Source organism: Streptomyces sp. NPDC058240, from assembly GCF_042882135.1.
GTDB lineage: Bacteria > Actinomycetota > Actinomycetes > Streptomycetales > Streptomycetaceae > Streptomyces.
Window position 1 is genome coordinate 1 of the sequence record NZ_JBHVWT010000035.1, and the last position, 57,671, is coordinate 57,671.

Here is a 57,671-nt window from a genome sequence, read left to right on the forward strand (position 1 = left end):
TTCGCTTTCGCGCTTCCCTTTCCAGCGGTTCCAACCTTACCAGACTCTTTTTCGTTCCGTTTCCGGTCCGAATTTGAATTCCGGTGACCTTTGGATTGGTCTTTGCCTTTCGGCGGATCCGACTTTATCAGAAGTTCTGAGTCGGAATTCCCGCCCCGTCCGGGACGCTCACTGCACACGAGTGTGCGCGGTGCTTCCCGGTCAGGCGGAGCCGTAAACGTACTGGAGCGGGGCGCCCCGATGCAAATCGGGGGCCCCGCTCCGGAGTTCGTTCCTGTCGGCGTCAGACCTCGACGACGACGGGAAGGATCATCGGGCGCCGGCGGTAGGTGTCGGAAACCCACTTGCCCACCGTGCGACGGACGAGCTGCTGGAGCTGGTGCGGCTCCAGCACGCCGTCCTGGGCGGACTTGTTGATCGCTTCCTCGATCTTCGGCACCACGGCGCTGAACGCCGAGTCGTCGATGCCGGAGCCGCGGGCGTGGATGTCCGGCCCGCCCGTGATCTTGCCGGAGGAGCTGTCGACCACGATGAAGACCGAGATGATGCCCTCGTCACCGAGGATGCGGCGGTCCTTGAGCGAGGTCTCGGTGACATCGCCGACCGAGAGGCCGTCGACGTACACATATCCCGCCTGGACCTTGCCGACGATCTTGGCCTTGCCGTCGATGAGGTCGACGACGACGCCGTCCTCGGCGATGACGATGTGGTCCTTGGGTACGCCGGTGAGCGCGCCCAGTTCGGCGTTGGCCCTCAGATGGCGCCATTCGCCGTGGACCGGCATCAGGTTCTTCGGCTTGCAGATGTTGTAGAAGTACAGCAGCTCGCCGGCCGAGGCGTGGCCCGAGACGTGGACCTTGGCGTTGCCCTTGTGGACGACGTTGGCGCCCCAGCGGGTCAGTCCGTTGATCACGCGGTAGACCGCGTTCTCGTTGCCCGGGATCAGGGACGACGCGAGGATCACCGTGTCGCCCTGGACGATCCGGATCTGGTGGTCGCGGTTGGCCATCCGGGACAGTGCGGCCATCGGCTCGCCCTGGGATCCCGTACAGACCAGCACGACCTCGTCGTCCGGCAGGTCGTCGAGGGTCTTGACGTCGACGACCAAGCCCGCGGGGACCTTCAGATACCCGAGGTCACGGGCGATGCCCATGTTGCGGACCATCGAGCGGCCGACGAAGGCGACCCTGCGGCCGTACTCGTGTGCCGCGTCGAGGATCTGCTGGATGCGGTGCACGTGGCTGGCGAAGCTCGCCACGATGATGCGCTTCTGGGCATTGGCGAAGACCGTGCGCAGGACGTTGGAGATGTCCCGCTCGGGCGGTACGAAGCCGGGGACCTCGGCGTTCGTCGAGTCGGAGAGAAGGAGGTCGATGCCTTCCTCGCTCAGCCGGGCGAAAGCGTGCAGGTCGGTGAGCCGGCCGTCCAGCGGGAGCTGGTCCATCTTGAAGTCGCCGGTCGCGACGGCCATCCCCGCGGGTGTGCGGATGGCGACCGCGAGGGCGTCCGGGATGGAGTGGTTGACCGCGATGAACTCGCAGTCGAACACACCGATGCGCTCGCGCTGGCCCTCAGCCACTTCGAGGGTGTACGGACGGATGCGGTGCTCCTGGAGCTTCGCCTCGATCAGCGCGAGGGTCAGCTTGGAGCCGATGAGAGGGATGTCCGGCTTCAGACGCAGCAGATACGGGACACCACCGATGTGGTCCTCGTGGCCGTGCGTGAGGACGATGCCCTCGATGTCGTCGAGACGGTCCCGGATCGTGGTGAAGTCCGGCAGGATCAGGTCGATTCCGGGCTGCTCCTCCTCGGGGAAGAGAACTCCACAGTCGACGATGAGCAGGCGGCCGCCGTACTCGAAGACCGTCATATTGCGGCCGATTTCGCCGAGGCCGCCGAGCGGGGTGACCCGGAGGCCGCCCTTCGGGAGCTTCGGCGGGGTGCCGAGTTCGGGATGCGGATGACTCAAAAGACTCTCCTTACCACGCACGCCACGTACCGCTTGGGCACGTGGCGCGCATGTCATTCGTGCACTTGCTGTTGTCTGTGATCGCTCTTGCGAGTGTTCTTCGCTTATTCAGTTGTGAAGTCTGTAGTTACAGCTCTACCCCACCGGCTGCGAGATCGATCTTGAGCTGCGCCGTTTCCTGTGCGGTGAGTTCCACCAGGGGAAGACGCAGCGGGCCCGCCGGGAGGCCCTGGAGGGCCAGTGCGGCCTTGGTGGTGATCACACCCTGGGTACGGAACATGCCGGTGAAGACCGGCAGGAGCTTCTGGTGGATCTCCGTGGCCTTCTGGACGTCGCCGCCGGCATACGCCTCGATGAGGGCGCGCAGGTCGGGGGTGACGACATGGCCGACGACGGAGACGAATCCGATGGCGCCGACCGAGAGCAGCGGCAGGTTCAGCATGTCGTCGCCGGAGTACCAGGCGAGGCCGGAGCGTGCGATGGCCCAGCTGGCGCGGCCGAGGTCGCCCTTGGCGTCCTTGTTGGCGACGATGCGCGGGTGCTCGGCGAGCCGTACCAGCGTCTCCGTGTCGATCGGCACACCGCTGCGACCGGGAATGTCGTAGAGCATCACCGGCAGGCCGGTGGCGTCGGCGATGGCCGTGAAGTGGCGGAAGAGGCCTTCCTGCGGCGGCTTGTTGTAGTACGGCGTCACCGCGAGGAGTCCGTGGGCGCCGGAGCGTTCGGCCGTACGGGCGAGCTCGATGCTGTGCCGGGTGTCGTTGGTGCCGATGCCGGCGACGACGTGGGCCCTGTCCCCCACGGCTTCCAGTACCGCCCTTACGAGCTGGTCTTTCTCCGCGTCGCTGGTGGTCGGGGACTCGCCGGTGGTGCCGTTGACGACCAGGCCGTCATTGCCTGCGTCCACCAGATGGGCGGCGAGCCGCTGGGCACCGTCGAGGTCGAGTGCACCCTCCGCCGTGAAGGGCGTGACCATAGCGGTGAGGACCCGCCCGAAGGGGGTCTGCGGAGTGGAGATCGGAGCCATGGGTAACACGCTACTCGCTGCTCAGCGCCCAATGTCCCCTCGGGGGGACAAGCTGTAGGAGCCCGGCACTGCCTGCTCGGGGGTTCAAGCAGTGCCGGGTCCGTTTGATCAGCCTAGATGAACTTCACGAAACGCCGCAATACGGACACCGCTTACGGGGCTACGCGTCCGTTCTTGTTGAAGGCTGCATGGGTGAGCGGCATGAGCCGGGCCCAGTGCTCCTCCATCTGCTGTCCGACCATCTCGATCTCGCGCTGCGGGAAGGACGGCACCTTCGCCAGCTCGTGCTGGGTACGCAGGCCGAGGAAGTGCATCAGCGAGCGGGCGTTGCACGTGGCGTACATCGAGGAGAAGAGGCCGACGGGGAGCACGGCGCGGGCGACCTCGCGGGCCACTCCTGCGGCGAGCATCTCCTGGTACGCCTCGTACGCCTGGCGGTAGGAATCCTCCATGACGCGGCCGGTGAGCTCCTGCTGGGCCCGGGTGCCCTCGACGAACTCGTACTTGCCGGGGCGGCCCTGCTGGACGAGCTTGCGGGACGCGTCCGGGACGTAGAAGACCGGCTCCAGCTCCCTGTAACGGCCCGATTCCTCGTTGTACGACCAGCCGACGCGGTGCCGCATGAACTCGCGGAACACGAAGATCGGGGCGCTGATGAAGAAGGTCATCGAGTTGTGCTCGAACGGGCTGCCGTGGCGGTCGCGCATCAGGTAGTTGATGAGGCCCTTGGAGCGCTCGGGGTCCTTGGTGACCTCCTCCAGGGACTGCTCGCCGGCCGTGGAGACACGGGCCGCGAACAGGACGTCGGAGTCGCCCGCGGCGTGTTTCACCAGCTCAACGGTGACATCGCTGCGGAAGCTGGGCTTTGCGGGCTCGGGGGTCTCGGTCACCGGCGGGGTCCTTCCAGTTGCGTCGCTCGGGCGGCGCCCACTCTACGGGCCACCACTGACAACCAGGTCGGGAAGGGCCGTCCAGGGATTTCTTCGACGAATTCGGCGATTCGGGGCACCGATCGGGCCCGCCGTGCGTCTGACTCACTAGCAGCATCCGTAACAGAGTTCAAGGAGACCTTCCTCATGTTCCGCCGGCGTGAAGCCGTCCCGTTCTCGTTCGTGGCCGAGAGCGACCGATTCCGCAGCAATGTCACTCCGCCCCCGCGGGAGCGCGCCAGCGTCTCCCAGCTGGCCGCCCGTTCCCTCGTCGGGCTGACGGTGGTCGCCGGCCTGGTCGGGTCGCTGATCCTCGGTCTGCCCGCGCTCAGCCCCACCCAGAGTCCTTCGCATGCCGAGCAGACCGAGGCCGCCCACGGGCACTGACTCGTACGGGCCCCCTGGGGTGGTCGGGTCGGTGACCTCCTCGGTAGCCTCACCGGGCACAGCAATCGAGCGTGTTTGTGAGTGAGGATCTGTCGTGCCCCTGCCCTTTCTGACGGCCGACCGCGCGTTTGACGCGAGCGCCGAGGACATCGCGCTGCCGTTCGACGACCACGACAGCTGGCGACGTCCGTACCGCCCCGGCCCCTGGCGCGTCGCGGCTGCGGCCTTCCTGCTGCTGCTCGCGTCCTTCGTGCTGCTCGCGGGAATGATCATCGCGTTCGCCGGGGCGCTGCCGGGCACGGCCGTGTGCCTGGTACTGGCCCTCGGGGTCATCCTCTGCGCGCTGCGGCTGCTGCGGGTCGGTGCCTGGGTCAGCCGCCACGGCGTGCGCCGGGTGGGCTTCTTCACGACGGCGACCGTGCCGTGGAACCGGGTCACCGCCATCCGTACGGTGCAGCAGCCGGTGAAGTGGCTCGGGTTCCCGCGCACGGTCCAGGGGCAGGCCCTGATCGTCGTACGCCAGGGGGGCGAGGCGATGGCGCCGCTGCTCACCGACAACAGCGCCGACTTCCTGACGCGCGGCGAGGCGTTCGACCGTGCGGCCGACACGGTCGAGGCGTGGGGGGACGAGTACCGGCGGGTCTGAGGCCCTTGGACGAACGGGCCGCCCGGCCCGGCACGCCCGTTCAGGATGTGCTGGGCCGGGCGGTCTTCATGTGCAGGGCGATGGCTCGCTGCATGGCCTTTCGGGCCCGCGGGGTGTCCCTGGCGTCCTGGTAGGCGACGGCGAGGCGGAACCAGCAGCGCCAGTCGTCCGGGGAGTCCTCGGTCTCCTCGCGGCGGCGGGCGAACACCGCGTCGGCCGAGTCGCGGTCGATGCGGCCGGACGGGGTGCGGACCAGTTCGTCGACCGGCAGGCCGCCCTCCGCGTCGAGTTCCGCGGCCAGCGCGTTCGCCCGCGACACGAACTGGGTGTTCTTCCAGAGGAACCAGATGCCGATCACCGGCAGGATCAGCACCGCGACCCCGAAGGTGACCGTCAGCAGGGTGCCGTGCTCGATGAGCAGGACGCCGCGGCTGCCGACCAGGACGAAGTAGAAGACCAGGACGGCAGCGGTGGCGAAGTAAGTGATCTTTGCGCGCATGGCGGGGGCTCAGTCAGTTCAGGTCGAGGAAGTGTTCCAGGCCGAATGTGAGGCCGGGAGTGGTCACCACGCGGCGTGCGCCGAGCAGGATGCCCGGCATGAAGCTGCTGTGGTGCAGGGAGTCGTGGCGGATGGTGAGGGTCTCGCCCTCGCCGCCGAGCAGCACTTCCTGGTGGGCGAGGAGGCCGCGGAGCCGGACCGCGTGGACCGGGACCCCGTCGACATCCGCTCCCCGGGCCCCGTCCAGGGCCGTGGTGGTGGCGTCCGGCTGCGGGGCGCAGCCGGCCTTCCTGCGGGCCTCGGCGATCAGCTGGGCGGTGCGGGTGGCGGTGCCCGAGGGGGCGTCGGCCTTGTCGGGGTGGTGGAGTTCGATGACCTCGACGGACTCGAAGTAGCGGGCGGCCTGCTCCGCGAACTTCATCGTGAGGACGGCGCCGATGGAGAAGTTCGGCGCGATGAGCACACCGGTCTCCGGGGAGCCGGCGAGCCAGGTGTTCAGCTGCGCGAGCCGTTCGTCGGACCAGCCCGTCGTACCGACGACGGCGTGGATGCCGTGCCGGACGCAGAAGTCGAGGTTGCCCATCACGGACGCGGGGGTGGTGAGCTCGACGACGACCTGGGCGCCGGATTCCGTGAGGGTCTCCAGCTCGTCGCCGCGGCCCAGCGCGGCCACCAGCTCCATGTCGTCGGCGGCCTCGACGGCTCGTACCGCCTCGGATCCGATGCGGCCCTTGGCGCCGAGAACGGCCACGCGCAGCTTGCTCATTGCTCTGCTTCCTTACGGGTGGGGTTAGGAGACCGCTTCTTCGAGGCGGTCGGCCTGCTTGTCCTTGAGCGGACCGATGACGGAGAGGGAGGGGCGGTGTCCGAGGACCTCGCCCGCGACCGCGCGGACGTCGTCGGGGGTGACTTGCGCCATCCGGGCCAGCATGTCGTCGACCGACATCTGGTCGCCCCAGCACAGTTCGCTCTTGCCGATGCGGTTCATCAGCGCGCCGGTGTCCTCCAGGCCGAGGACCGTGGAGCCGGAGAGCTGCCCGATGGCGCGGCCGATCTCCTCGTCGCTCAGTCCTTCGGACGCCACCCGGTCGAGTTCGTCCCGGCAGATCTTGAGGACGTCGTGGACCTGGCTGGGCCGACAGCCCGCGTACACCCCGAAGAGTCCGCAGTCGGCGAAGCCCGAGGTGTACGAGTACACGCTGTAGGCGAGGCCGCGCTTCTCCCGTACCTCCTGGAAGAGGCGTGAGCTCATGCCGCCGCCGAGGGCGGTGTTGAGGACGCCCAGCGCCCAGCGGCGCTCGTCGGTGCGGGCCAGGCCGGGTACGCCGAGGACGACGTGGGCCTGCTCGGTCCTGCGGTTCAGGAGCTCCACCCGACCCGCGGTGCGCAGGGTGCGGGAGCCCTCGCGCGGGGCGACCGGGACGGCGTCGGTGCGGGACAGGGCGCCCGACCGCTCGAAGGCCTTGCGGACCTGGCGTACGACCGTGGCGTGGTCGATGTTGCCGGCGGCGGCGACGACCAGGTGCGTGGGGTCGTAGTGCTTCTTGTAGAAGCGGGCGATCCGGCTGCGGTCGAGCGCGTTGATGGTGTCGACGGTGCCGAGGACCGGGCGGCCGAGGGGGGTGTCGCCGAGCATGGTGTGCGCGAACAGGTCGTGGACGCAGTCGCCCGGGTCGTCCTCGGTCATCGCGATCTCTTCGAGGATGACGCCGCGCTCGGCGTCGACGTCCTCGGCGGTGATCAGCGAGCCGGTCAGCATGTCGCAGACGACATCGATGGCCAGCGGCAGGTCGGTGTCGAGGACCCGCGCGTAGTAGCAGGTGTACTCCTTCGCCGTGAAGGCGTTCATCTCGCCGCCGACCGCGTCGATCGCGGCGGAGATGTCGAGGGCGCTGCGCTTGGCGGTGCCCTTGAAGAGGAGGTGCTCGAGGTAGTGCGTCGCGCCGTTCAGCGTGGGGGTCTCGTCGCGTGATCCGACGTTGGCCCAGATACCGAAGGTGGCGGAGCGTACGGAGGGCAGGGTCTCGGTGACGACCCGGAGACCGCCGGGCAGGACGGTGCGGCGGACCGTACCGATGCCGTTGGTGCCCTTGAGAAGCGTTTGGGTACGGGCGACGGCCCGCGCCTCGGAGGAGGCGCGGGCCGTCGTCACGGAACTACGGGACGTCACTTGGCGGCGTCGTCCTTCTTCTCGTCCTCTTCGCCCTCGACGACCGGGATCAGGGAGAGCTTGCCGCGGGAGTCGATCTCCGCGATCTCGACCTGGACCTTGGCGCCGACGCCGAGCACGTCCTCGACGTTCTCCACGCGCTTGCCACCGGCGAGCTTGCGGATCTGCGAGATGTGCAGCAGGCCGTCCTTGCCGGGCATGAGGGAGACGAAGGCACCGAAGGTGGTGGTCTTGACGACCGTACCCAGGTAGCGCTCGCCGACCTCCGGCATGGTCGGGTTGGCGATCGAGTTGATCGTGGCGCGGGCGGCCTCGGCGGCCGGTCCGTCGGCGGCACCGATGTAGATGGTGCCGTCGTCCTCGATCGTGATGTCGGCGCCGGTGTCCTCCTGGATCTGGTTGATCATCTTGCCCTTGGGGCCGATGACCTCACCGATCTTGTCCACCGGGATCTTGACGGTGATGATCCGCGGGGCGTTCGGGGACATCTCGTCCGGGACGTCGATGGCCTCGTTCATCACATCGAGGATGTGGAGGCGGGCGTCGCGGGCCTGCTTCAGCGCGGCGGCCAGGACCGAGGCGGGGATGCCGTCGAGCTTGGTGTCGAGCTGGAGCGCGGTGACGAACTGCTTCGTGCCGGCGACCTTGAAGTCCATGTCGCCGAAGGCGTCCTCCGCACCGAGGATGTCGGTGAGGGCGACGTAGTGGGTCTTGCCGTCGATCTCCTGGGAGATCAGGCCCATGGCGATACCGGCGACGGCGGCCTTGAGCGGCACACCGGCGTTCAGCAGCGACATGGTGGAGGCGCAGACCGAGCCCATGGACGTCGAGCCGTTGGAGCCCAGCGCCTCGGAGACCTGGCGGATCGCGTAGGGGAACTCCTCGCGCGTCGGCAGCACCGGCACGATGGCGCGCTCGGCGAGCGCGCCGTGGCCGATCTCGCGGCGCTTGGGCGAGCCCACGCGGCCGGTCTCACCGACGGAGTACGGCGGGAAGTTGTAGTTGTGCATGTAGCGCTTGCGGGTCACCGGGGAGAGGGTGTCCAGCTGCTGCTCCATGCGGAGCATGTTGAGGGTGGTGACGCCCAGGATCTGGGTCTCGCCACGCTCGAACAGCGCCGAGCCGTGCACCCGCGGGATGGCCTCGACCTCGGCGGCGAGCGTACGGATGTCCGTGACGCCACGGCCGTCGATGCGGACCTTGTCCTTGATGACGCGCTCGCGGACCAGCTTCTTGGTCAGCGCGCGGTACGCGGCGGAGATCTCCTTCTCGCGGCCCTCGAAGGCCGGGAGGAGCTTCCCGGCGGCGATCTCCTTGACGCGGTCCAGCTCGGCCTCGCGGTCCTGCTTGCCGGCGATGGTGAGCGCCTGGGCCAGCTCGGACGTCACGGCGGCGGCGAGCGCCTCGAAGACGTCGTCCTGGTAGTCCAGGAAGACCGGGAACTCGCCGACCGGCTTGGCGGCCTTGGCGGCCAGGTCGGACTGTGCCTTGCAGAGCGCCTTGATGAAGGGCTTCGCGGCCTCGAGACCGGCGGCGACGACCTCCTCGGTGGGGGCCTCGGCGCCGTCCTTGACGAGCTGGATGGTCTTCTCGGTGGCCTCGGCCTCGACCATCATGATCGCGACGTCGCCGTCCTCCAGGACGCGACCGGCGACGACCATGTCGAAGACGGCGTCCTCGAGCTCGGTGTGCGTCGGGAAGGCGACCCACTGGCCCTTGATCAGCGCGACACGGGTGCCGCCGACCGGACCGGAGAAGGGCAGGCCGGCCAGCTGCGTGGAGCAGGAGGCGGCGTTGATCGCGACCACGTCGTACAGGTGGTCGGGGTTGAGCGCCATGATCGTCTCGACGATCTGGATCTCGTTGCGCAGGCCCTTCTTGAAGGAGGGGCGCAGCGGGCGGTCGATCAGGCGGCAGGTGAGGATCGCGTCCTCGGAGGGCCGGCCCTCACGACGGAAGAAGGAGCCGGGGATCTTGCCGGCGGCGTACTGCCGCTCCTCGACGTCCACCGTGAGGGGGAAGAAGTCGAGCTGGTCCTTGGGCTTCTTGGAAGCGGTGGTGGCCGACAGCACCATGGTGTCGTCGTCCAGGTACGCCACGGCGGAGCCGGCGGCCTGCTTGGCCAGGCGGCCCGTCTCGAAGCGGATGGTGCGGGTGCCGAAGGTTCCGTTGTCGATAACGGCCTCGGCGTAGTGGGTCTCGTTCTCCACTAGCGTTTTCTCCGATACATATCGTCTTCTCGCCCCCACGCCCGTGTGGCGGGGGACGGTAGCGGAGAAGCCCTCCATCGGCGGGCCGGTCTTCGATCGAAGCACCCGGGTCGATGAGTCCGGGGGCCACTACCGAGGACCGGCGGCGGGGAGGTCTGCTTCTCGCTCGTCTGTTGGTCGTTCTCCGACCAGGTTACTGAGATTCGGCTCAGCTTGGCATTCCGGTGGTGCGGGCGGGCCCGTCACTTCCCGGATGTGCGTATGTACGCACAATCGTACGTACAACAAAGGGAGCGGCCCCCTCAGTGGTGGGAACCGCTCCCTTCACGGCGAACTACTTGGCGCCGCCGGCCGCACCGCGGCGGATGCCGAGGCGGTCGACCAGCGCACGGAAGCGCTGGATGTCCTTCTTGGCCAGGTACTGAAGGAGGCGGCGACGCTGGCCGACCAGGATCAGCAGACCACGACGGGAGTGGTGGTCGTGCTTGTGCGTCTTGAGGTGCTCCGTCAGGTCCGAGATCCGGCGGGAGAGCATCGCGACCTGGACCTCGGGGGATCCGGTGTCACCCTCCTTCTGGGCGAACTCGGACATGATCTGCTTCTTCGTAGCGGCGTCGAGCGGCACGCGTACTCCTCTTGATGTTCGATGCGCCCACGAGTGCCCCTGGTCTTGATCGCAGGGGAGCTTCCATGACTCGGAGGCGAAGGTCCGATGAGCGCAGCTCCCAGCATGATCCGGAAGGGCGTACACAAACGGCCGTCACACAGCGTACCAGCCCGGCGCAGCCGGTTCGGCCGGGCGGGTGCGCGGGGTCAGCTGGTGAGAGCGCGGATCGACTGGTAGAGATCGAAAACGGCGAGGCACAGGGGGATCAGCGTCAGGAGCACACACGCTTCGGCGATCTCCAGGAAGCGCCCCCAGAACGGGGTCACTCCCTTGCGCGGCACGATCAGCCCGATGGCAGTGATCAGAGCGGCGGCGCCCGCAACGGCCGCGGCGAGCCAGATCGTACGGATGTCGAGCGCGGTGCTGTCCCCCATGGCGGCGTCGCGCAGCATTTCGACCGGCGGGTTGAGGGACAGGCCGAGGCCCAGGAGCACGAGTGCGCCGAGACCCGCCGCCAGCGCGCAGCCGACCTGGGCCGTGTAACGGAACAGGTGGGAACGCATCAGCATGGCGATCCCGGTGGCGAGCGCCAGCAGCTGACCCCAGATGTTGTCCGAGAATCCCAGGACGGCTGCGGCGCACACGGCAACCAGCGCGCATCCGCCGACCAGGCCGACGAGCAGTTCGTGGCCGCGCCGCGCCTGGGCGGCGATGCGGTCGGCGTCGACCGGGCCCTGCGGAGCCGGTTCGGACGTCCCGTAGTCACCGACGGTGGTACGGGGCGGCTCGAAGCCGATGGGGAGGCGGGCGAAACGGGTGGAGAGACCGGGCAGGAAGGCGAGGACACCCACGGAGAGCGGCGCGCACACCGCCGCGGACTCGGCGGGCTCCATGCCGGCCATGATCGCGATGAAGGTCACCAGCAGACCGATAGCGGCGGCGAACACGAACGCGACGAAGAGACCGTCCCCACCGGGGGCGGCGATCATGAGGATCACGGCCGCCACCAGCACAGCGGCGCAGGCGAGCAGGAACTGGAGCCTGCCGATGCCCTGCCCCTCACCGAGCGACAGCAGCCCGGCTCCGGAGACCGCGGCGTTCGCGAGCGCGCCGATGCCCAGCGCCGTGGACGATCCCCGGTCGTCGTAAACCCGGGCACGTACGCAGGCGAGCGCGAGAGCGAGTACGGCGACGATCGCGGCAAGGGCGCCCGGCAGTCCGTGCATGTCGTGCCGGGGGCCGGAGTTCCACAACACGAAACCGAGCAGGACCAGCAGGAGCGACCCCGCGAAGAGCCCGGCACCGCGCATGAGGCTGTCGCCCCAGAGGGTGCGGTCGCGGGCGACGGCGGTGGCGACCGCGTCGGAGACGTCGTCGAAGACCGCGGGGGGCAGCGACTCGGAGAAGGGGCGCAGGGACAGCAGTTCGCCGTCGAGGATGCGCTGACCGGCCAGGGTGCGCCCGCTGTCGAGGACGGTGCCGTCGCGACGCACCAGGTGATAGCCGACCGGAGCGCCCTGGGCGGGGCTCTGTCCCGACAGCCGGAGGATCTCCGGGTACAGGTCGGCGACGGGGATGTCCTCGGGCAGCGCCACGTCGACGCGGCTGTCGGGCGCGACGACCGTGACCCGGCAGAAGCCGGTTCCGTTGCTGGCCGGAACTCCGGAACCGGGCCGACCTTGTCCGGTGGCCGCCGTTTGGGCCGTCATAGTCACCTGCTGCTCCCCCTCATCGTTCTCCTGAAACGAACCGGGGATCGCGGACCTCGCTAAGGGCCGTCCCACAACCTCCGGCGCCTCGCGCACACCGGGGGTTACGGGACGGCCCTCGCGCCCCGAACGGCCGTTTCCTTGCGGTAGTTAGCGAATGCTTACACGCGTTGCGACACCCTACCGCTCCCGGTGTCATTCCATACGCCAGTAGGATCCTCCCGCGGATGGAGCCCGTCGCCACGGGGGCGCCGATACGAACAGTTCTGTCCGGCAAGGGAATTGGTGAGCTGTGAGCCAGATTGTCGTCAAGCGCCCACCGCGGGCTCTGCCCTCCGAAGTGCCGGACGAGCAGGTGCAGTTGCAACCTCCGCCCGAGCTGCCTCGCGGTCAGCAGGAGGGGGTGATGATGCAGCTGCTGCCGATGCTCGGCATGGGTGGTTCCGTGGTCTTCTTCTTCATGACCCCGAACCCGATCATGCGCATCATGGGCATGATCATGATCGCCTCGACGGTCGCCATGGCCGTCGCGATGATGGTCCGCTTCCGGCGGGGGACCCAGGGACAGCTCGCCGACATGCGGCGTGACTACCTGAAGTACCTGACGCAGACCAGACGCGCCGTGCTGAAGACGGCCCGGAAGCAGCGCGACGCACAGTTCTATCTCCACCCGTCCCCGGACCAACTTTGGGCACTCGTCGCCGAAGGCAGCCGGGTCTGGGAACGCCGCGTCGGTGACGCCGACTTCGCGCAGGTACGCATCGGCCTGGGCAGTCAGGAACTCGCCACGCCGCTCATCGCCCCCGACACCGCGCCGGTGGACGAGCTGGAGCCGCTGACCGCGGGGGCGATGCAGCAGTTCCTGACGACCCACAGCACGCTCGACGGCCTGCCCATGGCGGTCTCGCTGCGCGCCTTCTACCACCTGACGATCAGCGGCGAGGCGGAGTCCGTCCGTTCCACGGCCCGCGCGATGGTCGGTGCGCTCGCCTCACTGCACTCCCCCGAGGACCTGGTCGTCGCCGTCGCGACGGACCGGGACGCCGCCCCGCGCTGGGAATGGACGAAGTGGCTCCCGCACGTCCAGGCCCCGGACCTCGTCGACGGTGCCGGCGTCCGCCGGCTGATCACCACGAGCGTCGCGGAGCTGGAGGAGATGCTCGCGCCCCGGCTCGACGGCCGGCCGCGCTTCCAGCCCGATGGCCAGCCGCTCATGGACCAGCCCCATGTCGTCGTCGTGCTCGACGGCCAGTCCGTATCGCCGGTGTCCGCGCTCGCCGCGGCCGAGGGCCTTCAGGGCGTGACGGTCATCGAGGTCGTACCGGGCGAGGTCAACGGCGCACGTGGCGGCCTGTCCGTCGTGGTCCAACCCCATCTGCTCCAGCTGGAGTCCGGGCACGGACTGGTCTACGACGGCGTTCCCGACCTGCTCAGTCACGAGGCCGCCGAAGCGCTGGCCCGGCAACTGGCGCCGCTCCATGTGGCCTCGGGCGGGGACGACGACGAGCCACTTCTCGCCAATCTCGAATTCACCGATCTGCTGAACCTCGGTGACGCGGCCTCGATCGATGTCGCCAGGACCTGGCGGGCCCGCTCCCAGGCGGAGCGGCTGCGCGTCCCGATCGGGGTCGGCGAGGACGGCAGCCCCGTGATGCTGGACCTCAAGGAAGCGGCGCAGGAGGGAATGGGGCCGCACGGACTGTGCGTCGGCGCCACCGGTTCCGGAAAGTCCGAGCTGCTGCGCACACTCGTGCTCGGCCTTGCCGTCACCCACACCTCGGAGACGCTCAACTTCGTCCTGGCGGACTTCAAGGGTGGTGCCACCTTCGCCGGCATGGCGCAGATGCCCCATGTCGCGGCGGTGATCACCAACCTCGCGGACGATCTGACGCTGGTCGACCGCATGGGTGACTCCATCAGCGGTGAGCTCAACCGCCGGCAGGAGATGCTGCGCGACGCGGGCAACTACGCCAACATCCACGACTACGAGAAGGCACGCGCCGCGGGCGCCCCGCTGCAGCCCATCCCCTCGCTCGTCCTGGTCATCGACGAGTTCAGCGAACTGCTGACCGCCAAGCCCGACTTCATCGAGATGTTCGTGCAGATCGGGCGCATCGGCCGTTCGCTGGGCGTCCATCTGCTGCTGGCCTCGCAGCGCCTTGAGGAGGGGCGGCTGCGCGGTCTGGAAACCTATCTGTCGTACCGGATCGGCCTGCGCACGTTCTCGGCCGGCGAGTCCCGGGCGGCGCTGGGTGTGCCCGATGCCTATCACCTGCCCAACGTCCCCGGCTCCGGGTACCTGAAGTACGGCACGGACGAGATGGTGCGCTTCAAGGCCGCGTACGTCTCCGGGGTGTACCGCTCGGGCGCCCAGACCGCCGTGCCCTCCGGCCCCTTGCCGGTGGACCGCAGGCCGGTGGTGTTCACGGCGGCTCCGGTGCCGGTTCGCTACGTACAGCCGAGCCCGCAGGCCGGCGCCTCCGTGCCCGACGCGCGTACGTCGGAGGACGACGCCCTGGCCGACACGGTGCTCGATGTGATCGTGCGCCGGCTGGAGGGCCGGGGGGCCTCCGCGCACCAGGTGTGGCTTCCTCCGCTGGACAACCCGCCGTCGCTGGACGAGCTCCTGCCGGGGCTCTCCGCGGTCGAGGGCCGTGGGCTGACCCAGCCCGGATTCGAGGGTTCGGGCCGCCTCGTCGTACCGCTCGGCGTGGTCGACAAGCCGTACGAGCAGCGGCGCGACACGCTCTACCGGGACTTCTCCGGTGCGGCGGGTCACATGCAGATCACCGGTGGTCCGCAGTCCGGCAAGTCCACGCTGCTGCGCACACTCATCGCGGGCTTCGCACTCACCCACACGCCCCAGGAGGTCCAGTTCTACGGACTCGACTTCGGTGGCGGCGGCATGGCCTCGGTCTCCGGCCTGCCGCACGTCGGCGGCATCGCCTCCCGGCTCGACCCCGAGCGGGTGCGGCGCACCGTCTCCGAGGTGTACGGGATCATGGCGCGGCGCGAGGAGTACTTCCGCAGCGCCGGCATCGACTCCATCGCCACCTTCCGCAGGCTGCGGGCGCGCGGCGACATCCCGGCCACGGACCAGCCGTGGGGCGACGTATTCCTGATCATCGACGGCTGGGGCAACTTCCGTACGGACTACGAGGCCCTGGAAGCGGCAGCGGTGGACATCGCGGCACGCGGCCTCGGATACGGCATCCACCTCATCGTCACGGCGTCGCGTTCCATGGAGGTCCGGTCCAACCTCAAGGACCACCTGATGAACCGGCTCGAACTGCGGCTCGGCGACGTCATGGACTCCGAGCTGGACCGCAAGGCCGCGGTCAACGTGCCCGCCGGCGTGCCCGGTCGTGGTCTCACACCGGAGAAGCTGCACTTCATGGCCGCGGTACCGCGGATCGACGGCATCAACTCCGACAGTGACCTCTCCGAGGCGACAGCGGCCATGAACCAGGAGGTCGCCCGGCACTGGACCGCGGCGCCCGCCCCGGCGGTCCGGCTGCTGCCCCGCGAACTCCCGGTGCACGAACTGCCCGCGGGCTACGCGCATCCGGAGCGGGGCGTCGCGTTCGGCATCGACGAGAACAACCTGGAGCCGGTCTTCCTCGACTTCGACCGCGACCCGTTCTTCCTGGTGTTCGGCGAGAGCGAGTCCGGCAAGTCCAATATGCTGCGGCTGCTCATCAAGCAGCTGTCCGAGAGGTACGACGGGAACGTCTGCAAGTTCTTCGTCATCGACAACCGTCGAGCGCTCCTGGACGTCACCCCTGCAACGCACCTGGCGGAGTACGTGCCCATGTCCAACAACATGGAGCACCACATGGACGCGCTGTACGACCTGATGAAGCGCCGTACTCCGTCGCCCGACGTCACGGCGCAGGAACTGCGCGAACGCAGTTGGTGGAGCGGCCCGACGGTGTACGTGGTCATCGACGACTACGACCTGGTCTCCACGTCCAGCGGGAACCCGCTGGCCAAGCTCACGGAGATGCTGCCGTTCTCACGTGACGTCGGCGTCCGGTTCATCATCGCCCGTAGCACGGCGGGTGCCGGACGGGCTCTGTACGAGTCGTTCATGCAACGGATCACGGAGCTGGGCGCACAGGGCCTGATGCTCTCGGGCGACCCCATCGAGGGGGACGTCCTCGGCAACGTACGACCGCGCCCGATGCCCCCGGGGCGCGGGGTCTTCGTCACCCGTCGGCGCGGGAATCCGCTGGTGCAGTCGGGGCTCATGGACGGGCACCGGTAGGGCCGCGGGCGGGGCGGTGGGTGGGTCGGTACGACCGGTCGCGCCCGCCCCGTGCTCCCCGCCTCTGGTGTCGGCAGGCGACCGCTGATGCGGCTGCCGCTCACAGGACAGAAGAGATTCCGAAAGTCCGGTACTCCGGGCGCACACCGAAGGGTTCCGCGCATGGCATGGGCCGAGTGGGAGCAGCTGAAGGCCGATGCGGCCGACAGGAACAGCACGCAGATGCAGCTCAACACAGCCGGACCTGCGGGGAGCGACAGCAAGCAGGGCGACCTGAAGGTCGATCAGCAGGACCTGGCCGCTGTCGGCGACAGCGCCTTCAGACTATTCGAGGACCTCGCGCAGCACGGCCGGGACGCGTGGTCCAGCAGTCAGACTGCCGCAAGGGATCTCACCTCCCAGGAGTTCGAGCTCGGTGGTGGCCTCGACCAGGTGCAGAAGCAGTGGGAGAAGCAACTGCAGTCGCTAGTGGATGCCTGCGCCCACATCTCGAATCACATGGACTTCACCAAGAAGGTGCACCGGGGCGACGAATATTTCATCGCGTCCATCGTCAGTAGCATCTCGACGCTGGACAAGGGCTTCGACGAGGGGACCAATGCCTGATGGACATCGAGGCACTGCGCCACGGCAACTTCGTATCGCTCGGGACCGCGGTCGAGGACTGGACCGGAATGATCACGCACCTCACGGCGATGGAGAAGACCGCGCGGGACGATCTGATGGCCAAAGCGAACAGGGCGAACTGGGCGGGCGTCAATGCCACCGTCTCGCGGGAGTTCATCAACAGGACGGCAGGAGAGTTCGCCGATGCCGTCACCCAGGCCACCAGCATCCGGAACATTCTCCGCGATACCCGTAGCGAGCTCATCAGTTACCGCGACGAGCTCAATCGGGTGATTGACCGGGGTTGGGACAAGCATCTCTCGGTCGTCGGCACGAAGGGCGGCGGCTTCACCGTCTTCGTGAACGTCCACCCCGAGCCCGCCGGCAGCAAGGAGGCGATGAAGCTGCTGCGGGACGATCTTCAGGAGATCCTCAACAAGGCCACCGAGAGCGACAGCACCGCCGCCCAGGTGTTGAAGGCCATCGCCAACCATGCCGAGTACGGTTTCTCCGACACTTCCTACAAGGACCGCGATACCGCCGCCGACGCCCTGCAGGCGGCGAAGGACATGGCGAAGATCGTGAAGAAGGATCCCGCGGACCGTACCGCCGAGGACCTCGCCAAGCTCAACACGTACCTGAAGAAGTACCACGACGACCCGCTCTTCTCTGAGCAGTTCGCTCTTTCGGCCGAGCCGAAGGACACGCTGCAGTTCTGGGCGGAGGTCACCGACCGGTATGCAGGGGTCAAGGGAGCCGAACTGGAGGGGCTCAAGGATCTCCAGAAGAACCTGAGCCTGACGCTGGCCTCGGCCACGTACTCCGATTCCGCTCAGATGAAGGAGTGGAAGCATGGCCTGATCAACGAAGGCAACACCGACTTCAGGGCCGACCCGACAAATCCACTGAAGGGTCCGATCGGGGCCATCGGGTTCCAGGTCATCAGCAGTTTGATGGGCCACGGCAAGTACGACAGCGAATTCCTCGACGAGTACGGCAAGAAGCTGCTCAAGTCGGACATGGCTCCGGCGGGCCTTGTCGGGATGAACACCAAGGACGCCTGGACGGTTCCGGACCAGTCGGCGGACCTAATATTCGGGGACGGCAACGGGCACGACCCGGTGAACGGCTTCATGGACGCCCTCTCCCACAACGCCGAAGCGGCCACGAACACCTTCGATGACAAAGCAGTCCTTGACCATGTGCTCCAGAGCACCAGGTACACGGACAGAGGGGAGTCGGTGGGGCACGCGCTCGAAGCGGCCGTCACGAGTGTGTCATTCGGCGAGGTGCCGACTGAACCGGCGCCGCACACCAAGACGCAGGTCGAGATCATGAAAAACGTTATGAACGCTGTTGCGCAGCCCGGAAATGGGGCCGATCTCGTGGACTCTGCCATTGGTGCGAGTTTGGGGCATATGGCTTCTGCCTATATGCCTGAGATCAGCCAAGCCTTGACAGGGAAAGGGTCCGACTCGATCTTCCTTTCCGACAGTGCCGATCCGTCCGCGTTGGAAAAGGTGGATAGTGAGAGATTTTTGTACGAGGTTGCACGTGATAAAGACGGGAGGGCTGCGATCCGATTGGGTGAGACGATTTACACCAGTAGCCTCCTAGAGGCTCATGTCTCGGATCCTTCTCTTTTTGATGGAGATCCGAACGTTGCGATCAAGGCGATCGCCACCAATGCCGGACTCATTGAGGGAATCGTGGGTCACTCGGTTGCCGACGCCGCGATTGCGGGAACGCTGGAATCCGAAAAGAGCGAGAAAGAGGCTCTCAAGAGTCAGGGTGACTTCTACAAGGCCATCGCGTCCGCCGGCGTTGGAGTGGGGGCCGTGGCGCTGGCACCTCAGAACCTGTCGGGCGCAATGGTGGGAGCGGCAGGCGGCGGATTCTTCGGTGGAATCATCGGCATGGCGGTCGATCGACTGATGGACGGACGCGAAGAGGAGAGCGCACTCGACGCTTCCCTGTACGCGTCAGGGAAGGGGCTTGCTCACGCACAGGATTCAGCCGTAGTGCAAACACAGAATTCAGCACGTGATGCAATTTCTGCGCATGAGTCGAAGCTGCCTGGTGGTTCTACAGATATGTTGATCCTGGAGGGAATCAATGACGGCTGGACGCGGAGTGACCAAGTTTTGGAGGACAGTCATGCCCGCCCCAGTTCGTGAGAGTGAAGATGGGGTTGCCGCAATGGGGATCGAGAAAAGGATGGCCATTCAGGCCGTTCTGGGTCTGGCTGTTCTGGCTGTGGGCGTTTTCGGCTATGTGGAGGTTTTCACCAAGGGGGTTGACCGCTTGCCTGCCAGGGTGTGTTCGGGTGCAATAGATCGGGGGATAGTGGCCAAAATTCTTCCGAGCACGATGACGGCTCATGAACGCGCAAGGACGGTTGATCCATTCGGGGAGAGCTTCGTCTTCTCCTGCAACGTCAAGACTCGCAGTCAGGACTCAATTCTTTCCGGCGATGGATTGGTACACGACGCCTCCTTTGACGACTGGCGAGAAGGTTACGGCCACGGTCGGGAGGAAGGGAAGTTCGAGGTGCGAGCGGGAGGCGTCAGCGTGATTGCATCCCCGGATGACGTTTCCATGTACGTCCCTTGTACACCGCCCGGAAAGAAGCCCGAACAGGCGCGAAATACCTATGCGCTGATCGTGGAGTCCAGGGCAATCGGTGAAACCCGGGCAACCGGAATGGAGTTGCGGCAGGCGGTCACCGACTTCTCCTATCAGCTACTGAAGTACAACTATAAAATTCAGCAGTGCCAGGAAGCCCGAGAACTTCCCGGCAAGTTGCCCCGCTTCAAGTGATGCACAGCCGGGCAGGGCCAGGGCTTCGGCGTAGTCGCGGCTTGAGTGGGTTTTCCCGATGTCTGCCGGCGGTGGCCCGGACGCAGGACAGGCACGAGCTTCCAAGATCATGTGGGTGTCGAGTCCAGTGATCCCTACGGAAGTCCGTGCCTGCCGTCGTATCCTCTCCGGTCCCGCCCGTCCTTGACCAACTCCGTGACCAGCCCTATGCCGCGGAACACGAACTGCCCGGGCTGCTGACCCGGTTGGCCGCTGTCCCCGATCCGCGCAAGCCCCGCGGTGTGCGCCACGGCCTGGTGTATGTGCTGGCGCTGGCCGCCTGCGCCGTGCTGACCGGCGCGACCTCGCTCCTGACCATCAGCGAGTGGGCTGCCGATGCGCCATCGGCGGTCCTGGACCGCATCGGCGCCCGTCGCTGCCCGTTGACCGGCATCCGGCCGGTGCCGTGCGAGACAACGATCCGCCGCACCCTGGCCCGCCTTGATGCCGATGCGCTCGACCGGGCGGTCGGCGCCTGGTTGGCCGATCGCGGCACTCAGCCCGGCCCGAAGACCCGCCGGGCAGTGGCGGTGGACGGCAAGAGCCTGCGCGGCGCCGCCAGAGCCGACGGCCGCAAGATCCACTTGCTGGCCGCACTCGACCACACCAGCCGTCTGGTCCTCGCCCAGCTGGACGTCGGAGACAAGACGAACGAGATCACGTGCTTCCAGCCCCTTCTGGACAACCTCGCCGACCTGGCCGACACGGTCGTGACCAGCGACGCCATGCACACCCAACGCGAGCACGCCGAGTATCTCGCCAGTCGAGGCGCCCACTACATCGTGATCGTCAAAGGGAATCAGAAGAAGCTCCGCAAGGACTCTGCTGCGCAATTCGCTGCGGGGGTAAGGCCGGGTCGGCGATGATCGTTGGCGGGGTCGCCTTCCTGTCGTGCGGCCGTGGAGGCGGTACAAATGTCGATGCGGCCGGTGGGGTTGCCGGAGATCCCGGAACAGACGGTGGTGGTGGCCCGGGCGGCGTTCCCGAAGGGGAGTTTGCCGATACGGGTGCGGGATCGCCTCGCGGAGGTCTTCGTTGATGAGCCGTTCACGGAGGCGTTCGGGGTGCGGGGTGCTCCGGGCCTGTCACCCGGGGCGTTGTCGCTGGTGACGGTGTTGCAGTTCGCGGAAGGCCTGACGGACCGGCAGGCCGCGGCGATGGCGGTGCGGGCGATCGACTGGAAGTACGCGCTGAGGACGGAGCTGACGGATACCGGTTTCGATGCCAGCGTGCTGTGCAGGTTCCGGGCCCGGCTCGCGGACAACGGTCTGGAACGGGTGGTCTTCGACCGGCTCCTGGAGCACTGCAAGGAGGCCGGGCTGGTGGCGGCCGGGGGCAAGCAGCGCACGGACTCCACCCATGTGATCAGTGCGGTGCGGGACTTGAACCGGCTGGAGCTGGCCGGGGAGAGCGTGCGGGCGGCCCTGGAGGCCCTCGCGGTCGCGGCACCGGCCTGGCCGGCCGGGCACATCAACGTGACGGAGTTCGCCGAGCGGTACGGACCGAGGACCGACGGCTGGCGCATGCCGCCCTCGCAGGCGAAACGTGACCGTCTCGCCCGGGTCTTCGGGCAGGATGCCCTCGCCTTGTGCCGGGCGGCCTGGGCCGATGACACTCCGGCCTGGATTCGCGAGATCGAGGCCGTCGGTTTGTTGCGGCAGGTCCTCGTGCAGACCTACATCGTCCGGATCGATGCCCGGGGACGGCAGGTGATCAAGAAGCGGGACGCCGACGACGGCGTCCCGCCCGGTCAACTCCGCCTGACCTCCCCCTACGACTCTGACGCACGCTGGGCGGCCAAGGGCGACGACCTGTTCTGGATGGGATACAAGATTCATCTCACGGAAACCTGCACCACCCTGCCCGACGCCGACGCCGACGCCGACCCCGATGCGGGGACAGAGGTGATGCCGAATCTGATCACCGACGTGCACACCACCGACGCGACCGTGCCGGATGTGAAGGCGACCGCCCCGATCCAGCGCAAGCTCGCCGAGCACGGGTTGAAGCCCGGCGAGCACTACCTCGACTCCGGCTACCCGTCGGCCAACCTGATCACCAAGGCCATGGAACAGGGCATCCGCATGGTCACCCCGGTCCTCCTGGACCACTCTGCCCAGGCCAAGGCCGCCGAAGGCTTCGACAAGAACGCCTTCACCATCAACTGGAAGACCCGCCAGGTCCGCTGCCCCGCCGGCAGGACCAGCTCCCACTGGAACCCGGTGAAGCAGCACGGCAAAGACGCGATCGTCATCACCTTCAGCGTCCTGACCTGCCGGGACTGCCCTCTCCAGAAGCAGTGCACCACCTCGAGGACCAGGCGCCGCATGCTCACCCTGCGGCCCGAGGAACTCCACGAGAACCTCGCCCGGGCCCGCGCCGAGCAGAAGACCGGCACCTGGAAGAACAAATACGCCCTGCGCGCCGGCGTCGAGGGCACCATCAACCAGGCCCTCGACGTCACCGGCATCCGCCGGGCCCGCTACCGCGGCCTGCCGAAAGTCCGCCTCCAACACGCCTTCTCCGCCACCGCACTCAACGTGATCAGGCTCGACGCCCACTGGACCACAGGCCCCCTCGACCGCCCCCGCACCAGCAGGCTCGAACGACTCAGCTACCAACTCTCCGCCTGAACGAATTGCGCAGCAGAGTCCGCAAGCAGCTCAAAGCCCTTCCCTGGCAGCAGATTCCGCTCCAGAGCCGCATCCGCGAGAGCGGTCACGGCCGTGGCGAGATCCGCCGCATCAAGGTATGCACCGTGAACAACCTGCTCTTCCCCGGCGCCCGCCAGGCCGTCCAGCTCAAGCGGCGCCGCCTGCACCGCAAGAGCGGCAAGGTCAGCATCAAGACCGTCTACGCGGTCACCAGCCTGAGCGCCGGGCAGGCCACTCCCGCCCAGCTCGCCAACATGATCCGCTCGCACTGGCAGATTGAGGCCCTGCACCACGTGCGGGACACCACCTTCGCCGAGGACGCCTCGCAACTGCGGACCGGCAACGCGCCCCGCACCATGGCGACCTGGCGCAACCTTGCCATCGGCGCCCTGCGCATCGCCGGCACACAGAACGTCGCCGCCGCACTCCGGGCCAACTCCCGCGACCCGAAACGCCTGCTCGCCCTACTCGGCCTCACATGATCACAAACCGGATATCACGCGACTACGCCGAAGCCCTGGACTCCGCATGGCTAACGTATCTCCTCCTTCCTCCTCCACTGGCCTTCCTGAACGCTTCGTCGACGAGATCCGCGCCCTCGTCGAAGCCACCGCACCCCGACTCTTCGCCGTGGTCGAGCAGTTCGAAACCGACAGCGGTGAGCCTGACGCCCGTGTCGCCGCGTGGGGCCTCGCGCACGACGACGGGAGCGCCCAGGTCACCGCTGTGGACGGCGGGTTCCGGATGTCACTGCGTACTCCCGACCGTGCGACCCAGCTGATTTCCCTGCGCCCGGGAAGCATCGGATGCCTGGTGTGGCCGGAACCAACCAGCCGAATTATGCCTGCGAGTTGACAGAGATCAACTCTCTCGCCCTGTACCTGCTGAGCCTCCGAGGCGGGGATGGTTCTGCATCAGGGTCTAGCGACAGCGCCCCCCGCCTCGCGGCGGGGGGCGCTGCGGTGTACTCGGCTTGGTGTGCGTGACGCAGGTCAGGGTGGGCACCTCCCGTGCGTACCCGCCCTGACCCGCGCTCTGCCGAGGTTTGCTCGAAGTTGGCCCTCGCCCGCTCGTAGTGGGCCGACACTGCGAACGTCGGTCGGCGAGGCACTCCCGTGCTCAGCGTAGTCAATGCCTACGTAAGTGCCCGGAACGGCTCCCTGATCGACGTGATCGTCCGCGAAGGCGCACGGCCGGTGTCGGCCGCCGCGTTTGAGACCGAAGTCAACTCCTGCGTAGCCGACCAGCGGGCGGTCGGGGCGCCGATCCAGTAACAGGCCGAATCAGCGACGTACACGGCGGACGGCTTGGCGCTGCTGTTCCGCTCGGAGAGGGAGCAGAGCAACGTGGAGCGGGTGGACATGGCCGAAGCGGAGGCGCGGGCGGGAAACCGCCGTCCCGGGCCGGCGACGCGGCGGCGGCGTCCACCGGAGCCGGAGGTATGAACAGGAGGGCCCTGACCAGTGTGCTGGTGTTCGCCGGAATCTGCTTCCTGGACGTCATGAGGCGGCGCCGAAGGGTGAACTGAGGGCGCGGGCAGTCCTGCGCAGGTTCGGACGGCAGCGCTGCAGCGGGCCGGTACCGATTCCGGGCGTTGATTTCGCCCCTTGAAACCAGAGAGCATGGCGGCCCGTCCCGGAGTGCCCGGGAACGGAGCAACGGGGAAGGGTTTCACCGATGGCGTGGGATGAGTGGGAGCAGCTCAAAACCGATGCGGCGGCGCGTGGTTCCGCACAGATGCAGCTGAATCAGTATCCGGCTGATCAAGGGGGTGGCCCTGCGGCAGGCTCGGCCTCAGGCGATCTGAAATCGGACAAGAAGGCATGGGTAAAGGCCGGCGAGGGCGTAAAAGGCCTGATGGACGGTATCGGCAAAGCATTGACGAAGCTGAGCGAGGGGCAGGCGGGGCTGGGTGACACCAGCGGGTGCCAAAGTGCGGCGGCGCAGAAGGATCTGTACGGCTCCTGGAGAAAGTATGTCGGCGATGTGAGCAGTCGTTGCGATGGATTGGGCGGGCTTTTGGAGGGGGCGGGACACGATCTGTCGAAGTCCGACCAGACGGTCAGGGAAGAGCTGGACAAGTTGCAGCTGAAGTACGAGGACACCGAGGCCGTCGGCGGCCAGACGAAGGTGAAGTGATTTGCGGTCATGGATCTCGCGACACTGAAAGCCTTCAAGCCGTCGGAGTACGAGGGCGCCGCGGACGCCTATCGGGCGACCGGTGACATGGCCAGTGCGGCCAAGGACACGGTCGACAACCAGATCTGCGCGGGGATACGCAACCAGCTCGAGGGCGAAGCGGCGACCGCCGCCTCGCGAGAGCTCGGGGAACTGTCGAAGAACTTCCACTACGTGCAGACCGAATGCGGCCTGGCAAGCACCGCGCTCAACGGTTTCGCCTTCGACATGGCGGTGGCCAAGCAGAAGCTGGAGGCGGCGATCGAGGACGCTCGCGCGGACCACTGCACAGTGAACGCGAACGGCTCGGTCACCTACCCGGCGGGCAAGAAGCCCGGAGACGAGAAGACCGCCGACGGCGGCACGGTGACCGGGAGCACCGGTGGCAGCCCGACGTCCGATGCCCTGGAACGCCAGGCGGCGAACATCCACCCGAACCCGAACTACGGCAAGGCCATGGCCTATGCGAACCGAATCGCCGACGCGCTGAAGGAGGCCACGGATGTCGACGAGAAGTGGGCCCCGAAGCTGCGCGCACTGAAGGCCGACGACGACCTGAAGGTCTCCAAGCGGGACTGGGCCGACGCGCAGTCGGACATGGGCGGGGTCCGCGAGGCGGGCAAGGGGTATCTCGACTCCCTGCCGGAGCCCCCGAAGGACGGCAGCCCGAAGGACAACGCATCGTGGTGGAACCGGCTCAGCCCGGAGGAGAAGGCAGCGTGGCTCTCCCTCCGGCCCGACACCGTGGGGGCACTCGACGGGCTGCCTTCCACGGTTCGGGACGAGGCGAATCGCGTCGTCCTCTCGGAGAAGCAGGGCGAGCTCCAATTGGAACTGGACTCCATCCCGAAGCCGCCTGCCAACGAATGGACGTGGATCACCGCAGGCCAGATTCCGTCCAAGGTGCACACTGACGAATGGATGGCCTGGCACAACAAGTACGGCGATCGGTACGAACAGCTCAACAAGTCCCTCAAGGGCATGCAGAGCATCCAGGACCGTTTCGCCCAGACCGGTGAGGAAGGCCTGCCCGAGGCGTACTTGCTCGGGTTCAGCCCGGAAGGAAATGGCCGTGCGATCGTCGCCAACGGGAATCCGGACACGGCCGATCACCAGGCGGTTTATGTGCCGGGTACGACATCGAACCTGGGCGGCATCGAGGGTGACATCAATCGGATGGTGAACGTGTGGCGTGTGGCTGACGCCGCGCCCGGCAGTGATTCGGTCTCCACGATCACCTGGCTCGGGTACGACGCCCCGCAGAACATCGTCAAGGACTCACCGTTCAGTCACTACGCGAATGACGGCGCGCCGGCCTTCAACCAGTTCATGGACGGGCTCGACGCGTCGCACACCGGCGATTCGGACCCGCACCGCACCGCGATCGGCCACTCGTACGGAACGACCCTCATCGGTTCCGCGGCCCGGCAGGGTGACCTGAACGCGGACGACGTGATCCTCGCGGGCAGCCCTGGCGTTCAGGTTCCCAAGGCCGAGCAGCTGGACGTGCCCTCGGGGCACGTCTGGAACCAGGAGGCCGACGGGGACCCCGTCCCCGACATCGGCCGCTACGGACACGGCGGAACCGACTGGGACGGCCCCTGGACGATCCCCAGTGACGAACGCTTCGGCGCCAACCAGATGACCACGGACACCGAGGGCCACAGCGACTACTGGAAAGAGAAGACCGACAGCCTGTGGAACCAGGGCCAGGTCGTGGCAGGCAACAGTGACGACGTGAAGTTGAAGCCACCGCCGAACTACTGGGCGCATGTGAAGTAAAGGTGCCGGTGCCTGCGGGCACCGACACTCGAAGCCCCGACGACCTGACCGGCCCTGCACCGGTCCGACGCATCAAGGCCCCTCAACTTGAAGAGCAAACTGAGCGCCCCGGCGCTCCTCCTGTCCCTCGCCCTCGCGACCCTCACTGGATGCAGCATGACTGACACCGATGACTCCCACGGCATCCCGTCCGCGGGCACCAGCACCTCGGAGAAAGCCGCTGATGAGGCAAAGAAGGTCTCCAGCGAGATCTACGACCTGATCGGAATCAAGGGAAAGACGTCCAAAACCGGGGCGGGCGTCACGGAGTGCGCGGGCAAGGACCGCGAGAAGTACTTCCAGATCTTTCACCCCTGGAGCTTCACTCCGGCATCGGCCGACCAGCTCGATGGGCTGATGGAACGGCTCAAGAAGGAACTGCCCAAGCACGGGTGGAAGGTCGTGGATTACGGGCCGGACACCAGCAAGAACAAGAACATCAACCTCACGGCCGACAACGATGCGAAGAGGCACAGCGTCAAGATCGTCGAGATGGCCAAGACCGACCCACCGAGCCTCAGCCTGATGGTCGTCTCCGGCTGCTACCAGGTACCGGACGGCGAAAAGATCCAGCGGTTCTGAATGTGGCAGCGGCCGGGCTGTTCAGGTCAGGTTGCGGTCGGACTTGGCGCTGACGCGGAGCAGCGCCCCTGCCTCATGGCGGGGGCGCTGTGGTGTGCTCGGCTTGGTGGACGGGACACGGCTCAGGGTGGGCACCTCCCGTGCGTGCCCACCCTGAGCCGTGATCTGCCGAGTTCTACTCGAAGTTGGCCCTCGCCCGCTTGTCGCCGGCGTGGTAAGAACCACCGGCTTCGCGCACCTTGCGCGAGATCTCGCTCAGGGCGTTGTGAATCGCCGTGGCGTCATTGTCCCAGCCCTTCTGAGCGGTGTCGTAGGCGCTCTTGGCCTCACCCACCCAGAGCTCGGACACATTGGCGATCATCCGCTTGATGGCCGCCAGGTCCTCCTGGAGCTGCTTGCTCTGCCGGTCGATGGCGCCGGCTGCAAGGTCCAGGCTCGCATAAGTGACAACCATCGTGCCGTCGTTGTTGCCCGACATGCGGTCCTCCCGTGTTAACTAGATTTGGTATGAAGGCCTCGTACGTGGAACGTGCGCGTCGAGGTCAGAAGTTGTTGAGGTTCGAGGTCCTGGCCTCAGCGCCGGCGTCACCCGAGTAACCGCCGACGACATCGACGCCCTGGAGAGCCGCCTTGATCTCGTCCTCGGTGTTTCCCTTAATGGTGCGCGCCGCCTTGATGGCCTCCTGGAAGTTGAGCAACCGATGGGCAATGCTGACCATCTTCCGGTTGACCTCTTCCTGCTTCGTGTTGAAGGCGCCGGCGCCGATGCCCTTCCAGTGACCTTCCAGGCTGTCGATCGTCCCCTGGAGCACCTTCAGCTGGCCCTTCACCGAGTCGAATCGCGTGGAGAGCTCGCCCTCCAGCTTGAGGAGTGCGGCATCTGAGAGCTTCTGATCAGCCATGATCTCGGCTTCCTTCCTGGTGCTGTTGTTCGTCCCGGCTTTGCTCGCCGGTGGGTACGGGTGAAGAACGTACGGTTGGTCAGGCGGTGCGGCGCTTACGAGTGAGCACGAAGGCTCCGCCGCCCAGCACGACGACCGCTGCCGCTCCGCCGATGATCAGGCCGAGCGAACTGCCGTCGTCCTTCTCTTTGCTGGAGCCTGCCACGACGGCATCGCCAGCCGTTTCCTTCTTCTGGGGCTGTGACGAGCCTGGTGCGGAGGCGGCTGGGGAGGCCGAGGAACCGGACGTCTTTTCCTTGGTGAGGGGGCTGATGTCCGGGGCGCCGGGGTTTCCCTTGCCCTTCAGAACGTTCATGGAGGGACGGATCAGGCCATGACCGAGGTACTTGCTGAGCGTGCCCTTTTCCCAGTCACGGCCTGCTGTGTCGAAGAGGACGTTGAGAACCTGGTTCGCGGTCCAGTCGGGGTGGGCGGACCACACCAAGGCTGCGGAGGCAGACGCGATTGCGGTGGCTGCACTGGTGCCGCCGTCGCCGTCGCAGTAGCTCTGAAATTTGGAGTCACACCAACGCGGAATTTCATTACCAGGAGCAGCGATATCCACAATGTTGCCGTTTTGGGAGTACTCGGCTACCTTGCCGTCGCGGTCAGCCGAGGCGACACCGACTACCTGCGGATACGAGGCGGGAAACTGTTCCTTGTTTCCTTCCTCGGCATTGTTTCCAACTCCAGCAAAGAAGAGCTTTCCCTTGCTTTCTGCGTACTTGACTGCTTCCCGCTCTCCCCGGCCTGGGAAGTCGCTCGCCATCGACATGCTGATGATCCGCGCATCGCTGTCCGCCGCAGCCCGGATAGCATCTTCAGTGTCTTTGGCATTCACCGAATGCTTGTTCTGAAACTCCGTATCGGTGACTCGAAACGGGATGATCTTCGCGCCTGGAGCAAGGCCTTGAAGTCCTCCGCCCTTGCCCGTGCCGGCAATCAGCTCGGCCATATCCGTGCCGTGCCCGGCATAGTCGTCGTACTCGTCGCCGTCGGCTCCCGTGGCGTCGAATCCTTTCAGGACCTGCCCCTTCAGGGAAGGTGTCGATGGGTTGACACCGGTGTCGATGACAGCAACCTTGATGCCTTCGCCCGTGGTGACCTTCCACATCTCCTCCGCCTGCATGGCGCTGAGATACCACTGCTTCGATTGCACATCTGCGGCTATCGCGGAGGGGGCGCCCCCCGCAATTCCCGCACTCCAAGCAACAACCACGGCCATCGTGCCGAGCAGATGTCCTGGCAATCCGACAGGCATGCGGCGCTTCCGGGTCTGGCTCATTCTTGCTGTCATCCTGACTTCCGAACCCTTCCCTGTACCTACTCGATCACCGGAGGTGCGGCTCCACGCCGTCCGGCCTCCCACGTCTCTCTGTCTTCCACCAGGTAGTCCGGGCGCGCGGCGCCACCGTCCTGGTCCTCGTCGTTGGAGTCCCGTCGCCCTGCGGGACTACGCACGAGGCCCGCGCCTCCAGCGGTGAAGCCCCTTGCACCCGCACCGAATCCGGCATTGCCACGAGGTGTACCCACGATGCCCTTTGAGCTGGGGGTCCCACGCCCGCCAGGTCGAGTCACAGCGTTCGTTCCACTGGCTCCAATCACTCCGCGCTGTCCAGTGCCGATAGCTGTTCCGCGCGGACCACGAGTCCCGCCAGACGAGTCCGTGCCCGGAACGGTGCGCTGCGGGGTCCCACCTACGATGGCCCTGGCTCGCCCAGTACGCGGGCCAGGGGACTTGGAGGTATTTGCCGGACTACCTGTCATTGGCCTGCCACCAGTCACAGGAGACCGACCAGCAGTGGGTGGCTGACTTCCGCCTCCACCAGGGCGTCCAGGCGTGCCTGAACCCGGGCCACCGCCAATGGGAGCCGGACGTCCAACCGGAACTCCGGGGCGCCCCGTCATCGTAGGCCCACTGCTCGTGGGGCCGCTCTTTCCGGGCTGCCCAATTGTTCTGGGCAGCCCGGTTGGTGGCGTGGAACGTTGCGAGCCACCTGCCACAGGGTTCACAAACTCATTCATCATGGGCGGATTCGGACCTGTATTTGGGCCCGTAGGATTTATAGTCGGCGGCGCGGGGGACGTGTCGGGAACTGTCACAGGGGCCGGTGGCGCCTTCACACTGTCGATCTCCGTCGAAGTGCTTGTGTCCGGCGTCGGTGCAGTTCCGAGTGCCTCGATTGCAGCACGATTGCTGGTGACGCCTGGGGTGCCTGTGCCAGCCGTGGCAGCGCGCTCTGAGTGGCCCTGTGCCGTGCGGTTGCCCAATTTCTCCGAGCCTGCGGGAGGGACGTTGGGTTCGCTCCCCTTTTCGATTTGCCCCAGCGGCTTCGGCATCGCAACATCAAGCTTCTTCTCAAACCGCGGCGGCTCCTGCGCCGCCAGCGTCTCTTCCGAAACCGAGTAGTACGACGCCAGACGGTTCGCCTGGTTGATGGCCTCCTGGCGGTCCTTCTCGACCTTCACCGCCGCGGCGTATTCCGGGTTCCCTTCGATCCGCTTCGGAGTCTCGATCTCGTCGACTGACTTGCGCACCAAGCGGCTGTCGCGCGGCGGCAGGGACTTGCGCACGGAGGCGAGGCCGGCGCCCGCGACCGTGATCTGGGTCCCGGCGGCCTCTGCGAAATCGCCCAGCTTCGTGGCATGGGCGACCAGGCCCTTGCCCCAGTCGCGGAAGGCAATTCCGGACTCGCCCTCCCAGTCGACGTCCCTGATGAAGTCGCCCAGCTCCTTTGCGGCGTCCTTGATGGCTGTCCTCGCCTTCAAGAGCGCCTCACCCGCGTTCTCAAGGTGCTCGGGACTGGAGTTCTCGATCAGGTCGATCATCGCGTTGAGCTCGTGGCCCTCGAACGAAGTCCGTCCTGAGGTGCCCGAACCTCCGAAGGGGAACAAGTCCATGACGTCCTGGACCCGCCGGTTGACGTCAGTGACGATCAACTGGTTCTGGACGCGCTGATGGTCCTGTGCCTGCTGTTCCTTGGGAGTCAGCTCCGGCTGCTTCGAATCACTCATTCGGCTGCCCACCCCGAGTCACTCTGGTTGTCAGTGCTTCCGTGCTCAGGCTTCTCGGTCTTCTCCGCCTGCGCCTTCTCCTGCTCCTTGTCCAGGCGCGCCTGGATCTCGTAGAACCGGCGCCGCACATCGTCGTCCACGTTCTCGAAGCCGACGGCCGCCGCGTGTACGCCCAGGCTCAAGTACTCGATCTGGTCGCCGAGCGACTTGGAGAGCGAGACGAGCGCCTCGTGGACGCGGTTGTACTGCGTGTACAGCCCGTCCGCCTCCGCGAAACACGCGTTCTGGCCGCTCAGTGCGGCGCGTGACACCGTCTGCGCCGCGATCTTCGACTTGCCGGCTGCCGACCCCTCAAGGTCGGCGAGCAACGTGTTGACACGACTTTGGAACTTCTCCAGCGCACCAACACCACGCCGGAGGTCGCCTGGACCGGCCACGATCCTGCCCTCCCCGTTTCCCCGAATCCCCGTTTGCTCGGACTGTCACTCGTTGCTTTCGCACTCACGTGAACAAGTCCGACCTCATTCCAAACCCTAGTCACTGGCTACGACAGGGCCAACCTTCTTATCCATCACGTGACTTCCGCAGATCGATTACCGGCCGAGAACCGCCTTGACCGCCGTCGGGCATCACGCACGGCCACGGCGACGCCCGCTATCGCGGCGACCAGCACCGCCCCGCCCACCACCACGTAGGTCGCCAGGCGGGCGTTGCGTTCGTCCGCCGTTTCGCCCAGGTGGAGTTCGGCCGGTGTCGGCGCTTCGCCCTTGCTCACGCCCTCGTGCGCCGCCGGGCGCTCGATGGGCTTGTCGTCCTCCGTCAGGGCACGCACCGGGTCGACCACGCCCCAGCCCACCAGGTGGTCGTGGCCCGCCACCGAGCGTTCCGCCGTCTGCTCGATCTGGGCGACGATCTGTTTCTGCGTCCAGTCCCGGTGCTTGGCCTTGATGAGGGCGGCGACCCCCGCGACGTACGGGGCCGAGAAGCTGGTGCCGTTGTCGGCGCAGTGTCCGCCGCCGGGGACCGTCGAGATCATGTCCACGCCGGGGGCGGCCACGCCCACGAAATCGCCGGACTGGGAGAAGGCCGCCCGCTCGTTGTTGCGGTCCGACGCGGCCACGGCCAGGACACCGTCGTACGAGGCCGGGTAGGTCTTCTTGACGTTGCCGCCGAGCCCGTCGTTGCCTGCGGAGGCGACGATCACGATGTTCCTCGCCAGGGCGGCGTCCACGGCGTCCTTCAGAGCGCCTTCGGGCATCACCGCGTTGGCCGTGTCCTGGGAGATGTTGATGACGTCCGCGTGGGCGACATCGGCCGCGTAGCGGATGGCGTCGGCCAGTGTTTTGGCCGTGCCGTGGCCCTCGGCGTCGTTCTGCTGGATCGGGATGATCACCGCGTCGGGAGCCAGGCCGGTGAAGCCGGTGCCCTTCACCTCTCGTGCGGCGATGATTCCGGCGACCTTGGTGCCGTGACCGACTCTGTCGGTGGTGCCGTTCTCGTTGCCGCGCTCGATCTTGTTGCCGTTGTCGTCCTTGATGTCCTTCCGCAGGAAATTGCGGCCGCTCTTGGTGTCCACGGCCCCCTTGAGTTGAGGGTTCTTGATGTCCACGCCCGTGTCGATGACCGCCACCCGTACACCCTTGCCGGTGGACTGCTTCCACAACTCGTCCATCAGGACACGCTGCAACGACCAGGGGCGGCCCGCGTACTTCGCCGAGGGGAAGGTGCACTGGGTGGAGTCGTCCGCCGCCGCGGGCAGTACCGGCAGCGTGACGAAGAGGACGGCGGTGGCGGCCGCGGCCGTCAGCGGACGCCGGTACGGATGCGAAGAGGAGTGCGTCGTCATGTGGATACGCCCCTCAGGAACCCTGCGGCTGGCGGGCCGCGCCCGTCGACAGGCGTGGTCCCGTGGGCAGGAACGAGGACCAGGCGGCCGGGACGGGAGCGGGCACGACGTCCTTGTATCCGAGCCGGTTCTGCGCCTGTTGTGCCTCCTGCTGCCGCTGCTCCCTCTCCTCCTTCGTGCCCGATTCACCGATGCCGGAGTCGCCCTGCTCGCCGTCTCCGTTGGACTGCATGGCATAGCGCAGACCGGTGTCGGTGACCAGGAAGAGCGGCCCGGAGTCGGCGCTGGACCCCTTGAACTGCCGGAAGAGCTGCCCGGATCCGGGGGTGACGTAGGCGCTGCTGGAGCCGGTGGGGAGTGTTGCGGGGAAGCTCGTGCCCGCCCATGTGCTGAGCGTGGTGGCGCCGTTCTTCGTGTCGACACCGCGCAGGACGTTGCACACGGTGTTACGGCTGCCGGCCTTGGGGCTCGCGGAGTTGACGCGCTTCGGCTCGCTCTTGGGCCAGTCCAGGTTCTGCCCGAATCCCTTGCCGGGCACGAACGCTCCCGCGCTGACGGACCTCGCCTTGCCGTCCTGGCCGAGCTTGACCAGGTCCCGGCTGCTGAGCAGGAGCTTCGCGACGAAGTCCGACACGGGGGCGACCCGGCCGGGCAGGACCACGTACTTCTGGGTCCTGGTTCCGGACGTCGCCGCGAGGACCATGCCCACCTTGTTCGCCTCGCTCGGCAGCTCCCCCTGGATGCCCGCGTCGGTGCCGGGGGCTTCGGGGAGGGCCGGGAAGTCGACCGCGTCCCCGGTGTGCAGGGTGTCCAGCCACGCGGCGGAGACCCGCTGCGGGGTGCGGCGCTCGCCGAGCAGGGCGCGCAGCAGCAGTTCGTCCTTCTTCACCTTGTACGCCTTGCCCTCGGCGTCCACGATGTAGCGGGTTCTGTCGGGTCCCGGTCCCTCGACGTACATCAGCTCACCGCCGTGCAGCCGCCCCGTGCCCTCGGTCTTCTTCCGGTCGCGCTCCGCGAGGACGAACGCCGCCTTCAGGATGGCCCTGCCGCCCTGGCCGGGCCGCTCGCAGACGGCCCACCGCTTCTTCGAGCCGGCTTCGCCCTTGTCCGGCAGCCGGTCGGGGGCGTACGGGATGCCGAGTGTGGCGCCGTGCGGGATCTTGCCGTTGTCGAGCACGGATTCGTCGACGTTGATGACCGTGCCCTTGTCCGGGTCGAGCAGGAGCTTGGCGGAGGACATGTTCAGCACCGGGTGGAGCTGCGTCTTGCCATCGGTCTTCAACACCACATAGCGCGTGGTGGATTTGCTGGCGATGATGACGTTCTCGTAGGGGGTGTCCCACTTCTGGGGTGCTACGGGCTTGAACATCCCCCAGGCTCCGAACACCGCGATGATGACGACGCCGACGATCGTGCCGGGCACCACCGCACGCAGGGGGCGCGGCGCGCCCTCCTCCGAACCGCTCGGGTTGGGTTGCAGGAACTGTGCGATCAACCTCCGCTTCGCGAAGGTGTAGGCGTTGAGTTCGTCCCGCCGTGATGCCATCTGTCCGCTGCCCCTTTTCCCCAGTGAGCGACCAGGTTCCCACACGCACCGGGGACCGCTGTCGCCGACTGGGCACTCCGCTATGCCTGTTGGCGGTCGACCGTCACTGCTCAGGTAGGGTGATCGCCCGGTCAACACCCGTGAAAAAACTGTACAAACGGACACAAGGGGGCAACGCGGCGATGGGTGCAGCGACGCGCGAACGCACGGGGCGGTCTACCCATCGAGCGTCGGGCCCTTCACGACGGCAACGTGGCAACGAGCAGGCCGCCGCCACTCCCGCCCCGCCGGTGGGCGCGCCCGCGAAGACGACGCTGCGGTCGGTCTCGCGGACCGGCAGCCCCGCCGGCCTGCTGCGGCGGATGGTGCTCGTCGAGGCGGCCCTGGCGGTCGCCGCGGTGGGTTTCGCGCTCGGCGGCCCCTGGCCGGTGCCCACGGTCTCGGTCGCCTGCCTGCTGGTGCTGCTCGCGGTGGTACGTCGCCGGGGCCGTGCCGTGCAGGACTGGCTGTCGACGGCGCTCGCGCTCCGCGACCGCAGGCGAACGGCCACGGCGTCCGACGCGGATGCGGAGCCGCAGCTGGCGCCGGTGGCGGAAAGCGTGCCGGGCTTCGCTCCGTACATCTACGTCGACCGGGACCGCCGCACGGTGGGCATGGTCGGGGACGGTACGTTCCTGACGGCTGTCGTACGGGTGGAGGCCAGCGGTGAATCGCTGCGCCAGGCGCGCGGTGCGCGGGCGCTCCCGTTGTCCCTCCTGGGCGATGCCCTTTCGGTGGACGACATCGTGCTGGAGTCCGCGCAGCTCGTGCAGCAGGTACGCCCCGCTCCGGCGCAGCACCTGCCGCAGCAGTCGGCGGCACGGCTCTCCTACGCCCCGCTCCAGGAGCAGATCGGGGCGCCCGCGCTGCGCATGACCTGGGTGGCCGTGAAGCTGGATCCGGAGCTGTGCCGGGAGGCGGTCGAGGCGCGCGGGGGCGGCATCGGCGGGGCTCAGCGTTGCCTGGTCCGGGTCGCGGACCATGTGGCGAGCCGGATCACCGGGGCCGGCTTCCGGGCCGTGGTGCTGGACCAGGAGGAGTTGCACTCCGCCGTGGCCACATCCGCCTGTGCCAATCCCATGCTCTCGGCCCGCGCCGGACGCCCGGACGCCCCGGCGCAGCAGCGGACGACGGAGACGACGAGGGTCTGGCGGTGCGACGACCGCTGGCACACCGCCTACGCGGTGGACCGCTGGCCCGAGTTGGGCCGAGGGGCGACCCCGCTCCCCCGTCTCGTCTCACTGCTGACCTCGGTTCCCGCGTATGCGACGACCTTCAGCCTGACGGTGCGGCCCGGTTCGCACCAGGGCGAGGTGTCGGTGTCCGGCCATGTGCGGATCACGGGCGGGTCCGACACCGAACTGGTCGGAGTACGAAGGACGTTGGAGCAAGCCGCACGGCACGCCAAGGTCGGTCTGGTGCGGTTGGACCGCGAGCAGCTGCCGGGCGTGCTGGCGACGCTCCCGCTGGGAGGCGCACAGTGACGAATCGCATCGGGCCCAGGCGGGGACTGCGCGGCCCGCAGCACGCGGGGCACACTCTGACGGCGGAACACCTGGGTGCGCTGTCGTTGCCGGTCGGGGACGACGGCGTCATCATCGGCACCGATGCCGAGGGGCACCCGCAGTTGATCGGGTTCCACCGCCCGGCCCCGTATGACGTCCTGCTGATCGGCGGCCTGTGGACGGCGCAGGTGCTGGCGCTGCGTGCGGCGGCCACCGGGGCACGGGTGGCGGTCGAGACCGGGCGCACCCAGGCGTGGACGACGCTGGCGCAGGCCGCGGGCGCCGGTCTTGAGTGTGTCTCCCTCCATGACGTGGGACGCGTTCCGCCGACCGGGGCGACCGTGGGCAGTCCCGTGGTGGTCGTGCGGGACTGCGGGATGCGCCCGCCCCGTGGCCGGGTGGTGTCCTCGCCCTGGCAGTCGGTGCTGACGCTGCTGCCCTATCTGAGTCCGGTGGCGCCCCGGCTGATGCGGGCGTCGACACTCGTGGGCGTCCAGCGGGTCTCGCCCGCCGAGGCGGACCAGATCGGCCGGATCCTGGGGCTCGCCCGGGCGGAGATCGAGGCCCTGCCCACCCTGGCGGACGGTGTCACGCTCTGGGTGGCGGGCGGCGAGCGCCACTGGGTGATGACGAGTGCGACGGACATAGAGACCGGACTGCTCGGCACTGCCCGCCGGATGGACTGAACTCTTCCGTTCGCGACCCTGGGCCCTCCGCTTCCGGGAGGATGGCGGGGAACGACACGGTTCGATCGAAGGGACGCCGACATGGGCACCCAGCAGGAAAAGGAAGAGCTCTACGCTCTCGACATCTCCGATGTGGAGTGGCTGAGCGCACCGGGGACCGAGAACGTCGAGGAACGGGTCGAGATCGCGCACCTGCCGGACGGCGCGGTCGCCATGCGCTCTTCGTTGGACCCGGGGACCGTGTTGCGGTACACGGAGGCCGAGTGGCGCGCTTTCGTACTGGGTGCGCGGGACGGTGAGTTCGACCTCAAGTAGGCAACGGTCCGGTGAAAGGGTGGCTGTCCGAACCGGGCGGTCACCCTTTCATCGCGCCTGGATATATTCACAATCGACCGCTTTGGCCTGTGTGCTCTGCCGCACTCGGGGCGCTCGAAGGCGGCGCGTGACCTACTGGACAGTTTCTGCCGTGCGATACGGCCTGCCGCAGTGAGCCCGATGACGATTAGGGTGGGTCGGGGCGCAGCGGAAGAACCTGCGGGCAAGCGATGCGCGTCCCGAGGGGGAGAGCCGGGCGGATCAGACAAACGGGAACGGTCGCCCCCACCCACCACGGCACAAGGGTGCTCGACCACACCAGGAGGCAAAGTGAACGGCGATCGGGACGAGATCCGCGGGGGCTGGAACAAGCCCGTCGACGAGTCGTCCGACGCGGAGCCCGCCGAGATGACGGGTGAGTTCACCATCGACTACACCCCGCCCGCCTGGTACACGCAGAACGCGCCGGGGGACTCGTCGGGCGGTGCCGGTACGCATCTGGCGCCTCCGCCGCCGAGCGGAGCACCGCTGTCCGTGCCCGCGCCGCCCTCCGGGGGCGGTTTCGACTCCGACTGGACGCCGGCGCCGCCCGCGCCCATTCCCGCGCCGCCCATTCCCGCGCCGCCCGCGCCCGCCGCCCCCATTCCGGCGCCGGTTCCCGCCCAGGCCTCGACGGGTGACGCCGCGCCCGCTCCCGCGGGCGGCAACACGGGGGATTCCGGCGGTGCGCCGGACCCGTTCGGGGGCGGCGACGTGGAGAGCGGCTCGACGATGCGCTTCTCGCCGGCCTCGTTGAAGCGGCAGATCGCGGAGATCGAGGGGCGTTCGGCGGACGTGGCCGGGGACGGGGACGGGAGCGATGCCGGGGACGGGTCCCGGGCCGCCTCGGGGTCGGGTGTCGCCGAAGCCCAAGCCGGTACCAGTGCCGGTGCCGGTATCGGTGGTGCTGACGGTGGCTCGGGTACGGGCGAGGCGCCTGATTCCGGCTCTGCTCGGACCTCCGACGCCTCCGCCGAGGAGCCCGCTGCCGCTGCCGCCCCGGACTCCGGCACGGACCCGGCCGATGCCCCGGCGGACGGGCCGCAGGACTCCGCGCCCGCCGACGCCGTCGCGGATGCGGCGCCCCAGGACGTACCGCCCGTCGGCGTACCGCAGGGTGCCGTCGCGCCCGTCGCGCCGAGCCCGTGGGCCCCGGCACCGCCGCAGGGCGGTCTGCCGCCACTGCCGCCCGCCTTCCAGCCCGCCGCGCCGCAGCCCACCGCGCCCCAGCCGGCCCAGCAGTGGCCCGCTCCGGGCCCGACCGGCCAGGCGGTTCCCGGCGGCTACGGATTCCCGCAGGGCCAGGCGCCGCAGCAGCAGCCGCAGGCACCCATGCCGCCGCAGAGCGGTTACGGATTCCCGCAGCAGCCCGGTCCCCCGGCTCAGCAGACCCCGTCGCAGGGCGGCTACGGCTTCCCGCAGGGCCAAGTGCCGCAGCAGCCGGGCGCACCCCTGCCGCCGCAGGCTCCGCACCAGCCGCAGGCACCTCAGCCGCCGCATACACCTCACGCACCCCAGCCTCCGCAGGCCGCCCAGGTGCCTCAGCCGGCCCAGCCGTCCCAGGGTGCTCAGTGGCCCGCGCAGCCGGGCGCACCCCTGCCGCCGCAGGCCCCCCAGGGCGCCCTGCCGCCGGCCCAGCCCGCGCCCCACCTCCCCGCGCAGGCCACCCCGCAGCAGCAGGCCCAGCCCCAGGCTCCCCAGCAGCCGCAGCCCCAACACCCGCAGCAGGGGCAGCCCGTGGACCCCCGCACCGGTGGTGCCTGGCCGACCCCGGTCACGCACGATCAGCGCGAGCGTTCCGTTCCCGGCGCCCCGCTCGGGTACACGGCGGCCGTGGAGCTCTCCTCCGACCGGCTGGTCCGGGGCAAGCAGAAGGCGAAGAGCAGCCGCAACCCGTCCGGCGCGTCCCGCTTCAAGCTGGGCGGCAAGAAGGAGGAGGCCGAGCGGCAGCGCAAGCTGGAGCTGATCCGTACGCCCGTGCTGTCCTGCTACCGGATCGCGGTCATCAGCCTCAAGGGCGGCGTCGGCAAGACCACGACGACCACCGCCCTCGGCTCGACCCTGGCCACCGAGCGGCAGGACAAGATCCTCGCCATCGACGCCAACCCGGACGCGGGCACGCTCGGCCGCCGGGTGCGCCGCGAGACCGGTGCCACCATCCGCGACCTGGTCCAGGCGATCCCGTACCTCAACTCGTACATGGACATCCGCCGGTTCACCTCACAGGCGCCCTCCGGTCTGGAGATCATCGCCAACGACGTGGACCCGGCGGTCTCCACGACGTTCAACGACGAGGACTACCGGCGCGCGATCGACGTGCTGGGCAAGCAGTACCCGATCATCCTCACCGACTCGGGCACCGGCCTGCTCTACAGCGCGATGCGCGGGGTGCTGGACCTCGCCGACCAGCTGATCATCATCTCCACGCCGTCGGTCGACGGCGCGTCAAGCGCGTCCACCACGCTGGACTGGCTCTCCGCGCACGGCTACGCGGACCTCGTGCAGCGCTCCATCACCGTCATCTCCGGGGTCCGCGAGACCGGCAAGATGATCAAGGTCGACGACATCGTGCAGCACTTCGAGACGCGTTGCCGGGGCGTGGTCGTCGTACCGTTCGACGAGCACCTGTCGGCCGGCGCCGAGGTCGACCTCGACATGATGCGTCCCAAGACCCGCGAGGCGTACTTCAACCTCTCCGCGATGGTCGCCGAGGACTTCTCCCGCGCCCAGCAGCAGCAGGGGCTCTGGACCTCGAACGGCTCCACCCCGCCGCCGCAGTACGCCCCGCCGATGCCCGGACAGCAGCAGTACCCCCCGCAGCAGCCGCAGCAGCCGCAGCCGTACCCGCCGCAGCAACAGCAGCCGTACGGTGGCCAGCAGCCCCTGCAGCCCTACCCGCCGCAGCCCGGCCCGGCCAGGCCGCAGCAGAACGGCTGGCAGCAGGGGCAGCCCGGCCGGCCGGGACAGCCGGTTCCGCCCGAGCTGCAGGGTCCCGTCCCGCCCGCCGGATGGCCGCAGCAGCCGCCGCCAGCGCCTCAGCAGTAAGGCATCAGAGGTCTGAACCAATGAGGGCCCGCACCGTCTCCTCGGTGCGGGCCCTCTGCACATTCCCGCAGCCCACACGCCGTTTCGATGACCGTTGACGCAGCTCGACCACCGCTGATAAACCTTCGCTTCACCAGCTGGCGAACCACAGATCAACCCGCCTTCTCCGTGCGAGTCATGACGCGAGGTCCCTGACCATGGTCGAAAGAGTTCCACCACGCTCCGCCAAGCCACGCTCACGTCTGCGTGTCCTCCTGGCCTCCGGTGCCGCCGCACTGGCGCTGGCCGCCGGATCCATCGTCCCGGGTGTGCCGCTCGGCGCCGCGCCTCAGCAGGCGCAGGCCGCCGACAGCGGAAAGTCGACACTGACCGTCGCCGTCGCACAGAGCGTCGACTCGCTGAGCCCGTTCCTCGCTCAGCGGCTCATGAGCACCAGCATCAGCCGGCTCATGTACGACTTCCTCACCAACTACGACCCCAAGGACAACCACGCGATCCCCGGCCTCGCCACCAAGTGGGAGCCGTCCGCGGACAAGTTGACCTGGACGTACACCATCCGTTCCGACTCCAAGTGGTCGGACGGACAGCAGGCCACCGCCGAGGACGCGGCCTGGACGTTCAACAAGATGATGACCGACGAGGGCGCCGCGCAGGCCAACGGCAACTTCGTCGCGAACTTCAAGAAGGTGACGGCTCCCAGCCCGACGCAGCTGGTCATCCAGCTCAAGGAGCCGCAGGCCACCATGGCGGCACTCGATGTGCCGATAGTGCCCAAGCACGTCTGGGAGAAGGTCGGTGACTTCTCCAAGTTCAACAACGACAAGACGTTCCCGATCGTCGGCAACGGGCCGTTCATCCTGACCGACTACAAGGTCGACCAGTATGTGAAGCTCAAGGCCAACAAGGACTTCTGGCGCGGCAAGCCCAAGTTCGACGAGCTGGTCTTCAAGACGTACAAGGACCAGGACGCCGCCGTCGCCGCACTGCGCAAGGGCGAGGTCTCCTTCGTCGCCGGCTCCCCCGCGCTGACGCCCGCCCAGGCCGCGTCCCTCAAGGGCGAGAAGAACGTCAAGGTCAACGAGGGTCCGGGCCGCCGCTTCTTCGCGCTGGCCACCAACCCGGGCGCGCAGACCAAGGACGGCAAGAAGTTCGGCAACGGCAACAAGGCCCTTCTCGACCAGAAGGTGCGCCAGGCCCTGTTCCTGTCCATCGACCGCAAGACCATCATCGACAAGGTCTTCCAGGGCCACGCCGTCGAGGGCCAGGGCTACATCCCGCCGCGCTTCTCCGCGTACCACTGGCAGCCGACCGCCGATCAGAGCCTGGCGTACGACCCGGCCGAGGCGGCCAAGCTGCTCGACGAGGCGGGCTACAAGCTCAAGGGCGACCAGCGGGTCGGCAAGGACGGCAAGCCGCTCGACCTGCGCATCCTCTGCCATGCGACGGACCCGAACGACAAGGCGATCGGCAAGTACCTCAAGGAGTGGTGGGGCAAGCTCGGCATCGGCCTGAAGGTCGACTGCCTCGACGACGTCTCCGTGCCCTGGTACGCGGGTGAGTACGACCTCGCCTTCGACGGCTGGTCCGTCAACCCGGACCCCGACTTCGTCCTCGGCATCCACACCTGCGCCGCGCTGCCGGCCAAGGCGAAGGACAGCGCCCCCACCGACAACTTCATCTGCGACAAGAAGTACGACGAGCTCTACAAGAAGCAGCTCGCCGAGTACGACCCGGCCAAGCGTGCCGAGATCGTCAACCAGATGCAGTCGTGGCTGTACGACTCCGGGTACATGAGCGTCATCGCGTACCCGAACGCGGTCGAGGCGTACCGCACCGACCAGATCAAGTCGATCACGACCATGCCCGAGGCGGCCGGCAACATCTACGGCCAGGACGGGTACTGGAGCTGGTGGTCGGCGGCTCCCGCGTCCGGTGACGGTTCGGACAGCTCCGGCGGGTCGGGCTCCGCCGGCGTCGTCATCGGCATCATCGTGGTGGTCGTGGTGCTCGCCGGTGGCGGGCTGTTCATCGCGAGGCGCCGCCGCAACACGGCGGACGACCGCGAGTAATCACTCGGACGGGTCGAGAGAGGGGCCGACCGGGGAGCACCCGCCCCGTCGGCCGGCCCCTCCACGTGCAGCACGAGTAACGAGAGTTCCCCATGACAGCTGAAAGCACTCCGGCGCTCGTGCAGATCGCGGACGCGGACACCGACGGCGCGGCTCAGGCCGGCCCGTCGGCCGCCCGCGGTCCACGGGCGCGCAACACCAAGGCATATCTCCAATACGTGGCGGCCAAGATCGCGGGAGCAGCGGTCTCGCTCTTCGCCGTTCTGGTCACCAGCTTCTTCCTCTTCCGGCTCATTCCCAGCGACCCGGTGAAGCAGATGACGGGCGGCCGGCCCGTATCCGCCGAACAACTCCAGTCGCTGAGGCACCAGTTCGGCCTCGACCAGCCGATGTGGCAGCAGTTCACGTCGTACGTGGGAGACGCCCTCACGGGCGACTTCGGCACCTCGTTCCAGTTCCACGCGCCGGTCATCGACAAGATCACCGAGGCGCTTCCGGCGACCCTGCTCCTCACCGGCACGTCGTACGTCCTCTACACCGCGCTCGGCATCTGGCTCGGCACCCGTACCGCCTGGCGCAACGGCTCCCTGAGCGACCGCTTCAACACCGCGTTCGCGCTCACGCTCTACTCGGTGCCGTCGTTCTGGCTGGGCCTGCTCCTGATCATCGTCTTCGCGGTGGGCATCGGCCCGATCCCCGGGATGTTCCCGACGGGCGGTCTGGAGTCGGGCAACGAGACCGGGTTGGCCTACGTTCTCGACGTGGCGCACCATCTGGTCCTGCCGGTGATCACGCTGGTCGCGGTCGGGTACGCGCAGACGCTCCTGGTGATGCGTTCCTCGCTGCTCGACGAGATGGGCAGCGACTATCTGACGACGGCCCGCGCGAAGGGGCTGCGGGACGACGTCGTGCGCCGCAAGCACGCCGTGCCGAACGCGATGCTGCCGACCTTCACGCTGATGTTCGTGAACCTCGGGCATGTGGTCGCCGGACAGATCCTGGTGGAGACGGTGTTCTCCTGGCCGGGTCTGGGCGGCCTCTTCTACCAGGGGCTCAGCGTGCCCGATCTCCCACTCGTACAAGGGCTGTTCTTCGTCTTCGCCACCGCGGTGATCCTGGCGAACACCCTTGCCGATGTGCTCTATCCGCTGCTCGATCCCCGGGTGGGCCGATGACGACCGAATCCATGCCCACGCCCACGAAGGCGGAGACCGCGCAGAATCCGCGCGCCCTGGCCCGCGCGCGCAAGCGCCGGTCCATGGCCCGCTTCTGGCGGGAGTACCGCGGCCACCGGAGCGGACTGTGGGGGCTGGCCGCGCTCGTCACGATCGCGTTGGTCGCCCTGTTCGCGCCGCAGCTCGTCGGCGCCGACTCGCAGAGCGTCACCGGTGCCCCCGGTGGTGCCCTGGAGTCGCCGAGCGGCGAATTCCCGCTCGGCACCGACCAGTTCGGCCGGAGCGTGCTGGCACTGCTGGTGTGGGGCACCCGGGTGTCGCTGACGGTCGGCCTGCTCGCGGCGTTCCTGTGCGTCGCCATCGGTACGGTCGTCGGCATCGTCGCGGGGCACTTCCACGGCTGGTACTCGACGGTCCTGATGCGGGTCACCGACTGGTTCCTGGTGATGCCGACCCTGGTCCTCGCCATCGCGCTCGCCACGGTGATGGACCGCTCGATGTGGACGGTCATCATCGCGATCGGGGTCACGACCTGGCCGACCACGGCCCGGCTGGTCCGGGCCCAGACGCTCGCCGTGGAGTCCCGCCCGTACATCGAACGCGCCCGCGCGCTGGGCGGCGGCCACGGGCACATCATGGCCCGGCACGTGCTGCCGAACGTGATGCCGCTGGTGCTCGCGCAGACCACTCTGGTGATCTCCAGCGCGATCCTCACCGAGGCCACCCTGGCCTTCCTAGGTCTCAGTGACCCGACCACCACCTCCTGGGGCGGCATGCTCCAGGACGCCCGCGAGGCGGGCGCGGTCAGCGCGGGCGACTGGTGGTACCTGGCACCGCCCGGCATCGCCATCGCCCTGGTGGCGCTGGCGTTCACACTGTGCGGCCGAGCCATCGAGTCCGTCCTCAATCCCAAGCTGGGGGTGGCCCGTTGAGCACGACGAGCATCATCCGGAAGACACCGCTTCTCGACGTGCGGGACCTCACGGTGACATACGCCGGCGGAGCGCAGGCCGTCCGTGGCGTGAACCTCTCCGTCGACGCCGGGCAGAAACTCGGCATCGCCGGTGAGTCGGGCTGCGGGAAGTCGACGCTGGCGCTCGCGCTGCTGCGGCTGCTGCCCGCCGGCACGAAGGTCTCCGGCGAGATCCTGCTGAACGGCGAGGATGTCCTCACCATGAAGTGGGGCCAGGTCCGGGCGGTGCGCTGGGCGGGCACGTCGATCGTCTTCCAGGGCGCGATGCACTCGCTCAACGCGGTGCACCGGATCGGGGAGCAGATCGCCGAACCGATCCTGCTGCACAAGAAGGCGACGCAGGCCGGGGCGGCGAAGAAGGCCGGCGAGCTGCTGGAGCAGGTGGGGCTGCCCGCCGCCCGCGCGTCCGCCTATCCGCACGAGCTCTCCGGCGGGCAGCGGCAGCGCGTGATGATCGCGATGGCGCTCGCCTGCGACCCGGGGCTGATCATCGCGGACGAGCCGACCACGGCTCTCGATGTGATGATCCAGGCCCAGATCCTGCGGCTGATCGAGCAATTGGTGTCCGAGCAGGACCTCGGTCTGATCATGATCAGCCATGACCTCGCGGTGCTCTCGGACACCTGCGACCGGCTCGCGGTGATGTACGCGGGCCGGGTCGTCGAGGAGGGCCCGGCGTCCGAGGTCTACGAGAACGCGCACCATCCGTACGGCAAGGCCCTGTCCGGCGCGTTCCCGCGCATCGGCGACCCGGCCTCCCGGTTCGCGCCCCGCGGGCTGCCCGGCGATCCGCCGGACCCGTCGGCGCTGCCCGGCGGCTGCACCTTCCACCCGCGCTGTCCGGTGGCCCTGGAGTCCTGCACGACCGAGGACCAGGAGCTGCGGGTCGCGGGGCCGGAGCGGCGGGCCGCCTGTGTGCTGGTGGAGCCGGGGGCGGTCGCCGTCCCGGCCCGGCCGGGCGCCGAGGAAGCAAGGAGCACACCATGAGCACCACCACTCCCCTGCTCAGCGCCGAGGGGCTGGAGGTCACCTTCCCCGGCCGGCGCGGGGCCGCCCCGGCGCGTGCCGTGGACAGTGTCGACCTGGACATCCACCCCGGCGAGATCGTCGCGCTGGTCGGCGAGTCGGGCTGCGGCAAGACGACGCTGGCGCGCTCCCTGCTGGGCCTGGTCCCGCCGACGTCCGGGCGGGTCACCTTCGGCGGCAAGCCGCTCGACTACGCGAGCCGGGCGCTGAAGACGTACCGCAAGCGGGTCCAGCTGGTGCTCCAGGACCCCAGCGGTTCGCTCAACCCGAGGCACACGGTGTACGACGCCGTCGCCGAGGGCCTGCGGATCCATGGATACGCAGGGGACGAGCGGGAGGCGGTCGCCGGGGCGCTGTCACGGGCCGGGCTGCGGCCGCCGGAACGATTCTTCCTGCGGTATCCGCACGAGCTGTCCGGCGGTCAGCGCCAGCGGGTCGTGATCGCGGGCGCGCTGGTCCTGGAGCCCGAACTGATCGTGGCCGACGAGCCGGTGGCCTCGCTCGACGCCTCGGTGCGCGGCGAGATCCTCGCCCTGCTGCTGCGGCTGCGGGACGAACTGGGCCTGTCCGCGCTGGTGGTCACGCACGACCTCGGCCTGGCGTGGAACATCGCGGACCGGGTCGCGGTGATGTACCTCGGACGGATCGTGGAGACCGGCAAGGTGGAGGAGATCCTGACGGCTCCTCAGCATCCGTACACCCGGGCGCTGTTGTCGGTGCTGCCGGAGTCGGGGGACGAGCCGGTGATCCTGACCGGTGAGCCGCCGGACCCGTCCAGGGTGCCGTCCGGCTGCCGCTTCCATGCCCGCTGCCAGGTGCTCGCCTCGGGCGAGGCGGAACGGGCGGGCGTCGCGGAGGACTGCCGTACGAAGGATCTGCCGGTGCTCGCGGGCGGCGGGCGGACACAGGTGGCGTGCCACTGGGCCCTCGCCGCCGCGAAGGCCGGGACGTAGCGCGGCGGCGGTGCGACGAGGCGGGGCCGGGACCGTCGAAACGGTTCCGGCCCCGGTCGGGTACGAGGCGGGGTTCAGCCGCGCTCGTTCGTACGCGTGGAGATTCGGCCGCACTCGCACCCGGCGGTGGTTCGGCCCTGCTCGGGTGCGCAGAGGTTCAGCCGCGCTCGTACGCGGAGATCAGCTCGCTGCACCGCTTCACATCGGCGGCCATCGCCACGAGCAGCTCGTCGATCGAGTCGAACTTCAGCATCCCGCGCACGTACGCCAGGAAGTCCACCGCGACATGGAGCCCGTACAGGTCGAGGCCGATGCGGTCGATCGCGTACGCCTCCACCGTCCGCTCCGTGCCGTCGAACTGCGGGTTCGTGCCGACCGAGATCGCGGCGGGCATCGCCTCGCCGTTCACGTCCAGCCAGCCCGCGTAGACGCCGTCGGCGGGGATCGCGGTGTGCGGCAGCGTCTCCACGTTGGCCGTGGGGAAGCCGAGCTCACGGCCGCGCTGCGCGCCGCGGACCACGATGCCCTCGACCCGGTGCGGACGGCCCAGGATCTCGGCGGCGCCCGCGACATCGCCCTCGGCCACCAGTCGCCGGGTGAGGGTGGAGGAGAACGGCTCGCCGCCGCCCGCCTCGCCGCTCACATACAGGTCGATGACCTCGACGCGGTAGTCGTAGGTCTCACCGAACTCGGTGAGCAGCTGCACGTTCCCGGCCGCCTTGTGGCCGAAGCGGAAGTTCGGCCCCTCGATGACCAGCTGCGCGTGCAGCTTGTCGACGAGCACCTTCACGATGAAGTCGGCCGGCGCCAGCCTGGAGAACTCGGTGGTGAACGGCAGGATGAGCACCGCGTCCACCCCCAGCTCCGCCATCAGCTCGGCGCGCCGGTGGTGCGGGGCGAGCAGCGGCGGGTGGCTGCCGGGGCGTACGACCTCGCTGGGGTGCGGGTCGAAGGTCACCACGACCGACGGCACGCCCAGCTCACGGGCGCGCTCCACGGCCCGCCCGATGATCAGCTGGTGCCCGCGGTGCACCCCGTCATAGGAGCCGATGGTGACGACGCTGCGTCCCCAGTCCTGGGGGATGTCCTCCAAGCCACGCCAGCGCTGCACTCTGACCGCTCCTCGCCCGAACCTGTGTACGTGGGTTTGTCTCTTACGCAGGTCTAAGACTGCCATGCTCACGCCGCGCGGCCTGCATCGGCATCGTCTTCGGGCTTCCCAGCGCCTCCACGGTCCGCCGTGCGCTCGGGCCGACGAGCGTCGCCCATTCCTGCGGGGCGTCAGCCAGCCACCCAGTGATCAGGGCGGCGAATCCGGGCAGCTCACGGGCGAGTTCGACCAGCCGGCCGTCGAAGCGGACCGCGCCCTCGGGGGTCCGGACCAGCAGTGTCCCGGTGCGGTGGACCAGGGCGCGGGTACGGGCGGGGGCACGCCCGCCGGAGCCGGCCGCGGCGGCCCGCAGCAACGCGTCGAGCACGGCCGGATCCCGGTGGGCCTCCTGCTCGAAGTCCAGCAGGACCTCCAGCAGCTGCTCCCTCAGCGGCCCGGAGGCGGGACTCCCGGGCGCGGCGAGCACCCCTGCGAGCGCGCCGCGTACCGGCGGCGGCACGGGGCGGTCCCGCAGCAGCCCGGTCACCAGGGGCAGCAGCAGGGCGCGGGCGGCGGGGCCGCGCTCCAGCCTCCGGTCGACGTACGAGGCCGGGTGCACGGCATCGTCCGGGTGGCTGTCGATGTAGGCGCGCACGAGCCCGGCGGTGTGCAGGGCGAGCGCGGGGGCGTCGATCCCGGCCAGCGCGCACAACACCTCGCCCGCCCCGTCGTCCGGCCGGGTGAGCCGCTCCCGGAACGCGGCGAGCACCGGTTCCGGGTGGGAGGGCAGCACGACGGCGAGCGCGTCCGCGGACGGCCCGGACTCCCCCGCGACGAAGGCCCGGAGCGCCTGCGGGAGGTAACGGTCCCTGGTCCGCGGGTCCTGCACGAGGAGGGCGAGCGCGGCCCCGTGCAGGGCGGCGTCCGCCGGGCGGGCCAGCAGGGCCAGGGCCGATCCGCGCAGCAGCTCGCGGTCGGCGTCGAGGGTGGCGTGCGCCGAGGTGATCAGCGCGTACGAGGCGGCGGCGGTGCGGCGGGCGCGCCGGTCCTCGTCGTGGGCCCAGCGGTGCACGGCCCGGCACAGCGCGGCGGGCTCGTCCTCGGCCAGCGCGGTGAGCAGTTCCTCGGCCCGGGGGTGGGGGGTCGAGACGAGTGCGTCGGTCAGATCGTCGACGGCCAGGTCCCGGCGGGCGTAGAGGAGCGCCTGGGCGGCGGCTCCCACGGTCGGCCGCATCGCGTTCCCGTCCCCGGCGGGAAGCGGGCGCTCGTCGGTGAACCAGCCGCAGAGCAGTGGCTGCACGGTCCTGGGCCGGTCGACGAGCCGTCGCGCGACGGCGTCCAGGAACCGTTCGCCGCCGTCGCCGTCGGGGTACGTGCCGCAGGAGCGGTCGCGCTCGGCACGGGGCTCGCCGCGGGGCGGGCCGTCGGCGGGGACGAGACGCCGGAACAGATCGATCCGGTCCTCCTCGGGCAGCCTGAGCCGCCGCCAGAACCACGGCCCGAACGCGGCGTACGACCCCGGGCCTCCCGGGGAGCCCGCGGCGGCCCGGCGCACGACCCGGCCGGCCAGGAGCCGCAGCACGCCGAGGTACGGCCGGGCGTCGGGCACCCGGAGCAGGGTCTCCGAGAGCAGACGGACCGTCCACCAGCGGGCGTCGTGACGTGGTGCGCCGTTCTCCCTGTCGTGGCCGGGGGCGGTACACAGGGCCGCGGCGCCGGCCGCCGCCCCCGCGTCCACCTCCACCTTCGCCTCCACCTTCGCCTCCGCCTCCGCCTCCGCCGACAGCCGGTCCAGCGCCTCGATGAGGTCGGCCAGCTGGTGGGACAGGGCGGCGGGCCCCTGTCGGCGGCCCAGGAGCAGCAGGGCCTGGATCACCGGGCCGATGCGATGGCGCGGCACGGGCAGGGTGCGTGCCCCGGTCGCCGCCCGCGCCTGCACCGCCGCGTCCGGCAGGTCCGCACGGCCGGGCTCCGCTCGCGGCCCCGTGGGCACCGCCGCGGTCGCCTCGCGCCCCGTACACGGCCTCCTCGGCTGCGGAACACGGTGCTCGGCGCCCGTCGCCCCCGGCCCTTCGCCCGGCCCCTCCTGCGCGTGCCGGCGGTGGACCAGCGCGTGCAGCGCCGCGTCCACGTCCAGGTGGGCGCCCTGCACCCAGTCCCCCAGCTCCTCGTGCGCGAAGCGGTAGCCGGCGCCCGCCGGGACGAGCAGGCCCTCGGTGAGGACGGCCGACGCCCAGCCCGTGCGCCAGGGGAAGACCTCCTCGAACGCCGCCCGGCCCAGCTCCCCCTGCCCGGGACCCAGACAGCGCCGCGCCGCCTCGTGGACCTGCCCCGCCACCCGCGCGGCCAGCCTGCGGACCGCGCCGCCCCCCGGCGCCGGGCCGGACACCGCTGCGATCCGGACCGCGATCCGCAGGCACATCAGGTCCAGGTGGGCGCCGAAGACCTGCTCGGTGTCGGGCTGCCCGGCGACGTCCCCCGGCAGCGCGGCGCGCACCTCCGCGAGCAGGCGCAGGGTGAGCGGGTGCCGGTCGTGGCCGGGGGCGAGCGCTTCGGGCGGGATGGCGTACCGCTCCTTGGCCTGTCCTGCCTGGCCTGCGGTGAGCTCGCCCAGGCGGACCGCGGAGGGCAGCCGCCTGGCCGGCCTGGCGGGGCGGTGCAGCGCGCCGGGCGGGCAGAGCGCACCGGCCGTCTCCCAGTGCTCGGGCCCACAGGCGATCACGAGCCGCGCCCCGTGCCCCCGCAGCCATTCGACGGTGGCGGCGGTCCACCGGGCCGGCTCGTGGGCCAGCGCGGGAGGCATCTCCTCGGGGCCGTCCAGCAGGACGAGCAGCGGGCTCCCGGACTCCTCGGCCAGCCGGGCCACCCGCTCGGGGGTGGCGCTCGCCATGTCGCCGCCGGCTCCGGCGGCGCTGACGATCCGCCCGGCCCGGCGCAGCGTACGGGCGACGGCGTCGGCGACCGAGGTGTCGTCGGCCAGCAGATCGGCGCCGCGCAGCCAGAGGGTGGGCGCGGGTACCGGGCCGCGCGCCCGGCGGGCGGTGAGTGCGGCCAGTTCGGTGGTACGGCCGGTGCCCGGCGCTCCGACGAGACCGAGGACCACGGCAGGGCCGTCCGGTGCCGACGCGGCTCGGACCGGGCCCGCGAAGGCGGTGAACTCCGCGATGACATCCGGGCGTTCGACCGGATCGGGCCAGGCGGCGGGGCCGTCCGCCGAGCCGAGCGAGGTCGCGGTGAGGTGCAGGGCGCCCGCGAGATTCAGATCGCGTCCGTATCCGGGAACGCTCGTCGCGTTGCGCCGCAGCAGGGCGTCGAGCGGGCCGCCGGTGCCCGCTTCCCGGAGCGGCACGGCGAACCCCGCGCCCGCGTGCCCGGCGCGCAGCGCACTGCCCAGCACGGCGATGACCGCGCCGCTCTCCGGGTCGAGGACGGGCCCGCCCACGGCCGCGCCGCCGAGCCGCAGGGCGTCCCTGCCGTCCGTACCGAGCGCCAGCTCCAGCGCCGCGCCGATCAGGTGGGAGTGGCCGTTCGCGGTGTACGTCACGTCAGCCGTGCCGAGCACCCGGGCCTCGCGCCAGCCGTGCGCGGCGATCGTCACATACGTACCGGCGTCGATCCGGTCCCGCCGGGCGATCGGTACCGGCTCCACGCCCAGCTCTCCGGGCCCCGCGGTGTGCAGCAGGGCGAGATCCAGCTCGGGCAGGGCGGTGATGTCGTCGGCCTCGACGGTGCGGCTGCGACCGCCTGTTCCGTGCAGGACGAGCCGGGTGGTGCCGTCGACGGCTTCGTGACTGGTGAGTACCGTGCCGCGGTCGTCCGCGATGAATCCGGTCCCCCGCGGCCGGCCGGCCGGATCGCAGATACGTACCAGCGCTGCCCGGTCCCCGCTTCCCATGGTCCGACGTTAGGTCCGATGATCACCGCATGGGCCACTCGGAGTAAAAGCGCCCCCGAATGCACCCCCGTTTCACTCCGAGCGCCTGCCCATTGGGGTGAATTGATGGCGTCCGGTGGACAGACCATGTGGGGGGATCGTGGAGCGGGCGCAGGGACTGCCCCGCCCGCTCCACGATGCGGGTCCCGAAGGACCGGTCCGCCCGTCAGGCGAATACGGCGAGGCTCTTGGCCTTGCCCTTCTGCTCCTCGACGAGGACCAGGAACCGCCCGTCGGGCCCGAAGACGCCGACCGGTCCCGGCGGGAAGGCCGGCATGTCCAGCCGCACGCCGTTCAGCAGCAGCTTGGCGCGCTTCTCGTCCACGTCCCAGCGGGGGAACGCCGAGGCGGCGGCCTCGGCCACCGGCATCACGGTCAGCTCCTCCTGGTGCTGGTCGAGCGTCCGCGCCGCGTCGAGGCCGTAGGGACCGACCCGGGTGCGCCGCAGCGCGGTCAGATGCCCGCCGACGCCGAGGCCGGCGCCGAGGTCCCGGGCGATCGCACGGATGTACGTACCCGAGGAGCAGACCACCGAGACGACCAGGTCGACGACCGGCGTGCCGTCCTCAGCGACCTCCGGGCGGACGTCGTAGACGTTGAAGGACGAGATCGTCACCGGCCGGGCCGGGATCTCGAACTCCTCGCCGCCGCGCACCCGCGCGTAGGACCGCTTGCCGTCGATCTTGATGGCGCTGACCTTGGACGGCACCTGCATGATCGGTCCGGTCAGGGCGGCGACCCCGGAGTCGATGCCGTCCCGGGTCACACCGGACGCGTCGGTGGACGAGGTGATCTCGCCCTCCGCGTCGTCCGTGATGGTGTCCTGGCCGAGCCGGATCGTGCCGAGGTACTCCTTCTCGGTCAGTGCGAGATGGCCCAGCAGCTTGGTGGCCTTCTCGACACCGAGCACGAGAACGCCGGTCGCCATCGGGTCCAGCGTGCCGGCGTGGCCGACCCGGCGGGTCCGGGCGATGCCGCGCATCTTGGCGACGACGTCGTGCGAAGTGAAGCCGGACGGCTTGTCGACGATGACAAGGCCGTCCGGCGTTTTCTGCGATGTCATTCGGAGGCGGCGTCCTCGTCGTTCTCGTCGTCCGCCTTGCGGTACGGGTCGGCACCACCGGCGTACGTGGCGCCCGAGGACGCCTCGCGCACCCGTGCGTCCGAGGCACGCGCCCGGTCGAGGAGGTCCTCGATCGCCTTGGCGTTGCCCGGCAGGGCGTCCGCCACGAAGGCCAGGGTGGGGGTGAACTTCGTCCCCGCCGCCGCTCCGACCGCCGAACGCAGGATGCCCTTGGCGCTCTCCAGACCGGCTGCGGCGCTCGCCCGCTCCTCGTCGTCGCCGTAGACCGTGTAGAAGACCGTGGCCTCCCGCAGGTCACCGGTGACCCGGGTGTCCGTGATGGTCACGTGCGTACCCAGACGCGGGTCCTTGATACCCCGCTGCAGTTTCTCGGCGACCACCTCCTGGATGAGGTCCGCCAGCTTCTTCGCCCGCGCGTTGTCGGCCACTGGTCCGTCTCCTTCTTCGCCTTGCTCAATCGTCTTCGTCGCTGTGTACCCGCCGTCGTACGGACAGCAGCTCCACTTCCGGGCGTGCGGCCACCAGCCGCTCGCACCGGTCCAGAACATCTGTGAGGTGTCCGGTGTCCCCGGAGACCATGGCAAGCCCGATCTCGGCCCTGCGATGGAGATCCTGACCGCCCACCTCCGCCGCGCTCACCGCGTATTTGCGCTGGAGCTCGGCGACGATCGGACGGACGACTGAGCGCTTCTCCTTCAACGACCGTACGTCGCCGAGAAGCAGATCGAAGGACAGTGTCCCCACATACATGTGTGTCCGGATGTCCCGCCGGTTCGGGTTCGCGCCCTGCCAGTGCTTGGCAGGGACACCAGAACCGTACACGGAACGGCCGGGGCCGATCGACGGAAATACGACCCGTCGACCGGCCCCGACTGTTGAAGAGAGATCCGGGGGTTGCCCCCGGAATTCCCCGTGGATCAGCCTCGCGGCTTCTCGCGCATCTCGTACGTCGCGATGACGTCGTCGATCTTGATGTCGTTGAAGTTTCCGAGGTTGATACCGCCCTCGAAGCCTTCGCGGATCTCGGTGACGTCGTCCTTGAAGCGGCGCAGACCGGAGATGTTGAGGTTCTCCGCGATGACCTTGCCATCGCGCAGCAGGCGCGCCTTGGTGTTGCGCTTGACCTCGCCGGAGCGGACCAGCACACCGGCGATGTTGCCCAGCTTGGACGAGCGGAAGATCTCGCGGATCTCCGCCGTACCGAGCTCGACCTCTTCGTACTCCGGCTTGAGCATGCCCTTGAGGGCCGCCTCGATCTCCTCGATGGCCTGGTAGATCACCGAGTAGTAGCGGACGTCGACACCCTCGCGCTCCGCCATCTGCTGGGCACGCCCGGCAGCGCGGACGTTGAAGCCGATGACGATGGCGTCGGAGCCGGTCGCCAGGTCGATGTCCGACTCGGTGACCGCACCCACACCGCGGTGCAGGACCCGGATGTCGACCTCGTCGCCGACGTCGAGCTGGAGCAGCGAGGACTCGAGAGCCTCCACCGAACCGGACGCGTCGCCCTTGATGATGAGGTTGAGCTCCTGGACCAGACCGGCCTTGAGCGCCTCGTCCAGGTTCTCCAGGGAGAACCGGACACCCTTGCGGGCGAAGTTGGCGTTGCGCTCACGGGCGGCACGCTTCTCGGCGATCTGACGGGCCGTACGGTCCTCGTCGACCACCAGGAAGTTGTCGCCGGCACCCGGGACGTTGGTGAGACCGAGCACGAGGACGGGGGTCGACGGACCCGCTTCCTCGACGTTGTTGCCGTTGTCGTCGAGCATCGCCCGGACACGGCCGTACGCGTCGCCGACCACCATCGTGTCGCCGATGCGCAGCGTGCCGCGCTGGACCAGGACGGTCGAAACGGCACCGCGGCCGCGGTCGAGGTGGGACTCGATCGCAATACCCTGCGCGTCCTGCTCCGGGTTGGCCCGCAGGTCGAGCGAGGCGTCGGCGGTGAGGACGACGGCCTCCAGAAGGGACTCGATGTTGAGGCCCTGCTTGGCGGAGATGTCGACGAACATCGTGTCGCCGCCGTACTCCTCGGCCACCAGACCGAACTCGGTGAGCTGACCGCGCACCTTCGTCGGGTCGGCGCCCTCGACGTCGATCTTGTTGACCGCGACCACGATCGGCACGTCGGCCGCCTTGGCGTGGTTCAGCGCCTCGATCGTCTGGGGCATCACACCGTCGTTCGCCGCCACCACGAGGATCGCGATGTCGGTGGACTTCGCACCACGGGCACGCATGGCGGTGAACGCCTCGTGACCCGGGGTGTCGATGAAGGTGATCCTGCGGTCCTCACCGTTGACCTCGGAGGAGACCTGGTACGCACCGATGTGCTGCGTGATGCCGCCGGCCTCGCCCGCGACGACGTTCGTCTTGCGGATCGCGTCCAGCAGTCGGGTCTTACCGTGGTCGACGTGACCCATGACGGTCACGACCGGCGGACGCGAGACCAGGGCCTCTTCGCCGCCCTCGTCCTCGCCGAACTCGATGTCGAAGGACTCGAGCAGCTCGCGGTCCTCCTCCTCGGGGCTGACGATCTCGAGGACGTAGTTCATCTCGTCCGCGAGCAGCTTGAGGGTGTCGTCGGAGACGGACTGCGTCGCCGTGACCATCTCGCCGAGGTTCATCATCACGGCGACGAGCGACGCCGGGTTGGCGTTGATCTTCTCCGCGAAGTCGGTGAGGGAGGCACCGCGCGACAGACGGACGGACTGTCCGTTGCCGCGAGGCAGCATGACGCCGCCCACCGACGGGGCCTGCATGGCCTCGTACTCCTGGCGCCTCTGCCGCTTCGACTTGCGACCACGACGCGCGGGACCGCCGGGACGGCCGAACGCACCCTGTGTGCCACCACGGCCACCGGGGCCGCCGGGACGTCCACCGAAGCCGGGACGACCGCCGAAGCCACCGCCACCGCCGGGACGGCCTGCGCCGCCACCGCCGCCACCGGGACGACCGGCGAAACCGCCGCCACCGCCACCGGGACCGGCCGGACGGCCGGCGAAGCCACCGCCACCGCCGGGACGGCCTGCGCCGCCACCGCCGCCGGGACGACCGCCGCCACCGGGACCACGGCCACCGCCGGGGCCACCACCGGGACGCGGGCCGGCAGCGGGACGCTGCGGCATCATGCCCGGGTTCGGACGGTTACCACCGGGGGCACCGCCCGGACGGGGAGCCTGCGGACGGGGCATGCCGCCCGGAGTCGGACGGGCACCGCCCTGACCCTGGGGACGCGGAGCGCCACCGGGGCCGCCCTGCGGACGCGGGGCGCCCGGACGGTCCTGGCCGCCACCGGGACGCGGGGCGCCGCCGGGACGGGGCGCCTGCGGACGGGCCATGCCCGTCGAGCCACCGGAGGTGAAGGGGTTGTTGCCCGGACGGGGACCGGCCGGACGGGAGCCGCCGGGGCGCGGAGCGCCCTGGCCCGCGGGACGTGCGGGGCGGTCGCCGCCACGCTCGCCACCACGGCCGCCGTCGCGCTGGCCACCGTCACGCTGACCGCCGGCCGGGGCCGGACGGGCGGGACGGGGCCCGGGGGTGGCACCCGCGGGACGCGGGGCCTGCTGCTGCGGGGCAGCCTGCTGGGCCGGAGCCGGAGCCGAGAACTCGGCGGCGGGCACCGGAGTCACCGGAGCGGGCTTGGGCGCGGGCTTCGGGCCCGGACGCGGGCCGGCAGACGGCGCGGAAGGCGCTGCGGGGGTGCTGCTCACCGGGGCGGCGGGGGCCGGCTTGGGGGCCGGGGCGCCGGGCTTCGGGGCAGCGGGACGTGCCGCAGCGGCCGGGGAGGGCGCTGCGGGCTTTGCGGGCGTCGCCTTGCGGGGCGCGCCAGGCTTTGCAGCGGACTTGCCGGCGTTGCCGCCGGGCCCCTGCAGTGCGTCAGTCAACTTGCGTACAACCGGCGCCTCGATCGTCGAGGACGCCGAACGGACGAATTCACCGAGTTCTTGGAGCTTGGCCATGACGACCTTGCTCTCGACGCCGAACTCCTTGGCGAGTTCGTATACCCGGACCTTAGCCACTTCGCTCCTTTTAGGTCCGGGTTACCGCCGGACCGTCGCTACTTCATGGGCGTACTCATCGCGTACTCATCGAGTGCTCATCGCAATCTCGACCTACTTCCAACTCGCGAGGTACCTGACCGCACGGGGTCCCGTGCCGTTCATTTCTTACGGTGTCACCCGCTCGACGAACCGCTGCACTGCGGCGGGGTCGAACGGCCCCTTGGCCTTGAAGGCCCGGGGGAAGGCCCGGCGGCGAACCGCCAGGTCCAGACAGACGGAGGCGGGGTGTACATAGGCACCCCGGCCGGGCAGCGTACCGCGAGGATCGGGAACGCAGGCGTCCCCGTCCACGACGATGCGCAGCAACTCGCTCTTGGCCGCCCGCTCCCGGCATCCCACACAGGTTCGCTCAGGGCAAGCACGGGCCTGCGTCCGGCCAGACACGTCCAAGTCTACCTCCCCGCACCGACCTCACCCCTTTGGGGTAAAAATCGAACGGATGTTGTCGTGATCTGGGCGGCATGCCGCCCAGATGTATTCCCTGCGGGCCGGGTCAGCGGCGCTCGGACCGCTCACGGGCCCGCTCGGCCCGCTCCCGGTCGGCCACGTCGCGCTCGGCGTCGGTCTCGGTGTCCGGACGGATGTCGATGCGCCAGCCGGTGAGACGGGCGGCGAGGCGGGCATTCTGCCCCTCCTTGCCGATCGCCAGCGAGAGCTGGTAGTCCGGCACGGTGACCCGGGCGGACCGGGCACCGAGGTCGACGACCTCGACCTGGCTCACCCGTGCGGGCGACAGCGCGTTGGCGACCATCTCGGCGGGGTCGTCCGACCAGTCCACGATGTCGATCTTCTCGCCGTGCAGCTCGGCCATGACGTTGCGCACACGGCCGCCCATCGGGCCGATGCAGGCACCCTTGGCGTTCAGCCCGGAGCGGGTCGAACGGACCGCGATCTTGGTACGGTGACCGGCCTCGCGGGCGATCGCGCAGATCTCGACGGAACCGTCCGCGATCTCCGGCACCTCCAGCGCGAAGAGCTTCTTCACGAGGTTGGGGTGGGTCCGCGACAGCGTCACGGAGGGGCCGCGCACGCCCTTGGCGACCCGTACGACGTACGTACGCAGCCGCAGGCCGTGGGTGTACTCCTCGCCGGGCACCTGCTCCTGCACCGGCAGGATCGCTTCCAGCTTGCCGATGTCGACCAGGACGTTCTTCGGGTCCTTGCCCTGCTGGACGACGCCGGTGACGACATCGCCCTCGTGGCCCGCGT

General features: G+C 69.0%; 46 protein-coding genes (1 of these 46 running past the window's edge). 22 read left to right on the forward strand and 24 right to left on the reverse strand.

Features of this window, described 5'->3' with window-relative positions; genetic code table 11:
- Nucleotides 1–283: 283 nt before the first annotated feature.
- The 3 genes from ACFVX4_RS32540 to thyX form a co-directional block, all read right to left on the reverse strand.
- Nucleotides 284–1,969 (reverse strand): ribonuclease J, encoded by a 1,686-nt coding sequence (locus tag ACFVX4_RS32540; RefSeq protein WP_389984256.1) that lies wholly within the window; start codon nucleotides 1,967–1,969, stop codon nucleotides 284–286.
- 127 nt (nucleotides 1,970–2,096) lie between these two features.
- A complete protein-coding gene (gene dapA, locus ACFVX4_RS32545) occupies nucleotides 2,097–2,996 on the reverse strand; it encodes a 4-hydroxy-tetrahydrodipicolinate synthase (protein ID WP_389984259.1) in 900 nt (299 codons plus the stop codon).
- 152 nt (nucleotides 2,997–3,148) lie between these two features.
- Nucleotides 3,149–3,886: an FAD-dependent thymidylate synthase gene (thyX, locus tag ACFVX4_RS32550; RefSeq protein ID WP_266427529.1), complete on the reverse strand. Its 738-nt coding sequence runs from the start codon at nucleotides 3,884–3,886 to the stop codon at nucleotides 3,149–3,151.
- Nucleotides 3,887–4,072: 186 nt separating this feature from the next.
- Between thyX and ACFVX4_RS32555 the strand changes: the two genes are divergently transcribed.
- Both ACFVX4_RS32555 and ACFVX4_RS32560 read left to right on the forward strand, forming a co-directional pair.
- Nucleotides 4,073–4,312 (forward strand): hypothetical protein, encoded by a 240-nt coding sequence (locus tag ACFVX4_RS32555; protein WP_385337355.1) that lies wholly within the window; start codon nucleotides 4,073–4,075, stop codon nucleotides 4,310–4,312.
- Nucleotides 4,313–4,406: 94 nt separating this feature from the next.
- Complete coding sequence (locus ACFVX4_RS32560) at nucleotides 4,407–4,958, forward strand: hypothetical protein (RefSeq protein ID WP_389984262.1); 552 nt, start codon at nucleotides 4,407–4,409, stop codon at nucleotides 4,956–4,958.
- 40 nt (nucleotides 4,959–4,998) lie between these two features.
- On the opposite strand, the gene ACFVX4_RS32565 is transcribed toward ACFVX4_RS32560, so the two are convergent.
- The 6 genes from ACFVX4_RS32565 to eccD all read right to left on the reverse strand — a co-directional run bounded on the left by ACFVX4_RS32565 (nucleotide 4,999) and on the right by eccD (nucleotide 12,153).
- Entirely contained in the window at nucleotides 4,999–5,457 is a 459-nt protein-coding gene (locus tag ACFVX4_RS32565; RefSeq protein ID WP_389984265.1) for a hypothetical protein, read from the reverse strand.
- A gap of 13 nt (nucleotides 5,458–5,470) precedes the next feature.
- Complete coding sequence (gene dapB, locus ACFVX4_RS32570; protein WP_389984268.1) at nucleotides 5,471–6,223, reverse strand: 4-hydroxy-tetrahydrodipicolinate reductase; 753 nt, start codon at nucleotides 6,221–6,223, stop codon at nucleotides 5,471–5,473.
- Between the two features lie 24 nt (nucleotides 6,224–6,247).
- Nucleotides 6,248–7,627 (reverse strand): M16 family metallopeptidase, encoded by a 1,380-nt coding sequence (locus ACFVX4_RS32575; protein ID WP_389984271.1) that lies wholly within the window; start codon nucleotides 7,625–7,627, stop codon nucleotides 6,248–6,250.
- On the reverse strand, nucleotides 7,624–9,837 hold the full coding sequence (locus tag ACFVX4_RS32580; RefSeq protein WP_389984273.1) for a polyribonucleotide nucleotidyltransferase: 2,214 nt from the start codon (nucleotides 9,835–9,837) through the stop codon (nucleotides 7,624–7,626). The genes ACFVX4_RS32575 and ACFVX4_RS32580 overlap by 4 nt, the downstream gene beginning before the upstream one ends.
- 334 nt (nucleotides 9,838–10,171) lie before the next feature.
- Nucleotides 10,172–10,462, reverse strand: a complete 291-nt coding sequence (rpsO, locus tag ACFVX4_RS32585) for a 30S ribosomal protein S15 (protein WP_003965855.1) — start codon at nucleotides 10,460–10,462, stop codon at nucleotides 10,172–10,174.
- A 188-nt stretch (nucleotides 10,463–10,650) separates the two neighbouring features.
- Entirely contained in the window at nucleotides 10,651–12,153 is a 1,503-nt protein-coding gene (gene eccD, locus ACFVX4_RS32590) for a type VII secretion integral membrane protein EccD (protein ID WP_389984275.1), read from the reverse strand.
- Between the two features lie 292 nt (nucleotides 12,154–12,445).
- On the opposite strand from eccD, the gene eccCa reads away from it, so the two are divergent.
- The 8 genes from eccCa (at nucleotide 12,446) to ACFVX4_RS32630 (ending at nucleotide 23,394) form a co-directional block, all read left to right on the forward strand.
- Nucleotides 12,446–16,420 carry a type VII secretion protein EccCa gene (eccCa, locus tag ACFVX4_RS32595; RefSeq protein ID WP_389984277.1) on the forward strand — a complete coding sequence of 1,325 codons (3,975 nt, stop codon included), beginning with the start codon at nucleotides 12,446–12,448 and terminating at the stop codon, nucleotides 16,418–16,420.
- A gap of 162 nt (nucleotides 16,421–16,582) precedes the next feature.
- Nucleotides 16,583–17,026, forward strand: coding sequence for a hypothetical protein (locus ACFVX4_RS32600; RefSeq protein ID WP_389984280.1), 444 nt, complete (start codon nucleotides 16,583–16,585; stop codon nucleotides 17,024–17,026).
- Nucleotides 17,026–19,203, forward strand: a complete 2,178-nt coding sequence (locus tag ACFVX4_RS32605) for a hypothetical protein (protein WP_389984283.1) — start codon at nucleotides 17,026–17,028, stop codon at nucleotides 19,201–19,203. Before ACFVX4_RS32600 ends, ACFVX4_RS32605 begins: the two co-directional genes overlap by 1 nt.
- Complete coding sequence (locus ACFVX4_RS32610; protein ID WP_389984286.1) at nucleotides 19,184–19,846, forward strand: hypothetical protein; 663 nt, start codon at nucleotides 19,184–19,186, stop codon at nucleotides 19,844–19,846. Before ACFVX4_RS32605 ends, ACFVX4_RS32610 begins: the two co-directional genes overlap by 20 nt.
- Before the next feature lie 146 nt (nucleotides 19,847–19,992).
- On the forward strand, nucleotides 19,993–20,751 hold the full coding sequence (locus tag ACFVX4_RS32615; RefSeq protein WP_389984289.1) for an ISAs1 family transposase: 759 nt from the start codon (nucleotides 19,993–19,995) through the stop codon (nucleotides 20,749–20,751).
- 48 nt (nucleotides 20,752–20,799) lie between these two features.
- A complete protein-coding gene (locus ACFVX4_RS32620; RefSeq protein ID WP_389984292.1) occupies nucleotides 20,800–22,518 on the forward strand; it encodes an IS1182 family transposase in 1,719 nt (572 codons plus the stop codon).
- 5 nt (nucleotides 22,519–22,523) lie between these two features.
- Nucleotides 22,524–23,021, forward strand: a complete 498-nt coding sequence (locus ACFVX4_RS32625; protein WP_389984295.1) for an ISAs1 family transposase — start codon at nucleotides 22,524–22,526, stop codon at nucleotides 23,019–23,021.
- A gap of 46 nt (nucleotides 23,022–23,067) precedes the next feature.
- A complete protein-coding gene (locus ACFVX4_RS32630) occupies nucleotides 23,068–23,394 on the forward strand; it encodes a hypothetical protein (protein WP_389984298.1) in 327 nt (108 codons plus the stop codon).
- A 280-nt stretch (nucleotides 23,395–23,674) separates the two neighbouring features.
- Here the strand turns inward: ACFVX4_RS32630 and ACFVX4_RS32635 are convergent, their stop codons facing one another.
- Nucleotides 23,675–23,902 (reverse strand): hypothetical protein, encoded by a 228-nt coding sequence (locus tag ACFVX4_RS32635; RefSeq protein WP_389984301.1) that lies wholly within the window; start codon nucleotides 23,900–23,902, stop codon nucleotides 23,675–23,677.
- A gap of 314 nt (nucleotides 23,903–24,216) precedes the next feature.
- Between ACFVX4_RS32635 and ACFVX4_RS32640 the strand changes: the two genes are divergently transcribed.
- The 3 genes from ACFVX4_RS32640 (at nucleotide 24,217) to ACFVX4_RS32650 (ending at nucleotide 27,120) form a co-directional block, all read left to right on the forward strand.
- Nucleotides 24,217–24,678 carry a hypothetical protein gene (locus ACFVX4_RS32640; RefSeq protein WP_389984304.1) on the forward strand — a complete coding sequence of 154 codons (462 nt, stop codon included), beginning with the start codon at nucleotides 24,217–24,219 and terminating at the stop codon, nucleotides 24,676–24,678.
- A 9-nt stretch (nucleotides 24,679–24,687) separates the two neighbouring features.
- Entirely contained in the window at nucleotides 24,688–26,499 is a 1,812-nt protein-coding gene (locus tag ACFVX4_RS32645) for an alpha/beta hydrolase (RefSeq protein WP_389984307.1), read from the forward strand.
- A gap of 156 nt (nucleotides 26,500–26,655) precedes the next feature.
- A complete protein-coding gene (locus ACFVX4_RS32650; protein WP_389984310.1) occupies nucleotides 26,656–27,120 on the forward strand; it encodes a hypothetical protein in 465 nt (154 codons plus the stop codon).
- Between the two features lie 175 nt (nucleotides 27,121–27,295).
- On the opposite strand, the gene ACFVX4_RS32655 is transcribed toward ACFVX4_RS32650, so the two are convergent.
- The 6 genes from ACFVX4_RS32655 to eccB form a co-directional block, all read right to left on the reverse strand.
- Nucleotides 27,296–27,598 (reverse strand): WXG100 family type VII secretion target, encoded by a 303-nt coding sequence (locus ACFVX4_RS32655; protein WP_266490229.1) that lies wholly within the window; start codon nucleotides 27,596–27,598, stop codon nucleotides 27,296–27,298.
- Nucleotides 27,599–27,662: 64 nt separating this feature from the next.
- Entirely contained in the window at nucleotides 27,663–28,022 is a 360-nt protein-coding gene (locus ACFVX4_RS32660; protein ID WP_385700816.1) for a WXG100 family type VII secretion target, read from the reverse strand.
- Nucleotides 28,023–28,101: 79 nt separating this feature from the next.
- Nucleotides 28,102–29,358, reverse strand: a complete 1,257-nt coding sequence (locus ACFVX4_RS32665) for a S8 family serine peptidase (protein WP_389984313.1) — start codon at nucleotides 29,356–29,358, stop codon at nucleotides 28,102–28,104.
- Nucleotides 29,359–31,072: 1,714 nt separating this feature from the next.
- On the reverse strand, nucleotides 31,073–31,516 hold the full coding sequence (locus tag ACFVX4_RS32670) for a hypothetical protein (protein WP_385705454.1): 444 nt from the start codon (nucleotides 31,514–31,516) through the stop codon (nucleotides 31,073–31,075).
- Between the two features lie 131 nt (nucleotides 31,517–31,647).
- The gene (gene mycP / locus ACFVX4_RS32675; protein WP_389984316.1) at nucleotides 31,648–32,922 is read right to left on the reverse strand and encodes a type VII secretion-associated serine protease mycosin; all 1,275 of its coding nucleotides are present in this window, start codon (nucleotides 32,920–32,922) and stop codon (nucleotides 31,648–31,650) included.
- Between the two features lie 13 nt (nucleotides 32,923–32,935).
- Complete coding sequence (gene eccB, locus ACFVX4_RS32680) at nucleotides 32,936–34,468, reverse strand: type VII secretion protein EccB (protein WP_350986906.1); 1,533 nt, start codon at nucleotides 34,466–34,468, stop codon at nucleotides 32,936–32,938.
- Between the two features lie 182 nt (nucleotides 34,469–34,650).
- Here eccB and eccE point away from each other — a divergent pair, with 182 nt between their 5' ends.
- From eccE to ACFVX4_RS32725, 9 genes are all read left to right on the forward strand, one after another.
- Complete coding sequence (gene eccE / locus ACFVX4_RS32685; RefSeq protein ID WP_389984319.1) at nucleotides 34,651–35,991, forward strand: type VII secretion protein EccE; 1,341 nt, start codon at nucleotides 34,651–34,653, stop codon at nucleotides 35,989–35,991.
- On the forward strand, nucleotides 35,988–36,698 hold the full coding sequence (locus ACFVX4_RS32690; protein WP_124716068.1) for a hypothetical protein: 711 nt from the start codon (nucleotides 35,988–35,990) through the stop codon (nucleotides 36,696–36,698). Before eccE ends, ACFVX4_RS32690 begins: the two co-directional genes overlap by 4 nt.
- Nucleotides 36,699–36,779: 81 nt before the next feature.
- Nucleotides 36,780–37,013: a DUF397 domain-containing protein gene (locus ACFVX4_RS32695; protein WP_124716069.1), complete on the forward strand. Its 234-nt coding sequence runs from the start codon at nucleotides 36,780–36,782 to the stop codon at nucleotides 37,011–37,013.
- A gap of 330 nt (nucleotides 37,014–37,343) precedes the next feature.
- Nucleotides 37,344–40,097, forward strand: a complete 2,754-nt coding sequence (locus ACFVX4_RS32700; protein WP_389984322.1) for an SCO5717 family growth-regulating ATPase — start codon at nucleotides 37,344–37,346, stop codon at nucleotides 40,095–40,097.
- 197 nt (nucleotides 40,098–40,294) lie between these two features.
- Nucleotides 40,295–42,166, forward strand: a complete 1,872-nt coding sequence (locus ACFVX4_RS32705; protein ID WP_389984325.1) for an ABC transporter substrate-binding protein — start codon at nucleotides 40,295–40,297, stop codon at nucleotides 42,164–42,166.
- Nucleotides 42,167–42,258: 92 nt separating this feature from the next.
- Nucleotides 42,259–43,341 carry an ABC transporter permease gene (locus tag ACFVX4_RS32710; RefSeq protein ID WP_389984328.1) on the forward strand — a complete coding sequence of 361 codons (1,083 nt, stop codon included), beginning with the start codon at nucleotides 42,259–42,261 and terminating at the stop codon, nucleotides 43,339–43,341.
- Nucleotides 43,338–44,273 carry an ABC transporter permease gene (locus ACFVX4_RS32715; protein ID WP_389984331.1) on the forward strand — a complete coding sequence of 312 codons (936 nt, stop codon included), beginning with the start codon at nucleotides 43,338–43,340 and terminating at the stop codon, nucleotides 44,271–44,273. Before ACFVX4_RS32710 ends, ACFVX4_RS32715 begins: the two co-directional genes overlap by 4 nt.
- Complete coding sequence (locus ACFVX4_RS32720; RefSeq protein ID WP_389984334.1) at nucleotides 44,270–45,301, forward strand: ABC transporter ATP-binding protein; 1,032 nt, start codon at nucleotides 44,270–44,272, stop codon at nucleotides 45,299–45,301. The genes ACFVX4_RS32715 and ACFVX4_RS32720 overlap by 4 nt, the downstream gene beginning before the upstream one ends.
- Nucleotides 45,298–46,293: an oligopeptide/dipeptide ABC transporter ATP-binding protein gene (locus ACFVX4_RS32725; protein ID WP_389984337.1), complete on the forward strand. Its 996-nt coding sequence runs from the start codon at nucleotides 45,298–45,300 to the stop codon at nucleotides 46,291–46,293. The genes ACFVX4_RS32720 and ACFVX4_RS32725 overlap by 4 nt, the downstream gene beginning before the upstream one ends.
- A 157-nt stretch (nucleotides 46,294–46,450) precedes the next feature.
- On the opposite strand, the gene ACFVX4_RS32730 is transcribed toward ACFVX4_RS32725, so the two are convergent.
- The 8 genes from ACFVX4_RS32730 to nusA form a co-directional block, all read right to left on the reverse strand.
- The gene (locus ACFVX4_RS32730; protein ID WP_389984340.1) at nucleotides 46,451–47,404 is read right to left on the reverse strand and encodes a bifunctional riboflavin kinase/FAD synthetase; all 954 of its coding nucleotides are present in this window, start codon (nucleotides 47,402–47,404) and stop codon (nucleotides 46,451–46,453) included.
- Between the two features lie 43 nt (nucleotides 47,405–47,447).
- Nucleotides 47,448–51,278: a trypsin-like peptidase domain-containing protein gene (locus tag ACFVX4_RS32735; protein WP_389984343.1), complete on the reverse strand. Its 3,831-nt coding sequence runs from the start codon at nucleotides 51,276–51,278 to the stop codon at nucleotides 47,448–47,450.
- A 205-nt stretch (nucleotides 51,279–51,483) separates the two neighbouring features.
- Nucleotides 51,484–52,380, reverse strand: a complete 897-nt coding sequence (gene truB / locus ACFVX4_RS32740; protein WP_389984346.1) for a tRNA pseudouridine(55) synthase TruB — start codon at nucleotides 52,378–52,380, stop codon at nucleotides 51,484–51,486.
- Entirely contained in the window at nucleotides 52,377–52,829 is a 453-nt protein-coding gene (gene rbfA / locus ACFVX4_RS32745) for a 30S ribosome-binding factor RbfA (RefSeq protein WP_266427452.1), read from the reverse strand. The genes truB and rbfA overlap by 4 nt, the downstream gene beginning before the upstream one ends.
- 25 nt (nucleotides 52,830–52,854) lie before the next feature.
- Nucleotides 52,855–53,151, reverse strand: coding sequence for a DUF503 domain-containing protein (locus tag ACFVX4_RS32750; protein WP_389984350.1), 297 nt, complete (start codon nucleotides 53,149–53,151; stop codon nucleotides 52,855–52,857).
- Nucleotides 53,152–53,318: 167 nt separating this feature from the next.
- Nucleotides 53,319–56,420 (reverse strand): translation initiation factor IF-2, encoded by a 3,102-nt coding sequence (gene infB / locus ACFVX4_RS32755; protein WP_389984353.1) that lies wholly within the window; start codon nucleotides 56,418–56,420, stop codon nucleotides 53,319–53,321.
- A gap of 147 nt (nucleotides 56,421–56,567) precedes the next feature.
- Nucleotides 56,568–56,846, reverse strand: a complete 279-nt coding sequence (locus ACFVX4_RS32760) for a YlxR family protein (RefSeq protein WP_389984356.1) — start codon at nucleotides 56,844–56,846, stop codon at nucleotides 56,568–56,570.
- Nucleotides 56,847–56,955: 109 nt separating this feature from the next.
- Nucleotides 56,956–57,671 carry the 3' portion of a transcription termination factor NusA gene (gene nusA, locus ACFVX4_RS32765; protein ID WP_266427444.1) on the reverse strand. The gene runs 325 nt beyond the window's last position, so the window shows 716 of its 1,041 coding nt (coding positions 326–1,041); its start codon lies beyond the right edge, outside the window; it ends in the stop codon at nucleotides 56,956–56,958.

Excerpts from the sequence above, each read along its gene's own strand:
- dapA (WP_389984259.1), bottom strand. The coding sequence starts at position 2,996 with ATGGCTCCGATCTCCACTCCGCAGACCCCCTTCGGGCGGGTCCTCACC.
- eccD (WP_389984275.1), bottom strand. The coding sequence starts at position 12,153 with ATGACGGCCCAAACGGCGGCCACCGGACAAGGTCGGCCCGGTTCCGGA.
- ACFVX4_RS32620 (WP_389984292.1), top strand. The coding sequence starts at position 20,800 with ATGTCGATGCGGCCGGTGGGGTTGCCGGAGATCCCGGAACAGACGGTG.
- ACFVX4_RS32665 (WP_389984313.1), bottom strand. The coding sequence starts at position 29,358 with ATGACAGCAAGAATGAGCCAGACCCGGAAGCGCCGCATGCCTGTCGGA.
- ACFVX4_RS32600 (WP_389984280.1), top strand. The coding sequence starts at position 16,583 with ATGGCATGGGCCGAGTGGGAGCAGCTGAAGGCCGATGCGGCCGACAGG.
- truB (WP_389984346.1), bottom strand. The coding sequence starts at position 52,380 with ATGACATCGCAGAAAACGCCGGACGGCCTTGTCATCGTCGACAAGCCG.
- ACFVX4_RS32645 (WP_389984307.1), top strand. The coding sequence starts at position 24,688 with ATGGATCTCGCGACACTGAAAGCCTTCAAGCCGTCGGAGTACGAGGGC.
- ACFVX4_RS32605 (WP_389984283.1), top strand. The coding sequence starts at position 17,026 with ATGGACATCGAGGCACTGCGCCACGGCAACTTCGTATCGCTCGGGACC.
- ACFVX4_RS32695 (WP_124716069.1), top strand. The coding sequence starts at position 36,780 with ATGGGCACCCAGCAGGAAAAGGAAGAGCTCTACGCTCTCGACATCTCC.
- mycP (WP_389984316.1), bottom strand. The coding sequence starts at position 32,922 with ATGACGACGCACTCCTCTTCGCATCCGTACCGGCGTCCGCTGACGGCC.
- ACFVX4_RS32555 (WP_385337355.1), top strand. The coding sequence starts at position 4,073 with ATGTTCCGCCGGCGTGAAGCCGTCCCGTTCTCGTTCGTGGCCGAGAGC.
- ACFVX4_RS32735 (WP_389984343.1), bottom strand. The coding sequence starts at position 51,278 with ATGGGAAGCGGGGACCGGGCAGCGCTGGTACGTATCTGCGATCCGGCC.
- dapB (WP_389984268.1), bottom strand. The coding sequence starts at position 6,223 with ATGAGCAAGCTGCGCGTGGCCGTTCTCGGCGCCAAGGGCCGCATCGGA.
- ACFVX4_RS32610 (WP_389984286.1), top strand. The coding sequence starts at position 19,184 with ATGCCCGCCCCAGTTCGTGAGAGTGAAGATGGGGTTGCCGCAATGGGG.
- ACFVX4_RS32715 (WP_389984331.1), top strand. The coding sequence starts at position 43,338 with ATGACGACCGAATCCATGCCCACGCCCACGAAGGCGGAGACCGCGCAG.
- ACFVX4_RS32630 (WP_389984298.1), top strand. The coding sequence starts at position 23,068 with ATGGCTAACGTATCTCCTCCTTCCTCCTCCACTGGCCTTCCTGAACGC.
- ACFVX4_RS32750 (WP_389984350.1), bottom strand. The coding sequence starts at position 53,151 with ATGTATGTGGGGACACTGTCCTTCGATCTGCTTCTCGGCGACGTACGG.
- ACFVX4_RS32640 (WP_389984304.1), top strand. The coding sequence starts at position 24,217 with ATGGCGTGGGATGAGTGGGAGCAGCTCAAAACCGATGCGGCGGCGCGT.
- ACFVX4_RS32725 (WP_389984337.1), top strand. The coding sequence starts at position 45,298 with ATGAGCACCACCACTCCCCTGCTCAGCGCCGAGGGGCTGGAGGTCACC.
- ACFVX4_RS32565 (WP_389984265.1), bottom strand. The coding sequence starts at position 5,457 with ATGCGCGCAAAGATCACTTACTTCGCCACCGCTGCCGTCCTGGTCTTC.
- ACFVX4_RS32635 (WP_389984301.1), bottom strand. The coding sequence starts at position 23,902 with ATGTCCACCCGCTCCACGTTGCTCTGCTCCCTCTCCGAGCGGAACAGC.
- ACFVX4_RS32655 (WP_266490229.1), bottom strand. The coding sequence starts at position 27,598 with ATGTCGGGCAACAACGACGGCACGATGGTTGTCACTTATGCGAGCCTG.
- ACFVX4_RS32660 (WP_385700816.1), bottom strand. The coding sequence starts at position 28,022 with ATGGCTGATCAGAAGCTCTCAGATGCCGCACTCCTCAAGCTGGAGGGC.
- ACFVX4_RS32650 (WP_389984310.1), top strand. The coding sequence starts at position 26,656 with ATGACTGACACCGATGACTCCCACGGCATCCCGTCCGCGGGCACCAGC.
- ACFVX4_RS32705 (WP_389984325.1), top strand. The coding sequence starts at position 40,295 with ATGGTCGAAAGAGTTCCACCACGCTCCGCCAAGCCACGCTCACGTCTG.
- eccB (WP_350986906.1), bottom strand. The coding sequence starts at position 34,468 with ATGGCATCACGGCGGGACGAACTCAACGCCTACACCTTCGCGAAGCGG.
- ACFVX4_RS32710 (WP_389984328.1), top strand. The coding sequence starts at position 42,259 with ATGACAGCTGAAAGCACTCCGGCGCTCGTGCAGATCGCGGACGCGGAC.
- eccE (WP_389984319.1), top strand. The coding sequence starts at position 34,651 with ATGGGTGCAGCGACGCGCGAACGCACGGGGCGGTCTACCCATCGAGCG.